The organism is Arthrobacter sp. NQ4, assembly GCF_029077345.1.
GTDB lineage: Bacteria > Actinomycetota > Actinomycetes > Actinomycetales > Micrococcaceae > Arthrobacter.
Genome location: NZ_JARETC010000012.1, coordinates 54,797 through 110,621 on the forward strand (window position 1 = coordinate 54,797; position 55,825 = coordinate 110,621).

The window sequence follows — 55,825 nt, forward strand, 5'->3', positions numbered from 1 at the left end:
ACGGTGGACGGCGGGCCGTTCCTTGAACATCTCCACGAACGCCGCAGGATCATGCGCCGCAATGGCCCCGGGCTTGAGCGACCCGATCCGGGTCCGGATCTTTTCCGGCCCGGCGAACGCGGATTCCATCGTCACCTGCTGGTCCAGCAGCATGCCGGTCAGGAGGGCGAAGTCGTCCTCACTCAACAACTTGTCCGCGGCGGGATCACCCGTGATGTGCAGTTCCATGCCGTCCATCCTCCCACCTGCGGACCGCCGTCGTCATAAGCACACCCCCAGGGAAATTTCGCCGGGTCAGGCCTCCACGGCCAGCCGGATCATGGACCAGGACACTGCCGGAAGCTCAGCGGTGAGCCGGCCGCCTTCCACCTTCACCGTGCCGTTTTCCGAGGGCAGGACGGAGGTGGAATCGTCGGCGCTGGCCTGCCAGTAGGGGTCCTTGTTGGCGTAGGTCACGGCCTCCATCACCCGGACATCGCCCAGGCCTGCCACGGCAGCATCCAGTGCGAGGGCATCGGCGGCCGATCGGTTCACTGCGAACACTGTGGCCTCACCCTTGTCCGGGTCGTAGGTGGCGACGGCGGACAGTGCCGCGAAGCCGGTCGTGGTGCCGCCGTTGACCAGCGGGGATTCGACGGCGAGCTGCAGCACCGTGCCGGAGGCGTGCCGGGAGGTCAGGGCGAAGGGGTGGAAGGTGGTCTGCTTCCAGGACCGGCCGCCGGGCTCGGTCATGATGGGTGCGATGACGTTCACCAGCTGCGCCAGGCTGGCCGAGTAGACGCGGTCGGTGTTCCGGAGCAGCGTGACCAGGAGGTCCCCCACCACCACGGCGTCCGCCACTGTGTAGGTGTCCTCCAGCAGGACGGGGGCCACCGGCCAGTCCTTGCCTGTGGGCACCTTGGACTCGTCGCGGCTCATGTGCCAGACGTTCCATTCGTCGAAGGAGATGTTCACCTGCCTGCTGGACTTCTTGACTGACTTCACGTGGTCGATGTGGCTCACGATGTCGCGGATGAAGGCTTCCATCTTGTGCCCGGCAGCCAGGTGTTCCTGCAGGTCGCCGAAGTCCTCGAAGTACTGGTGCGCCGAGATCAGGTCCACCAGGTCGTAGGTTTCCGCCAGGACCACGCGCTCCCATTCCCCAAAGGTGGGCATGCTGGGCCCGGAGCTGCCGCAGGCCACGAGTTCCAGGTCCGGGTCGATCATGCGCATCCCGCGGGCTGTGTCCGCCGCGAGCCGGCCGTACTCCAGGGCGTTCTTGTGGCCGATCTGCCAGGGGCCGTCCATTTCGTTGCCCAGGCACCACATCTTGATGCCGTAGCCGTTGCCTGCCCCGTTGCTGCGGCGTTGCTCGGACAGGGCCGTCCCGCCGTCGATGTTGCAGTACTCCACGAGGTCCAGTGCCTCCTGCACGCCGCGGGTGCCCAGGTTGACGGCCATCATGGGTTCCACGCCGGCCTTGGCCGACCACTTGGCGAACTCGTCCACGCCCACGGTATTGGGGTCGGTTGAGTGCCAGGCCAGGTCCAGGCGGGCGGGACGCTGGTCCACCGGGCCCACGCCGTCCTCCCAGCGGTAGCCGGAGACGAAGTTGCCGCCCGGGTACCGCACGGTGGAAACGCCAAGTTCACGGGTCAGTTCCAGGACGTCCTTGCGGAAGCCGTCCTCATCGGCGTCCGGGTGTCCGGGTTCGAAGATCCCGGTGTAGACGCACCGGCCCAGGTGCTCAACGAACGCGCCAAACGTTCGACGGCGGACGGGGCCCACGGTGAACGACGGATCGATGGTGATTTTGGCTGCGGTGGGTTGTGGCTGGGTCACAGGGATATCCTCGGGTAGTTTTTACAACGTTATAGAAGATATTGTTTGTTGCCCCGCTCCGGGAGTCAAGGGTTTGGCCTGCGGCGACGCCGGGAGGTTCCAGCCGGGACCGGAGGACCCCGCGGCGCGCCCACCTGCGGCGACGCTCCAACCAGCGCAGGACCCGGAACCTCCAAGTACTACCTAATCGAAAAAACAGGTACCAGCTACGCATTCACCGGGGACCGGAGGCCCATTAGGTTTTTTCACAGAGACAAGACCTTCAGGCTCTCGGTACTTGGCTCACTAGGGGGGTGTGAGACCGGCAATGCATCGTTCACCACACATAGGCCGCGCAGGCTTCCCGGTCCATCGGACCCGGGTGATAGGCGGGGCCGGCGACGAGGAGTCCTTCGAGACCAAGGACTCTCCCCCAGCCGTCGCCGGCCCTCTTGCCCGTCCGCTCTCCCGGAGGGGCAATACACCGCTGCCCGAGGAGGGCAGCCATGAGCACGCAAACCCACAGAACACGGCTCTCCTGCTGGACCTGGTCAATGGCGCCCGGACCCTGGCAGACTCCCTGGACCTGCTGGTGGCGGCATCGGCCGCGCACGTGGTCAGGACCGCCGGCATCGACGTCGGCTGCGGCCTGGTGCTTCACCAGCCCAAACGCGGTCCCGCCGTCACCGGCACCACCGACGAGGTAGTCACCCTGCTGGAGTGGGAACGGGAAACGGCCGAAGGACCGGTGACCGACGTCATGGCAGGCGGCCACCCCGTGGCCGTCCTCCAAAGGAACGGGGACTTCCGCTGGCGCCACTATTCCAGCCAACTGCAGGCGGCCGGCTTCGGCAGCGCCCTCGCGGTCAGGCTCCGCCTGGACGCAGAACTTCCCGCCGACGACGGGATCCCCGGCAACAGCGAACTCGGCCAGTCAAGGGCCGCCCTCGCCTTCTTCGCCCAGGACTCGAAGGCCTTCCCGCTCCAGGTCATCGCGGAGGCACGTACCTTCGCGGTGCTGGCAACCAAAAGCCTGCAGATGGCTATCAACCTGCACACTGCGCGGTCGCTGGCCACGGACCTCCGCTCGGCCCTGGACAGCCGCACGTCCATCAATGTGGCCTGCGGCGTGATCATGGCCCAGAACAGGTGCTCCTACCAGGAGGCGTTCGCCATCCTCGCCAAGGCGTCAAGCCACCGGAACATCAAGGTGCGCAAGGTGGCCGAGGACATCCTGGAGCGGCTTCCGGAAGGTGCTCCGCACTCACACTTCGGCCGCTGACCCGCTGCCGGTTCAGCCTGGTTGGCGGGTGCGCCCGCGGGCCCGGATCAGGATGTGAGGGTGCCCCGGGCAATACTGATGGTGGAGTGGGCCGGGTTGCCGTCCATGGGCTCGTCCGATACATCCACCACCGGGTACTGGGACAGGTCAAGTCCGGCAGGCACCGGGAACGTTCCTGATGTGGAGTTCATGACGCCCAGGCTGACCAGCTTGGAAAGGTCCGGCGCGATCAGCCACACCTCCTGGTAACCCTTGGCTTCATCCTTGTCCAGGCTGACCTCCAGGCTGCGGGAACCATCCTTGGCCTCCACCACTTTGGCCGATCCCGCCGCGGAGTGCTGCGGCAGCGGGGTCAGCTGGGTTGCCGCCAGCTCCTGGGGCTGGGGCGGGCGGTTGAAGGCCCAGACGGCGCCGAAAACCACCAGGACAGCAGCTGCCGCCGTTGCCAGCCACGTTCCGGGGCGCTGCCACGCGCCCCTCGCCCGGGCACTGTCCGTTCCGGCACCCCCTGCCCGGGTTCCCTTTGTCCGGTTGCCGCTTGTTTTGTCTCCGAGCGGGACAACGTTCGACGGCGGCACGTCCCCGGGTGCGGGCGTGCCGGCAGGCGGTGCGGCACCTCTGTCAGCCCCGCGACGTTCAGCCCCGCGTTCCCCTGAAACGTCTTCCACAGGCCCGGGTTCCGCCGGCACCCCCGCCGCAAGCGGGTCCTCCCGGACGTAATCGCCCAAGCCCAGTTCGCGGTGGATTCCGGCCCAGACCTGGGGCCCGGGCACGGAGAGCAGGCTGGTGTCCGGCGTCGTCTTCACCGCGTCCACCGCCCGCCGCAGGGCGGCGTAGTCGGCGGCGCACTGCGGGCAGGCCAGGAGGTGCTCCCGGCCGCCGGGGTCGTCCCAGTCGTCGTACAGCGCCAGGAGGCTCAACTGTTCCGGATCAAGATGCGGCATGGTCTACCTCCAATCTGCTTCTCAGGTGCGTCAGGCTGCGGCGGATGTGGCTCTTGACGGTACCAAGGGGAAGGTCCAGTTTCCGCGAAATCTGTTCGTGCGTCAGGTCCTCGTAGAAGGCAAGCTTCATGATGGACCCCTGGGGCTCACCCAGCCTTTCCAGTTCACCGTCCAGGAGCAGCCGGTCCGCCAGCGTTTCCGCGGCCTCCGTTCCTGCCCCCGCGTCCCCGGCCAGGCCGGCGCCCGCGGCAGCGTAAGCTTTGCGCGCTTCGCGGGCCGAGGACTGCTGGGCATCCGCGATGGCATTGCGCGTGATGCCAACAATCCACGCCGGGAGCCGGGCAACCTGCGGGTTGAAGGTGCTCCGGGAGCGCCACACCCGAATGAAGACCTCCTGGGTCACGTCGTCCGCCGCCGCGCGGTCCGCGAGGGAGCGGAGGGCCAGCGTATGCACCAGCGGCGCGAACTCGCGGTAGGCCGCCGCCAGTGCGTGCTCATCGCCGGACAGGAAAGAGTCGGTGAGCCCGTCATCCCATCCAGGGGACGCGCGGCCGGGGAGGGTCACGGGCGGCTCCCTCCCGGCTTCGGCGACGAGATACATGGCTGGCCACCGGCTGTGCAGGAACTGGTTCATGCGGGGACCGGTTCAGGCAGGGACTGCGGTGACAATCACATTGTCGCTGTAGTCCATCCGCTCGTCCAGCCATTTGCCGCCGCAGGTGACCAGCTTGAGTTCATGGGGCCCTGACCGCCTGAAAAGGGACGCGCCGTCGAACCTGTCCTTGGCCATCAGCTCCACGCCCACCACCCGGTAGCTGAGCGCGGGGGCGCCGTCCCTTCCCACGCGGATGATGGTTCCCGCCGGGAGCGACTTCAGGGCGGAAAACGGGGCGCGGTCCGAGGTGGTGTCGATATGTCCGGCGATGACGGCGGCCCCTTCGGCCGCCCCGGGGGCGGGGCCGAACCTGTACCAGGCGGCACGGTCGAACACGTCCGGGATCTCCATCGCTCCTCCGGTGGACACCCCCCCGGGCACCACCGGCATGTCGATGGCCGTGCCGGCCACGGTGAGCGAAGTGGGGGCCGGGGCTGGAGCATTCGCCGGCAGAGTGGCTGGCCGGAGCGTGATCTCCCCCGGCTGCGAGGTGCTGGAAGGGGCAGGGCCGGAAGCGTCAGGGCTGGAAGGGGCCGCCCCGTTTGGGGCAGCTGCCTGCGGCAGCGGGGAATCCGGCGGAGCCACCGAACTGGCTGCACCCGCAGGGGGCGACGCTTGCCCGGGATTGGACGGGGCGGCGGAACCGCAGCCGGAGAGGACCAGCACCCCGGCCACCAGCGCTGCTGCCGCACCCCTTGAGGCGGGCCGACGGCGGTACCAGCCTTCCGGCGTCGTGCGTGCGTTCATGACTGGCCTCCTTCCAAAGAAGACATCGGTTGGGAACAAAGGGGCCCGCGCAGGGGCCCGACCGCGGGTGTGCGGCCGGGCCCCTGCACTGATGGTCCTACAGCCGGGCGGCTACAGTTCGGCCCGCCGGGCACGCACGGCGCGGCTTACGCCCACCGCCCCGGCCAGCAGGGCCAGGGCTGCCAGGCCGAACCCGGCGGTGGCAACTGCGGGGCCCGCTCCGCCGGTATTTGCGGAACCGTCAAGGGCGCCGGGCACCGAGGCCGGAGCGGTATGCAGGCCCTCGATGGTCTGCACGGCCAGCTTCAGGTTCTGGTCCGCCAGGCTGCCCCAGGCGTAGACAATGGTGTGCGTCCCTTCGGCCACCGTGACGTCCGCCGGGCCGATCACGGGGGTGGTGGTGCCGGCGGCGGCAACTGCGGCCGGGACCGTGCCGGGATCGAGGGTAAGGGTCTGTTCGTTCGGGTTGGCCAGGTTGGTGACCACGGCGGTGCCGCCGGCCAGGACATCGACGGGGGGTGCGGCGGCGGCATGCCGGACGGTCAGTTTGCCCTTGCCGGCCTCGATCTGGGAGACGTCATTGGTGAACAGGCTTGCCGTGGGCTTGCCGTCTGCGCCGAGGTGGGCGGCTGCGGTGTAGTTTCCATTGGCGGCCAGGTTGACGCTGACCGGACCGATGGCGGGGGCGGACGCGTCGGCTGCGTCAGCTGCCGTGATGGCAATTTCGTAGGTGCCCGCGGGAAGGGCGAGCGGACCGGCGAGGGTTCCCGGGGTGAAATCGTCCAGCGTCCGGTCACCGTTGACCCAGACGTCGACGGTCAGTCCGGGAACGCCGTGCAGCACTGAGAGCTGGGCGTCTCCCTCGGCTGCGTTGGCGGGGCCGGCCAGGGCGATTGCGGCTGCAATGGCTGCCGCCCCGGCACCTGCGGTAAAGATTGTGTTGCGCATGTCCATCTCCTTGAACGGCCCGGCTGCCGGGCGTTTTTTGCTGACACCCCTACTACCGGCGCAGGCGCGGATTTGGATGCAGATTCATGGAGATTTTTTAACTTTTCTTCCGTCGGGGTTTAGGCCGCCCCTCCAGGCACCCCGTGAGCCTCTAACCGGACGCCGGGGCGGCGGTGCTGGCGCGGAGGACAAGCTGCGGCGGCACCACCGTGGAGCTCACCGCGGCACCTGACTCAATTTCAGCGAGCATGATGTCCATGCAGCGGCGCCCCAGTTCCTCGAAGTCCTGGCGTACGGTTGTCAGCGGCGGCGTGAAGTAGCCCGCTTCGGGCTGGTCGTCGAAGCCCACCACGGAGACGTCGTCGGGCACCCTGACGCCCGCCTCGGTGAACGCGCGCAGGAGGCCCAGGGCCATCTGGTCGTTCCCCACAAAGATGGCCGTGGCCGTGAGCCCGGACGCCAGCCGGCGGCCGATTGCATAGCCGCTCCCCGCACTCCAGTCCCCTTCCACCAGGAGTGATTCGTCCAGCCCTGCCTCCCGAAGCACCGCGCGCCAGCCCTCCGCGCGCTCGGCACCGTCCGTCCAGTCGGGAGGGCCGGCGATATGCCCGATCCGCAGGTGGCCCTCCTTGACCAGATGTTCGACGGCGAGCCTGGCGCCCGCGCGCTGGTCCACCATGGCCCCGCTGACGGAGGCGCTGCCGGCGGAGCCCACGGCCACCACGGGCACCGGAAGGTTCAGCTGCTCCAGCACGGCCAGGGTGTCCGCGTGCGGGACCAGTACCGCAATCCCGTCCACGGCCTGGTCCATGAAGTGGCCCACCGCGTCGGCGATGGCGTCCCTGCTCACTTCCCGCAACGCCGCGATGCTGACAAAGTAGCCGGCGTTGCGGGCCGCATGTTCCACCCCCAGCAGGGTGTTGGCGGGCCCGTACTGGGAGAGTTCACTGGCCAGCACGCCGATGGTCTGCGAGCGCCGCGTGACCAGGCTCCGGGCCGCGGTGTTGCGGCGGTACCCCAGCTCGGCAATGGCTGCCTCCACCTTTTCCCGGGTCGCCTTGCTCACGTTGGGGTGGTTGTTCACCACGCGGGAGACGGTCTGGTGGGAGACGCCGGCCACCTTGGCCACGTCTTCCAGGCGCGGCATCCGGCCCTTGCTGGTTTTTACCATGTGCCTATTGTGCCTGCTGCCGCTCCCGCCGCTCCCCGTGTTGCGCCCGCTGGGGCCGCCGGCTTGGGCGCCCGTGAAGAGTGCGGCTGAATCCTTGCGCGGCAGCAGACCAATAGGAAGGATGAGGGTGATCCACCGTTTGCGATGAAGGAGCCGGCGGAATGACCAAGTACCTGATCTCGTTTCCCAGCGGCGCCATGGACATCCCCGACGGCGGCCTGCAGGAAGTAGCGGACGCCGCCCACGCCGTGGTCCAGGAGGCCAAAGACGCCGGAGTCTGGGTTTTCGGGGGCGGCATTGACGAGAGTGTCCCGCCCGTCACCGTCAGCGGCGACGGAACGGTACGTGCGGGCACCTACCCCCAGACCGCGCAGATCGAGGGCGGCTACACGGTGCTGGAACTGCCCGCATACGACGCCGCGGTGCAGTGGGCTGCGAAGATCGCGGTAGCCTGCCGCTGCCCGCAGGAGCTGCGCGCCTTCCAGTACGATCCCGCCGGCTGAACCGTGAATCCGGCAGGCCCGGTTGACTTGGCCTATCCCTTCACGGGCACCTGGCTGGTGCAGAACTCACCGGCGGACCGGGTCCCCAGCCACGGGACGCGGCTCTTTGCCACGAGCTTCGCCATCGATTTCACACCGGTGGATGCCAGCGGGCAGTCGGCGCCGCTCACCCTGGCCTCGCTGTTCCGGCCCGAGCCGCCTGAACGCTTCGCAGGGTTCGGCAGGGCTGTGACGGCGCCGGCGTCCGGCGTGGTCTGCTCCGCCTATGACGGGGAACCTGACCACGCAGCTTTCCGCGGTTTTCCTTCGATCGGTTATGCCGCAACCCAGGCCCGGCGCGTGCGGGAGGGGTGGCTGGGCTTGGCCGGCAACCACGTGATCATCGAGTCCGGCGGGGTGTTCATCGCGCTGTGCCATCTCAAGCGCGGGAGCGTCTGCGTCCAGCCGGGCCAGATGGTGGGGTGCGGGGAGCCGGTGGGACTGTGCGGCAACTCGGGCAACAGCACGGAACCGCACGTGCACGTGCAGGCCATGGACTCGGCAGACCCTGGACAGGCTTCCGCGGTTCCCGTCTCGTTCGCGGGCGGACTGCCGCGGAACGGGGCTGTTGTGGCTGCCTGACCGGGGCTGCTTAAAAGAAATGGGGTCCGCCTGCACGTTCGCGGCGGACCCTCGTGGTTTTGATGGGTGGGCCCTGTGGGGCTCGAACCCACGACCCACGGATTAAAAGTCCGATGCTCTACCAACTGAGCTAAAGGCCCCTGCCGGCCGGTCAAACACGCTGTGTTTTGCCCGTACGGCCCAATCCATTTCTGGACGTTAATACTCTAACCCATGGTTCCGGACACTTCGCACACGCCCCGGGCGCCGCCGTCGTACGTTTTCACCCCGCGGTCCGGGCCCCTGCCGCCGTCACCGGACAAGCCCCGCGGACGCTCGATTTCCGCTGTGGCACAGGAGTAGCGTGGGGGGCATGAGCGAGCAAGCAGGAACAACTCCGTACGGCGGCAGCAACCGGCACCATAAGCCCAAGCCCTTCGCTCCGATGGATTTCGAGCCCTTCGCAGGCGGTGCCGATCCCGCCCGGGTATCAGAGGCTGCCCACCTTGCCGCGCAGGCCCTGGTCCGCCATGGCCGCGACAGCGACGATCCGGTGATCACCGAACGCCTGGTGAAGCTCGCGGACGAACAGGGCCTGGACGCCATCGCCGAGATGTGGGCGGAGAGCCCTGCCCGCTCCCTTCCCGGCGCCCTCTGGCGGCTCTACGCACTGCGTGCCGCCACCGTCCAGGACCCCGAACGCATCTCCGTCTACTTCCGCGCGGGCAGGGACACCGCCCAGGTATCCAACGTGGTGGCCGGCGCCGCTGAGCCGCCCGGCGCCGACGAAATGCGCACCATGGCGGACGCCATCCTTTCCGGCGCGTTCGACGGCGATTTCGACGTCGCGCTGGAACGTTCCGCCGCCTTCTGCCGCGTGGTGGCGCTCGGCCAGGCCACCCTCGCCGACGGCGCCGAGCATGCCAACGAGGCCCACGCCAGCAAACTGACCCGCAACTCCCACCAGCTGGTCAAGACCGCCGAGGACCTTGAACACGCGGCCAACGCGTGGCGCCTGGGCGAACTGGACTGAGGCGTCTTTTCCCCCGGCGGACCGGATTTCCGGGACGAACCAAGCCCCCGCTGTCAAGATTGACTTGGGCCGGGTGAAGTAGAAGACTGAAACCGGTGCCGAGCCGCGAAACCCCCGGGCTTCAACAATTAGCCGCCTAGAGCGGCCTACCGCCGAGAGGCGTATCCGGTTCGGCACCATTTTTCTGCCCTCTTCCAGGTGGCCGATTCAGAGGGTGCAGTTACGGGCCGGTAGAGTAAGCGTCAGTTGCGCGCCGCCGTCAAGTCACATGGCAGCAACCCCCGCCTTGATACGTCCTGGAGACCGGTAAACACGTGAAGCTGCGCCTTTTTCCACAGGAGCCCGCAGGGCTGAACCTGCTCTCACAGATGGCACAACAGATCGTGCTGGCCACCGCCACCCTGGCCGAGATCCTTGGCGTACCCGCGGACGAGCACGGCAAGCTCGTTGAGGACATGCACAACATCGAGGCCAAGTCCGCCGAACTGCATTTCGCGCTGCTGACGCACATGCGCACCAGCTTTGTGAATCCCCTGCCCCGCGAGGACATGTACGCCCTCTCCCGGTACCTCAACGAAGCCATGGAAAAGATGGACGCCGCGGCAGAGCTGGTGGCCCTCTACCGGCTGGACCGCCTCCCGAAGCGCGCCGCAGACCAGCTGGAGATCATCAGCAGGCAGGCCGAACTGACCGTTGACGCCATGCGCAGGCTCAATGACCTGGACGACCTCGAGGACTACTGGATCGAGATCCTGCGCCTCGCCAAACGGGCAGAACGGACCCACCGCGTCTGGGTGGCGGACATGATCGCGGACATGAAGTGGGCCCAGTACTCCCGCAACCGGGACATCGCCAACCAGCTGGTGGAGGTCACCAAGGACATGCGGCGGGTGGCCACCCAGGTAGGCAGCATCATCGTCAAGGAATCCTGACGTGACCGCAGTCATCTTCGGCGCGGTGGTCCTGCTGGCCGCGGCGTTTGCCTTCCTGAACGGTTTCCGCGACGCGTCCACCTCGGTGGCCCTGGCCGTGCGCAACCGGGCCCTCACCCCCAGCGTCGGCGTGCTCCTCGCCGCGTTCTTCAACTTTGTCGGCGCCCTCCTGAGCGCCCTGCTCGCCGTCGCCGTCAGCCGGACCTGGATCAACCTTCCGTCCGGCACCGACGGCCTGGCCATCCTGGTGGCGGGCCTGGCCAGCGCCTGCGCCTGGGGCGTGCTGATGTGGTGGCGCGGCATCCCCGCCTCCTCCACCCACGCCCTGGTGGGCGGGCTCGCCGGCGCAGGCCTCGCCAGCCTGGCGATCGGAGGCCCGGGAGTGGCAGGCGTGGACCAGTCGCTCCTGTTCCAGGTGGTCCTGCCGCTGGTGCTGTCCCCGCTCGTGGCCTACAGCGGCTCCTTCCTCCTGGTGTATCCGGCCACATGGGTGGCCCGCTACACCCAGCCCAACGTGGTGAACCAGCGCTTCCGCCGGGGCCAGGCTGTTGCCGCCGGCGCGGTGGCCTTTGGCCACGGCCTGCAGGACGGGCAGCGCGTCAGCGCGGTACTGCTGCTGGCCCTGCTGGCAGGAGGCTATTCCGACGGCGGGATCCCCACCTGGGTTGCGGCGCTGTCCGCAGTGATGATGACCGCCGGGACGCTCTTCGGGGGATGGCGGATCTCCCACACCATTGGATACAAGATCACCAGGATCGATCCTCTTCGTGGTTCCGTGGCCCAGACGTTCAGCGCGCTGATGCTCTTCGTGGGGGCCATCGGGCTGCACTGGCCGCTTTCCACCACCCACACCGTCACCGCAGGAGCCCTCGGCGCCGGGGAAAACCAGCACTTTTCGGTCACCAACCGGAAACTGGTCATCCGGATCCTGTGGCTCTGGGGGCTGACCCCGCTGGCGACGTGCGCCCTGGGCTTCGTGCTTGCGCTGGCCCTCTCCCCCATTTCCGTCTAGGCAGGCCCACCCGGGGGCGGCGCTGCCCTGTACAGGGAATCCGCCGTGACGTAGATTCGAAAGTGCGCCCCCGGTCAACGGTGCCGGGGACCGGCGTCCGCGCCGTGTGCAGGGCTGCGGACCAGGTGCCGCTGCAGCCACCCGGCGGCTTGGATGCACAACGCGGAAAAGAGCAGGCGCCATGTCCCACTCCTATTCCCGGCGCCACCTTCCACAGCCCCGGCAACCCCAGTGCGAGGCCTGCGGAACCGAGCACCAGCTGACCATCCACGCCATCACTGCCATCGGCGCTGCCGGCGGGGATCTGGTCACAGTGTCCTACACCTGCAACGACTGCGACCTGTTCCAGGAACACACGGCCTACGCCACCGACGTCGCGGCCGCACTGAACCAGGTCCGCTGGATGGCCCAGGTGGTCCTCTTCGGGGACGACTACATCCACTGCGGCTTCCCCATGGAGGAGGCGGAGTTCGAAGTTGAGCGGCTCTGCTACCGCAGCAACAGATCAGGCAGCGGGCTCAACGCCGTATCCCTGCCCACCCGGGTCCTGCGCTGCCACTGCGGGTTCCAGCTGGAGGTCCCGGAATAGGCACCGCGCACCCTTACCGCGCGCTGCACTGTGACGGGCAGGCGCAATGATGGCCCGGCTCGATCTGCGGGAGCCGTCCCTGCGCATCGAACCGGGCCATTGTTGGGCACGGGGTGCTTTGCGGTTTTGCTAGAGCTCCAGGGCCACAGGGCTGACGACGGCGGCGGCCATCAGGACGGTGGAGAGCTCCTCCGGGGTGAGGTTGGCGGCGGTGCACAGTTCGCCGTCCGCCACTCCGGCAGCGGAGGCCTTGCGGACAGCCTGCCGCAGGGACTCCTGGGCCGTGTCCAGTTCCCACTGCATGCTTTCGAGGCGTGAGCTGGTGCGCCACACCTCGGCCAGGACGTCCTCTTCCTCGATGGCTTCCTCAACGCCGGCCGCGGCCAGGGCGAGGTGCGGTTCGAGCTCCGGCGCCAGCGGACCGGCAGCCAGGGGTCCCGCCAGTCCCGCCGCAGCCGCGAAAGCCTGCGCCGGTTCAACTGCGTCCTGGACTGCGTCCACCCCGGGTACGGAAACAGTAAGCTGGGGGCCCAGGGGTTCACTGGCCGTCTGCGTCATGGCAAAACTCCTTAAGCGGGCTTACTACTAGTTCCGAAAGTATCTCGATTAGCGTACTAAACGCGTCAGTAGATCGCCAACGGGAACAGCGGCTTACCCGAAGCGTCCGGAGACGTAGTCTTCCGTGGCCTTCTGTACGGGGTTGCTGAAGATGGTGTGGGTGTCGCCGTATTCGATCAGCTTGCCCGGCTTGCCGGTGCCTGCAATGTTGAAGAAGGCGGTCTTGTCGGATACGCGCGCGGCCTGCTGCATGTTGTGGGTAACGATCACCACGGTGTACTGGTCCTTGAGCTCGTTGATGAGGTCCTCAATGGCCAGGGTGGAAATCGGGTCCAGGGCGGAACAGGGCTCATCCATGAGGATCACCTGCGGCTCCACGGCAATGGCGCGGGCGATGCAGAGGCGCTGCTGCTGGCCGCCCGAGAGGCCGGAACCGGGCTTCTCCAGCCGGTCCTTGACCTCGTTCCAGAGGTTGGCGCCCTTGAGGGAGCGTTCCACCAGGACATCTGCCTCGCCCTTGGAGATCTTCTTGTTGTTCAGCTTCACGCCCGCCAGAACGTTGTCCCGGATGGACATCGTGGGGAACGGGTTGGGCCGCTGGAAGACCATGCCGATCTGCGAGCGCACGGTTACGGGGTCCACGCCGGGGCCGTAAAGGTTGTCGCCGTCCAGCAGGACCTCGCCCTCAACGCGCGCGCCGGGGATGACCTCGTGCATGCGGTTCAGGGTGCGGAGGAAGGTGGACTTTCCGCAGCCGGAGGGGCCGATGAACGCGGTCACGGACTTGGCCTCGATGTTGATGCTGACGTCCTCAACGGCGAGGAAGTCGCCGTAGTACACGTTCAGGTCCTTGACGTCGATGCGCTTAGACATGGTGTTCCTTCACTTACTGGGTATGGATTGAAGTCTAGGATCCGCCGCGGTATGGCGGAAGGAGGGCCTGGTTACCGGCCGGTTTTGGGGGCGAAGATCCTGGCGATCAGGCGTGCCACCAGGTTCAGGACCATCACCAGGATGATCAGGACCAGGGCCGCACCCCAGGCCCGCTGGGAGGACGGGTCCGGGTTGGACGGCGAGGTGGGATTGAGGATCTGGGTGTAGATGAACGTGGGCAGCGAGGCCATCCAGCCGCCGAACACGTTGGAGTTGATGCTGGTGGCAAAGCCGGCGGTGACCAAAATGGGCGCCGTCTCGCCGATGACCCTGGCGATCGCCAGGGTGACGCCGGACGCGATGCCGGAGATCGCCGTCGGGATAACCACCTTGAGGATGGTCCGCCACTTGCGGACGCCCAGGGCGTAGGCGGCCTCGCGGAGCTCGTTGGGGACGATCTTGAGCATTTCCTCGCTGGAGCGGACCACCACGGGGATCATCAACACGGAAAGCGCGACGGCGGCCACCGCACCGGTCTTGGTGCCCGGGCCCACCACCACGAAGAAGAACGCGGCAGCGAACAGGCCGGCCACGATGGAGGGGATGCCGGTCATGACGTCCACAAAGAACGTGATGGCCTTGGCCAGGCGGCCGTCGTTGCCATACTCCACCAGGTAGATGGCCGTGAGCAGCCCCACGGGGACGGAGATTACGGTGGCCAGCAGCGTGATCTGCACGGTGCCCAGGAGGGCGTGGTAGATGCCGCCCATCACCGGGCCGCCGCTTTCCACGGCCTTGTTGTCGAACGCGCCCGTAACGCCGTTCATGGAGGTGGTGAGGAACCCGGGGTCGATGAGGCCGGGGATGCCGTTGATCAGCACGGTCCAGATCACCGAAACCAGGGGCAGCAGCGCCACCAGGAACGAGCCGACCACCAGGCAAGTGGCCAGCTTGTCCTTGGCCTTGCGGGAGCCTTCCACCGCGGCGCTCCAGGACACCAGGCCCACGGCGAACAGGATCGCGGAGACCAGGCCCCAGCCGAACGGGTTGAAGCCGATCAGGGCAAGGATGGCAGCGCCGACGATCAGGGCTCCACCGAGCACCGCGTAGGGTGCGTACTTGGGCAGCTGGCCCTTGGTGAGCGCCGACCGCTTGCTGCGGACGGGGGTAAGCGTGGAGGTCATTTAGTTGGCTCCCGAGAATTCTTTGTGCCGGGTGATAACCCAGCGCGCGATCATGTTCACGGCCAGGGTGATGACGAACAGCACCAGGCCGGCGGCGATCAGCGTGCTGACCTTGAGGCCGCTGGCTTCGGGGAAGTTCAGGGCGATCTCGGCGGCGATGGTCTGGTTGCCGGACTGGATCAGGCTGGCGGTCAGGGCACCGGAGGAGAGCACCAGGGCAACGGCCATGGTCTCACCCAGGGCGCGGCCCAGGCCCAGCATGATGGCGCTGATGATGCCGGGGCGGGCGAAGGGCAGCACGGCCATCTTGATCATTTCCCAGCGGGTGGCACCGAGTGCCAGCGCAGCTTCCTCATGCAGCTTGGGGGTCTGCAGGAAGATCTCGCGGGACAGCGAGGTGATGATGGGCAGGACCATGACCGCCAGGACGATGCCGGCGGTGAGGATGGTCTTGCCGGTGGTGGAGGCCGGGCCCTGGAAGATGGGGAGCCAGCCCATGTTGGTTGCGAGCCAGCCGTATGCCGGCGCGATCTCCTTGGCAAGGAAAGCGGCACCCCAGGCGCCGTAGACAACGGAGGGGATGGCGGCGAGCAGGTCCACCACGTAGCCGAGGCCGGAGGCCAGGCGGCGGGGTGCGAAGTGGGAGATGAACAGCGCCACGCCGATGGCGACGGGTGTGGCGATCACCAGCGCAATGGCGGCGGCGATGAGCGTGCCGATCACGATGGGCCAGATGTAGGCGAAGAAGCCCTGGCCGCCCTGGATCTTGTCTGCGGGCGCGGTCAGCGCGGGGATTGCCTGGACTACCAGGAAAAGCGCGACGCCGAAAAGGACGGCGAGGATCAGGCACCCGGCTGCCAGCGTGGCGCCGGAGAAGACTTTGTCCCCGGCGCGCCCGGCGCCCTGGGTACTGGTCAGGGAGGTGGCGGTCATTCGACGGCCCTTCGATTCGTAGCTGGATTAAGGATGCGGCGCAAAGCCAAGTTCCCCGCACTGCCGTCCGGCAGGCGGGGAACCCGGTTTTACAGCGTTGGCTAGGACTTGACCTTGATCGAGTCGATGGCCTTGGCGGCCTTGGCTGCGAGGTCCGAGGACAGCGGGGCGGACTTGGCCGACTCTGCTGCCGCCTTCTGGCCCTCTGCGGAAACTACGTAGTGCTCGAAGGCCTTGACCAGGTCAACGGTCTCCTGCTTGTCGTAGGTGGTGCACAGGACGTGGAAGGACACCAGGACGATCGGGTAGGCGCCCGCGATGGTGGTCTTGCGGTCCAGCTTGATGGAGAGATCGTTGGCGGCGCGGCCTTCAACGGGCTTGCCGGCGTCCACTGCCTTGGCAGCAGCATCGGCGGAGATCTTGGTGAAGGAGTCGCCCACCTTGATCTGGGCAACGCCCAGCTTGCCGCTGACGGCGGAGTCGTCGGCGTAGGTCACGGCACCGGGGGTGTCCGTGACGGTCTTGACCACGCCGGAGGTGCCCTTGGCGTTTTCGCCCTGCAGGCTGGCGGGCCACACACCGGCGGCCTTGTCGGTCCAGACGTCGGAAGCGGCGGCAGCCAGGTAGTCAGTGAAGTTCTGCGTGGTGCCCGAGTCGTCGGAGCGGTTCACCGGGGTGACCTTCAGGTCGGGCAGCGAGACGCCGGCGTTCAGGGCGGCGATGGCGGGGTCGTTCCACTTGGCGATCTGGCCACGGAAGATCTTGGCCACGGTGGTGGCGTCCAGCTTCAGGTCGGTGACGCCGGGAACGTTGAAGGCCACGGCGATCGGGGAGATGTAGACGGGGACGTTGATGGCGCCCTCGGGGCCGCAGACGGACTTGGATGAGGCGTATTCCTCATCCTTCAGGTAGGCGTCCGAGCCGGCGAACTGTGCCGAGCCGTCCAGGATGGCCTTGCGGCCTGCGCCGGAGCCGTCCGGGGAGTACTGCACGCTGGCGCCGGAGTTGGCGGAGGCGAAGTTCGTCTTCCAGGCGTCCATGGCGGCGCCCTGGGCGGAGGAACCGATGCCGGTCAGCGTACCGGTCACCTTGGTGCCGCCGGCGGACTGGGAGCCGGCAGGGGCGGTGCCCGTGGCGTTGTCTGAACCGCAGGCGGAGAGCGCAAGTGCGCCGGCTGCGATAACAGCGATAGCCGCGTGGCGGCCGAAGCGGAGTGCCTTCACTAGATGTACCCCTTCCAGGGTTATTCAGGTGCGGGACAGGGACGGAGAACCCTGCTGCGCGATGCATACGTTTTGTACCTTCAAGAAAGTTAAGGGCCGCAGGTAACGGGATGGGCTGTCCAAAGTGAACGGAGGATTAACGACGGCGGGATATTGGCTGACAAATGCCGGGTCACCATTGCGCAGATCACATGCGCAGTCGTAGTGCACCTGCGCCGGGCAGTGGATCGGCACTGAATAGACTTGGACCCATGGCCATCCCAGCAGGACTCTCAGCGACCAGGCGGTTCCTGCGCAGCCGGATCCGGACCGGGTTGATCCGAAGCCGCAACTCCTTTGTGCCCGCCATCCAGATGACCGTGTGCGCGGTGGGCGCCTATGCGTTCGCCGAGTACGTCCTGGGCCACTCCGGCCCCCTGTTCGCTGCCACCTCGTCGCTGATCGCCCTTGGGTTTTCCCGGGAGCCGCGGCTGCGGCGCGTGATGGAAGTGGGCCTGGGCTGCACCATCGGCATTGCTGTCGGCGACCTGCTCCTGCACTGGCTGGGCGGCGATATCTGGGTGGCCGCCGTCGTGCTCCTCTTCTCGATCCTGCTGGCCCGTTTCCTGGACAGCGGGAATATCTTCACCACGCAACTGGCGCTTCAGTCGCTGCTGGTGGTCTTGCTGCCGGCACCGTCCGGGGGCCCGTTCACCCGGAGCATCGATGCCGTGGTGGGCGGCATGTGCGCCCTGCTCGTGACCATCCTCGTGCCGAAGGACCCCCGCCGGGAGCCGCGCCGGGATGTGCAGAAACTGCTGCATGAACTGGCGGAGGTGCTGCGGGAATGTGCCGGGGCGCTGGCCAACAGTGATTCCACCCAGGCCTGGCATGCGCTGATACGCGGCCGGAACTGCCAGCCGCTGGTGGATGCCATGCGCCAGTCCCTCCGGGCATCCGGCGAGGTGGCCACGCTGGCGCCCGCCTACCGGCGGCACCGCGATGAACTGGACCGGCTGAAGCAGTCGCTGGATTTCATCGACCTCGCCCTGAGGAACAGCCGCGTGTTTGCGCGGCGGTTGACCAGCGCCATCAACCACACGGCGCTCTCTGACGAGGCGACGGACAGCATCGCGGGGGTGCTGCAGGAGACAGCTGCCGCCATTGACGAGCTTTCCCTGGGCCTTGCGGAGACGCACGAAGGCGTCCGCCGCGCCCACTTGCGCACTGCCCGGCGGGACCTGAGCGAGATCGCCCTTCGCCTGCACCCCAAGCTGCTGGAGGTGACGCGGCTGGAGGGCGAAACCGTGGTCATGCTGTTCCGGCCGCTGATGGTGGACCTGCTCGAAGCCACCGGCATGGATGCGGCCGAGGCCAGGGACGTGCTGCCCGCACTGTAGTGTCGGTGCCCGCCGCTAGGGTTGGACGCATGGCAACAAAGACTTCCCGGGCGTCCAAGGCGCCCGCGTACAAATGCGCCGAGTGCGGCTGGACCACGGCCAAGTGGGTGGGCCGCTGCGGCGAGTGCCAGGCCTGGGGCACGGTGGAGGAAACGGGCACTGCCGTGGCACGGACGACGGCGGCCACGACAGTCGCGGAGCCCGCGCGCCGGATTGCCGACGTCGATGCCACCACGGCGGCTTTCCTGCCCACCGGCGTGGACGAACTGGACCGGGTGCTGGGCGGCGGCCTGGTTCCGGGCGCCGTCATCCTGCTGGCCGGCGAACCCGGTGTCGGCAAATCCACGCTGCTGCTGGACGTCGCTGCCAAGTTCGCCCGCACCGCCCAGGACGTCCTCTACGTCACTGGCGAGGAATCGGCCGCGCAGGTCAAACTGCGGGCCGAACGGATCGACGCCGTCGCTGAATCCCTGTACCTGTCCGCGGAGACGGACCTCGGCCAGGCCCTGGGCCAGGTGGAGAAGATCGAGCCGCGGCTGCTGATCGTGGACTCGGTGCAGACGCTCAGTAGCGCCGATGTTGACGGCAGCGCGGGCGGCGTGTCGCAGGTCCGCGAGGTCGCCGCCTCCATCATCGCGGCCGCCAAGCGGCGGAACATGACCACCCTGCTGGTGGGGCACGTTACCAAGGACGGTTCCATTGCCGGGCCCCGCCTGCTGGAGCACCTGGTGGATGTGGTGTGCCAGTTCGAGGGCGAGCGGCACTCCCGGCTGCGGTTGCTGCGCGCCGTGAAGAACCGGTACGGGCCCACCGACGACGTTGGCTGCTTCGACCTCAATGAAAACGGCATCGAGGGACTGGCCGATCCCAGCGGGCTGTTCGTCAGCCGCACCAAGGACCCGGTTTCCGGGACCTGCATCACCGTCACCATGGAGGGGCGCCGCCCGCTGCTGGCGGAAGTGCAGTCGCTGCTCGCCGAAAGCCCCAACTCGCAGCCCCGCCGCGCCACCAGCGGCCTGGACAGTTCACGCGTGTCCATGCTGTTGGCCGTGCTGCAGCAGCGCGCAGGGACCATGCTGCACAAGGATGATTCCTACGTTGCCACCGTGGGCGGGGTGAAGCTCAGTGAACCGGCCACGGACCTGGCGGTGGCCCTTGCCGTGGCGTCGGCCAAGGCCCGCAAGCCTTTGCCCATCCGGCTTATTGCCTTCGGCGAGGTGGGGCTGGCAGGCGAGGTCCGGCCCGTACCGGGCATCAACCAGCGCATCCAGGAAGCCCACCGGCTGGGATTCACCCACGCCGTGGTTCCGGCCAGCCACACCGGGCCCGGTCCCGTGCCGGCGGGATTCTCGGTGCGTGAAGTAGAGCACCTCACGGAGGCGCTCAGCCTCCTGATTGGCTAGCAGCCTGCTTCCGGGGGCCGGTGCGGGGGCAGCGGGCAGAGCACTGGTTCCCGGCGGGTACTCTAAGTCCAGAACCTTCTCGCAGACGGAGGCTTACATTTCTGTGCTGGGGGCAGCGTGGTAATCGGGGAAAAGCAGGGGACCGCCAGTGCGGTGAACCATGAACGCAGGGCGCAGGTACAGCCGGTGGTGTCCGACCGACTCGATGGCCTGTTGGCGAGCCTTAGTCCCCGCATGCGGGTGGCCGCCAGTCAATCGCCGGTCACGTTGGCCATGGTCCTCGTGGTGGTTGCCACGGCCGTCTTCAGCCCAGAGACATTCAACAGCAAGCTCTTTATGGCAGCCCTGCTGTTCCACCTGGCAGTCGCCGCCTTGTGCGTGGCCACGCCCTGGGCCCGGATCCCGGCGGCGACGTTTGCCGTGATCCCGCTTATGGATTGCATCGCCATCGGGCTCACCCGGCAGGCGGGTGGACCTACCTTCAGCGTGCTGAGCGTAATGCTGGTATTTCCCGTCATCTGGCTCTCTGCCCAGGTCCGGCCGTACATGCCGGCCCTGGCCATTGCAGGGACGGTCCTCAGCATCGTTGTTCCCGCTGCCGTACAGGGCTCGTCCCCGGCCGGGGGATCCATGATCCGCACCCTCATCCTTCCCCTGGTCATGTCCGTCATCGCGGTGAGCGCCCACGTGGTGGCCACCACCATCCGCCGCCATCGCGTCAGGCTTGTTGAAAACGAACAGGATCTGGCCCGCACGCTGGCGGAAAGCGTCCGCCGGCAGGCCCTGCTTGATGCAGTGCTGAAGGCGGTTGGGGTGGGCGTCTGGGTGGTGGACACCCGGGGCCACACCGTGCTGGCCAACAGGGCGATGCGCACGGACCCCGCCCTCGGCGGCGTGATGGGCCCTGCCGAAGGGCCGGGCACGCTGATGCTGGCGGACCGCTGTACACCGGTACCGTCAGGGCTGCTTCCCGCAGCCCGGGCCGCAGCCGGCGATGCCTTCACGGACGAGTTGTATTGGGCCGGCCCCGCAGACCGCCAGCGTGCCTACTCCGTGAGCTCGCACGGCTTCCCTCCCGCCGGCCGCCAGGAAGGTGGGGCCGTCATCACCTTTGTGGACGTCACCACCCTGGTCAGTGCTCTGGCGGCCAAGGACGACTTCGTTGCCACTGTCTCGCACGAGCTGCGGACACCGCTCACGTCCATCCTGGGCTACCTGGAACTGGTCCTGGACGAACCCGGGCATGAGGACATCCGGGAGGAGCTTTTGGTGGTGCGCCGGAACTCGGAACACCTGCTGAGCCTGGTCAATGACCTGATCGCTGTGGCATCCGAGCGGATGGACCTGTCGCTGGAGGAAACGGACCTGGCCCGGCTGCTGGCGCTGGAGGTGGATGCCGCACTCCCCAAGGCCGCCGGCAACGGGCTGCAGCTGGTCCTTGACGTGGAGCAGCCGCTGCCGGCAAGGGTGGATCCGGAGCGAATCGGCCAGGTGGTCAGGAACCTGCTCTCGAACGCCATCAAGTACTCCCCCAGCGGCGGCCTCATCATTGCCGGGGCCGTCAGGACCGATGCGGGCCTGGTCTGTTCCGTCACCGATACGGGCGTGGGAATGACGGAGGAAGAGCAGGAACAGGCATTCACCAAGTTCTTCCGCTCGGCCCGGGCGCGGGAAACGGCCATCCCGGGCGCGGGCCTGGGGTTGCCCGTCAGCAAGACCATCGTTGAAGGCCACGGTGGATCCATCAGCCTGGACAGTGAGCCCGGCGTGGGCACCACTGCGACCTTCATCCTGCCGTTACGCTGACAGCTCCGGGCAGTCAGGTAGCGGCGCCGGCCAGCCAGCTGGAAACGTCGCTGCGCAGCACCAGCAGCGGGCCGCCGGTGGCGCTCACATTGCCATTGGCAACGTAGTACCCGCGGCCCGACCCCGTTCCCCCGGCCGCGCGGTCCAGGGCATCCACCAGATGCCGCGGCAGGTGGCCCTGGGGACCCAGGCTGCGGAGTTCTTCCACTTCTTCAGGGGTGAGCCGTCCCAAAACCTCAGCAATGTTGGCCATGAGTGCTCCTTTCGAGCGGAGTGCCTGGCAGGGTGCCTGAAGGAATAACCTAGAGCAGCGCCGTGAACTCCACGTTAACGGCGGACGGCAACTGCACTTCCTGACGATCCGGAGACCCAATGCCCATTCGAAGCGCAGGCATCCTGCTGTACCGGCAGGCCCCGGCCACCCCCGGCGGCGCCCCGGACGGGCTGCAGGTATGGATAGCCCACATGGGCGGTCCGTTTTGGGCACGCAAGGACACGCACGCCTGGTCCATTCCCAAGGGTGAGTACGCCGACGGCGAGGACCCGCTGGCTGCTGCACTGCGGGAGTTCGCAGAGGAGATGGGGACTGCGGCCCCGGAGGCTGAATACCGGCTGCTCGGCGAGTTCCGGCAGTCCTCCGGAAAGCTCATCACCGCCTACGCGGCGCAGGCTGAGTTCGCCCCGGAGGCGATCAACAGCAACACTTTCCCGCTGGAATGGCCCAAGGGGTCCGGCAAAATCCAGCACTACCCCGAGATCGACGACGCCCGCTGGTTCCCTGAGCAGGAGGCCCGGCTCAAACTCGTCAAGGGCCAGCTACCCATCCTCGATGCGCTGGTTGAGGACATGGCGGGCAGCTAGACCCCCGCTTAACGCGCTGCTGCATCGGCGTTTTCCAGCGTTTGGCTACGCGCCGGTGAGCACCAGAGCCACGCTGTGGCCGCCGAAGCCGAACGCATTCACCAGGCCCGCCTGGGCATACCCGGGCGGAAGCTGGTGGGCGTTTTCGGTGACGACGTTAAGGTCCACTTCCGGGTCCAGTGCCTCCACGTTCAGCGTCCCGGGAAGGTGGCCTGTGCGGAGGGCTTCGAGGACCACGACGGCGGCCAGCGCGCCGGCGCCGCCCAGCAGGTGTCCGGTGTGACCCTTCGTGGACGTCACCGGTACGGAGGCGCCGAAGACGGCATTGATCGCCTGGCCTTCCAGCCGGTCACCCACGGGGGTGGACGTGGCGTGGGCGTGGACAAACCCAATCCCCGCCGGTTCCATCCCGGCCGAGTCCAGCGCCTTCTGCATGACGCGGCGCTGCATCGCAGGATCTGCCGCCACGATGTCGTTGGCATCGGAGGTCACCGCTCCCCCGGCGACGGCACCAAGGATGATGGCGCCGCGGGCACGGGCGTGCTCTTCGCTCTCCAGCACCACCACCGCGGCTCCCTCGGCGAGCACAAACCCGTCCCGGCCGCCGTCGAACGGGCGCGCGGCCCGCTGCGGGTCATCCGAACGGGTGGACAGTGCACGGATCTGCGCGAAGCCGCTGATCACCAGGTCATTGACGGAGGCATCGACGCCGCCGGCAATAACGACGTCGGCGGCACCGGAGCGGATCAGCTCGGCTGCCTGGACAATCGCCTCAGCCCCTGAGGCGCAGGCGCTGACCGGCGTCCGTGCGCCGCCGCGGGCGCCAAGGTCGATGGAGACCCAGGCGGCGGGACCGTTGGCCATCAGCCGGGTAAGGGTGTGCGGGGAAACCTTCCGCGGCCCGGACTGGTTCAGCGTGCGGTCCTGCTCGATGGTGGAACCCAGGCCGCCGTATGCGGAACCGATCACCACCGCAAACCGCTCGGGGTCAACCTCGGGGCTCCCGGCCTGCGTCCACGCCTCACGGGCTGCGACCAGGGCGAGCTGGCCGCAACGGTCCATCCGCTTCATTTCGCGGGTGCTGAGGTGCTCCGAAAGGTCGGCAGTAATTTGCCCGGCAATTTTGACCGGCAGCTGCTCCGCCCAGTCCTGGTGCAGGGCGGTGATCCCGGAGCGCCCCTCAAGCAGGGCCTCCCAGGTCTCCTTGACCGTGGTGCCGAGCGGGTTGATGGTGCCGGCACCGGTGACGACGGCGCGGGGTGCAGGAGTGTTCACGGATGCCTTATTTCGCCGGGTTGTGCGTGCCGATGGGCACGAGTGTCAGGTCCGGGTGGTTCTTCTCGATCCGCCGGAGCGCCCAGACGTCGTTGAACAAGGCGAGGTATTCGCCGTCGGACCGCAAAAGCACCTCCGCACCCGGTACGTTGGCCAGCGCGGGCATGGCGTCCGCCGTCGAAATCCTGGCCAGCGAGTAGGGCAGGCGTTCCAGGCGCATGGGGGCGCTGAAGTCGTGGGCCATGCGGTCCTCCACCACTTCGAACTGCATGGGTCCGACGGCGGCAAGCACCGGCGCCTGGTCGCCGCGGACGTCGGAGCGGAGCACCTGGATGACGCCCTCGTGCTCGAGCTGCTCGATGCCGCGGCGGAACTGCTTGAACTTGCTGGGGTCCTTGGACCGGGCCACCTGGAAGTGCTCGGGGGCGAACAGCGGGATGGCCGGGTATTCCACCGGTTCCTCAAGGAACAGGCTGTCGCCTACGCGCAGTGATGACGCGTTGACCAGCCCCACCACGTCGCCGGGATACGCCTCGTCGATGACTTCGCGTTCCCGGCCGAACACCTGCTGTGCGTACTTGGTGGCGAAGGACTTGCCGGTGCGGGTCTGGGTGACCACCATGCCGCGCTCGAAGACGCCTGAGCAGACCCGGATGAAGGCCACGTGGTCGCGGTGCGCCTTGTTCATGCCGGCCTGCACCTTGAAGACGAAGCCGGAAAACGGCGACTCAACCGGGCGGGCCGCACCGTCCACGTCGGGGCGCGGGGACGCCGGCGGAGCGAAGTCCACCAGGGCGTCCAGCAGCTCCTTGACGCCGAAGTTCAGTGCGGCGGAGCTGAACAGGATGGGGGTGGCCTTTCCCGCGTGGAAGGCTTCGACGTCGAACTCGAGGTTGGACTCGATCACCAGGCCTGCCTCGTCCACGGCGTCGGACCAGTTGCTGCCCTGGCTCTCGGCGGCTTCCTCCGGCGTGAAGTATTCGGTGATGGCGATCTGCGCGCCGGCGTTGTTGCGCTGGAACCGGGCGAAGCGGTCATTCCGCAGGTCCCACACGCCCCGGAAGTCGCCGGAGATGCCCACGGCCCAGGTCAGCGGCATGGGCTGCAGTCCGGTGCGTTCGGTGATCTCGTCCATCAGCGCCAGGGCGTCCAGGCCCGGCCGGTCCCACTTGTTGATGACTGTGATGATGGGCAGGTTGCGCTGCTTGCAGACCTCGAAGAGCTTCATGGTCTGGGTTTCCAGGCCCTTGGCGGCGTCCACCAGCATCACGGCACAGTCCACGGCGGCGAGCACGCGGTAGGTGTCCTCGGAGAAGTCGGCGTGGCCGGGGGTGTCCAGGAGGTTGATGACAGTGTCCCGGTAGGAGAACTGCAGGGCTGCGGAGCTGATGGAGATGCCGCGGTCCTTCTCCATCTGCATCCAGTCCGAGACCGTTTCCTTCCGGTTGGCCTTGCCGCTGGAGGCACCCGCGGTGCCGATCACTTTCGCGTGCAGGGCCAGCGCCTCGGTGAGCGTGGACTTACCGGCGTCCGGGTGGGAGATGACGGCGAAGGTCCTGCGGCGGCCCGCCTGCTTGTGAATCTCGGAGATCCGGGCGGGGGTCAGGACATCTTGGGACACGGTGCTACTTTCGCTGCGGTTGTGGCTGCCCAGGGGCCATTCGGGTTCTGCGCTGCGACTCGAGGGCGGGGAATCAGGATTGGCAAACGGCCAAAGTACAAGTTTATCGCAGGGCGGCAAACCGGCATGGGCTGCGCTTAACGCAGGCGAAACCGGCCGTTCAAAGCCGCGAAATGCCGGACGGTTAGCGTGGGCGCATGATGCATGGCGCCACTTTCTCCGGGAATCTTTTCTTTGATCCGCTGGCCACCAACCTGGCCGCCGGCCCGTCTGGTGCGGGTGCGCAGGGGCCCGGCGGCGCCATTCCCTCCGCCCCGCTGCGGAAACGGGGCGTCCAGACGGCGGCGGAACACAAGGCGCTCCGAGCCGCGTCCCTCTCGAAAGTCAGCAGGGATCTGGAGCGGATGCTCAGGGAGCGCACGCGCTGAAACACCCCGCGGCCGCGGCCCGGCTTTCCCGGCGCGCACACCACGTCGCGGAAAGGGGCAGCGGGTAACGGCATGATGTGCTTATGCGCAGCATCGAACTGGTCTTTGATGACCGCACGGACGCCCTTATCAGGGCCGACTGGGCGCGCCTCGAAGCCGCCGGCCTGCCCAGCCTGGCAGCGCACACCTCACCCAGCAACAGTCCACACATCACGCTTGCCGCAGGAGCGGACCTGCAGGCCGGCCAGGAAGGGCCCTGGCAGGCGCTGCCCCTGGACATGATCCTTTCCGGCGCCATCATCTTTCCCGCCGGAGCCGGCAGGTACGTGCTGGCCCGGTCTGTCCTGCTGACCGCTCCCCTGCTGGATCTGCACCGCCACCTCCACCAAGGGCTTGCAGGTGCACTGCCGCTCACCCTGCCGGGGGCATGGACACCGCACGTCACCATCTCCCGCCGCATTCCCGGCCATCAACTCGGGACGGCCATGGACCTGCTGGACCTTCGCGTGGAGGGCCGCTGCACGGCAGCCCGGCTGTGGGACAGCAGCACCAAAACGGTCACGCTCCTGGCAGGGGCTGCCTGAGCCGGGCGGCAGAAACCGCGGCTGAACGGAGCGAAAGTGCCTGCCCCGCATGACATCCAGGGGGCACTTTTACGGCCTGTCCGGTTACCCCCTAATGGGGCACTTTGGGGCTTGCCCGTGCGGAACTTGGGCTTCTTACCCCTATCATTGAGCTTGCGGGAATCAGAGCACTTTTTTGATCCTGCCGGCCACCTGCAGATGCCGGCATTCCTGCGGGCGGCGGTCCGCACCTTTGAAGGGAAACACCTATGGCGCGGAGCCCCGAAGAGTCGCTGAAGGCCACTCTGGGCAGGGTTGCACCCGGAACACCGCTTCGGGACGGCCTGGAACGGATCCTCCGCGGGCGGACCGGCGCACTGATCGTCCTTGGCTCCGACCGCACCATCGATTCCATCTGTTCCGGCGGATTCGATATCGGCATCGAGTTCTCGCCCACCCGGCTGCGGGAACTGGCCAAGATGGACGGCGCCATCATCTGCGACAAGGACGCGGGTAACATCCTGCGCGCGGCGGTCCAGCTGGTCCCGGACTCAAGCATCGAAACCCAGGAGTCAGGCACCCGCCACCGCACCGCGGAACGGGTGGCCAAGCAGACCGGAGTCCCGGTGATCTCCGTCAGCCAGTCCATGCAAATCATTGCCCTTTACGTCAACGGTCTCCGCCACGTCCTGGAGGGCTCGGAGAACGTTCTTGCCCGCGCCAACCAGGCCCTGGCCACCCTGGAGCGCTACCGCGCCCGGCTGGACCAGGTCACCAGTTCGCTGTCTGCGCTGGAAATCGAGGCGATGGTGACGGTGCGGGACGTGGCCGTGACCCTCCAGCGGCAGGAAATGGTCCGCCGCATCTCCGAGGAAATCTCGCAGTACGTGCTGGAACTGGGCGAGGACGGCAGGCTCCTCTCCCTGCAGCTCGACGAACTCACCGTGGGCAGGGGCCCCGGCAGCGACGTGATTATCCGTGACTACGCCAGCCCCAATGCCTCCGCGGACGACATCGACAAGGCCGTCCACGAACTTGTCAGCCTGGGCCCCACGGAACTGATCGACCTTGGCAAGATCTCCGCGATTGTGGGGTTTGCGGGCGGCGAAGCCAATCTCGACGCGGTGGTCCAGCCCCGCGGCTACCGGCTGCTGTCCGGCCTCAAGGCAGTCCCCAAGGCCGTGGCGGACCGCCTGGTGGACCATTTCGGCGGCCTGCAATACCTCATGGCCGCCACCATTGATGACCTCATGACCGTTGACGGCATCGGCGACCAGCGCGCCCGCACCGTCCGCGAAGGCCTCAGCCGCATGGCAGAGGCCAGCCTCCTGGACCGCTTCCTCTAAAATTCCCATCCGTGGGACACCCGCTCATCGAGTGCTCCGTAGTTGTCGTTATGAAGCCTGAAAACGACAATTACGCAGCAATCGATGAAAAGCCAGCTCAGTTCAGCTGGAAGACGGCCTTGGGGCTGGCCCGGGAACCCAGCTTGGCGGTGAAGATGTAGTACGCCCCGCCGCCGCCGGGGGCCGCAGCAACGGCCTTGCAGCCATCGGCGCTGCGGTTACGGCTCCACGGGAAGTTGGCGGTTTCGCTGGCACCGGGCGCAATCACCTTCACCAGGTCCTCGCTGGAGGCCTGGCAGTCCTTCGAAGAAAAGATCCGGTCAGAGCCACTGGTCACCAGGAACTCCATCTGGGAGGTTCCGATGTTGACCTCACAGGGCACAGTGCCGCCATTGGTCACTTTCAGGGTGAGCAGCGGGTTTTCCCCCGGGCCGTAGGCGGGTTTGTCCGTGGCGGCCGAGACAGTCACCAGGTTCTGGTTGCAGGTGGGCGTCGCCGGGGCCGTGGGCGACGGCGTGGCGGACGCCGCGGAGGCGGAGGGCGTGGCGGCAGCAGACGGGGATGCGGCCGGGTTCGAAGCGGTTTCGGTGGACGAAGGCTGGGTGGAGGATGCCTTTTGGGACCCGCCCGTGAAGGCTGCGGCGAGCGCGAACCCGCCCGCCACCAGCGCGATCACCAGCAGGAGCGCACCACCGACAACCATCCGTCGGCGGCGGTACACAGCGGCGCTGGGCTTCCGGACGCTGCTGGAACCCGATGCCGTGCCGCGCGCTGATGAATTGCCTTGCCTGCCCATCCTCCTAGGCTAGGGAAACCCGCCGGATCTGCACTGCCACCACGCCGCCGCAGGCCCATCGCGCTGGTCACAACCGGTTTTCGGCCCGCCGGACCCCTTCCATTACAGTGTTGGCATCGACACTCAAACCTCCCCCGCAAAGCACGCTCCGGCGGACCCCGCAAACCTGGAGCTGCTCCACCACCGGATCAACGGCTGGTTCGCCGGCATTGCCCGCGACCTGCCCTGGCGCGAACCGGACTGCTCCGCGTGGGGCGTCCTGGTCAGCGAGATCATGCTGCAGCAAACCCCCGTGGTCCGGGTGCTTCCGGTCTGGCATGAGTGGCTTAAGCGCTGGCCCACCCCGGCCGGGCTGGCGGGCGAACCGGCAGGGGAAGCCGTCCGCTCGTGGGGCCGGCTGGGCTACCCCCGCCGAGCGCTTCGGCTGCACGCCGCAGCCACGGCGATCGTGCAGGAGCATGGCGGCAGGGTCCCGGACACCCACGCCGAGTTGCTGGCCCTTCCCGGGGTGGGCAGCTACACCGCCGCCGCAGTGGCAGCGTTCGCGTACGGCCGCCGGGAAACGGTGGTGGACACCAACATCCGCAGGGTGCACGCCCGGCTGGTCTCCGGCGTCGCGCTTCCCGCCCCGGCGCTGACCGCGGCGGAGATGCGCCTGGCCGCCGCCCTGCTGCCGGACGACGACGAAACTTCCGTGCGCTGGAACGCTGCGGTCATGGAGCTTGGGGCTTTGGTGTGCACGGCCAGGGCGCCGAAGTGCGCTGCCTGCCCGGTCAAAGATTCCTGCGCGTGGCTGGCGGCGGGTGAGCCCCCGCCGTCGTACGTTCCCAAGGGGCAGGCTTGGCACGGCACCGACCGCCAGGTCCGCGGCGCCGTGCTGGCCGTGCTCAGGCTGGCGGACTCGCCCGTGCCGCCGGACATGTTCGAGCGTGAACCTGCCGACCTTGGCTTCGCCCCGGAAGGAATCGGGGTGCCGCTGGCCGCGCTGCACCGGCTCAACTCCGCCCCTGAACAGCTGGAGCGGGCGCTGGCGGGGCTGCTGGCGGACGGGCTGGCAGAGATGCACGACGGCGGCTACCGGCTTCCTGCCTGACCCACCGGCGGCGCGGGCCCGGGATGGCATACTTCTTGGTGACCGGAACCGGGGGAAGCCATGAAGACCATTCTGTACATCGTCTGGGCACTGTTTGTTGCCGCGGCGATATTTTCGCTGCTCCATGCGTCGCGCCGGACCAAGCGGCAGGAACAACAGATGGCATCCTGGCCCAAGGCGCAGGCAACCGTCACCGGCAGCGCAACCGGGTGGACCAGCGGCGTGGGCGGCTCCAACCGGAACCTCCGCTACTTCCCCACGTACCAGTTCACGGATCCTCAGGGCACCCTCTTCATGGGCAAGTCCGAAATCTCCGGGGTGGAGCAGCCCGTTCCCGGTTCGCTGATCGAGGTGGCCTACAACCCGGCGAACCCCAACGAATCACTTCAGGTGTCCTCGGAGCCGCGCACGGCCATGGGCTGCCTGATCGCATTTTTCGCGGTCTTCGCCGTCGCCTCGTTCTGGTTCATCGGCGTTTTTCCAATGGGCTGAGTGTGCCGCCGGCGCGGTAGCCTGAAGGCATGCACAAGCCCGGAATGCTGGTGGCATTGGGGATGGCTGCGGTGTGCCTTTCCGCCTGCGGGCCCGGCGGCAGCGCCTGCCCGGCGATTGCGCAGGCCACCTCCGTGGCCGTGACAGTCACCGCCGGCTACTCCTCCCAGGTGCAGACGCTGCATCTGCGGGCGTGCCAGGACGGCACCTGCAAAGAGTCCGGCGCCGAACTCCGCCCCGGCAGCTCCTCCGTGGACCAGGGGTGCACGAAAGAGGGCGCCTGCTCGGCCACGGCTTCTCCCGACGGCACCAAGGTGGCCACGCTGATGCTGGAGACCCTGACGGAATCACCCATGACGGTGACCGCTTCCGGCACAGCTCCTGACGGGACAGCGCTGGCCGTCCGCACCTTGGAGTTCCGCCCTCAGGCGCTGTACCCGTTCGGTGAGCAGTGCGGGAAGTTCCTGTCGGCATCGCTTACGCTGGACGGCGACGGGCTGCATCAGCAGCCGGCATCCCAAAAGCCGCGGGGCTAGAAAAGCGCCGGCTGGGTGAAGGTCCCGTCGTCGGAAGCTCCGGCCGCGGCGCCGCTGCCCACCGGTTCAGCGCTCCAGTTGAAGCCCAGTTCGGCGAGCAGTTCCTCCACGGAGATTTGGCCGTCCAGCACTTCGATTTCCGGGGTGTTGTCTGCAAGCGGCCGTTCCATGCCATCGAGCTTATTCCCAGGAACGGCCAGGGAGCTCAGGGCTCGCCGAAGCCGGCCTCCACCAGGCCGCCGACATACTCCACAGCCCGTTCAGCATCCGCGCCCCACGCTTCCACGTGCAGCACGGTGCCCTTGCCCGCGCCCAGGGTCATCAATCCGGTCATGGACGCACCGTCCACGCCGTTGATGGTGACCTCGGCGTCGAGCGAAGCCAGGCCCCCTGCCACTTTCGCAGCAGGCCTGGCATGCATGCCGGCCTGGTTCACCAGCTCAAAGTCGCCCGTGAAGTCCGGCGGGCCGCTGCTGACAGGCTCGTGTTCGGCTCCCGCCCCGCCCCGCTCCGGTTCGCGCGCCGGACCGCGCACGCCTTCGGCCGCTTTGAGGACCGCATGGACGTCCGCACCACCTTGCGCGGCGACGGCCGCGGCCACCAGGCCTTCCACCAGCGGCGCGTCGGCAAGCAGGACACCGGCGGGATTCTCCAAAAACTCGAGCGCCGATTCCGCGGTCATCACGGCTGATCCCAGGTCTGTCAGGACCACGGTGCCAGTTGCCCCGGCGCCATCCCCGCCGGCCTGCCCGGACGTTCCACCGCCAGCCTGTCCCCCGGCCTTTTCCAGGGCGGCGAGGACTTTCTCCAGGCTGGTGCCGATCCTGCCATCGTCGGTGCCCCCGGCTGGCAGGATGACTACATCCGGCGCCATTTGGGCGGCAAGCTCCACGGCGCCGTCGGCAATTTTTTCGCTGTGCGACACCACCACGATGCTGACAGTCACGCAGCCGCCCCAACGGCAGCACGCAGGATCAACGCGCTGGACACTGCTCCCGGGTCACGGTGGCCCGCACTGCGTTCGCCAAGATAGCTCGCGCGGCCTTTCCGTGCCACCATCGGGTCGGTGGCCACCGCCCCAGCCTCCGCTGCCTCAGCGGCTGCCACCAGGACGCCCAGCACATCGTTGCTGCCGCCGTCGGCTGCGGCGCGGGCGGCATCAACTGCCGGCGTCCACGCATCCACCATGGTCTTGTCCCCGGATTCCGCCTTGCCGCGCGCCACGATGCCGTCCCTGGCGGCCTCCAGGGCGCCGGCCCAGGCAGCGGGGTCAATCTCGGCGGAATCACCGAGGGCGGTGGCGGCGCGAAGGAACGCTGTCCCGTAGAGCGGGCCGGCCGCGCCGCCTACCTTGGACATCAGCGTCATGGCTGTCATCTTCAGCGCCGCCCCCGGCGTTTCGGGCGCGGATTCACCGAGCTTGGCAAGGACCGCCTGGAAGCCGCGGTCCATGTTCTCGCCGTGGTCCGAATCCCCGATGGCACGGTCCAGTTCGATGAGTTCAACGCGGTGTTCAGCCATGGCCTGCGCGCACAAGGTCAGCCACTTGACGGCCCAGTTGGCATCCAGCACCACGGCTACACGCCCCAGCGCAGGGCGGGGGTGTGCACGGGGGCGTCCCAGAGTTCGGTGAGCTCGTCGTCGAGCCGGAGGACGGAGATGGAACATCCCTGCATTTCCAGCGCCGTGATGTAGTTGCCCACCAGCGAACGTTCCACCGTGGCGCCGGCATCCGCCAACACCTGCACCGCCCGCCGGTACACGATGTAGAGCTCGCTCAGCGGGGTGCCGCCCATGCCGTTGACGAACAGCAGTACTTTGTCGCCGGAACTGATCTTGAGGTCGGCCAGGACGGGTTCCAGCAGGCGGTTGGTGATGCTGTCCGCATTTTCCATGGGGATCCGGTGCCTGCCGGGTTCGCCGTGGATGCCGATCCCGATCTCGATCTCATCCTCGGCGAGGTCGAAGCTTGGCGTGCCGGCATGCGGCACAGTGCAGGCTGACAGCGCAACGCCCATGGTCCGGACGTTGGCGTTGACCCGTTCGCCGATGGCGGCCACGGCGTCCAGGCCATCACCACGCTCGGCAGCGGCGCCGGCGATCTTCTCCACGAGCACGGTGCCGCCCACTCCCCGGCGGCCGGCGGTGTACAGCGAGTCCTCCACCGCGACGTCGTCGTTGACCAGTACGGTCCGGACGCTTACGCCCTCAGCCTCGGCCAGTTCGCCGGCGGTCTCGAAGTTCAGGACGTCCCCGGTGTAGTTCTTGACGATATGCACGACGCCGGCACCGGAGTTGACTGCGAGGGTGGCGGGAAGGATCTGGTCCGGGGTAGGTGAGGTGAACACCGCCCCGGGCACCGCGGCGTCGAGCATTCCCCGCCCTACATAGCCGGCATGCAGCGGCTCATGCCCGCTGCCGCCGCCTGAAACCAGCCCCACCTTGCCTGCCACTGGCGCGTCCTTGCGCGTGATGTAGATGGGGTCTTCGCTGACGGTGACAAGTCCGGCGTGTGCCAGGCCAAAGCCCTGGACAGCTTCCTGGACAACGGCTTTTGGATCGTTGATGAGTTTCTTCATGGCGGTGCTCCTGGCTGTGCTCCTGAAGGATGTGTTTCCGACCCTACTACCGGGATCGCAGGTGGCGGTAGGTTCCTCCGGCCCGGGTTTTCTGGCCGCGTCCGCCGGCGGCGGGTCCCGGACGCAGCAAAGGGACAGCCCCCAATGACTGTCCCTTCCCTGAGGCCCCCCACATATCGGCCTCCAGTAGTTTATCCATCAATTCGAGTAAAACCAAGAGGGGTATGCCTCGGGCGGCCCCAGGGCTGCCTAAAGGGTGCGGATCATCCGGGTGTTGCCCAAGGTGTTCGGCTTGACCCGCGCCAGGTCCAGGAATTCAGCCACACCTTCGTCGTGCGAACGCAGAAGCTCCGAATACACCTCCGGGTCCACTGCGGACTGGTCCGCCATCACCTCGAACCCGTGGCGTTTGAAGAAGTCCACCTCGAAGGTAAGGCAGAAGACCCGGGACACGCCGAGGGCGCGGGCCTCCTCCAGCAAGCTCTCCACCAGGACGTGGCCCACGCCCTTGCCACGCCATTGCCCGGAGGCCGCAAGGGTGCGGATTTCAGCCAGGTCCTCCCACATGACGTGCAGCGCCCCGCAGCCGATCATTTCTCCGTCGCTCGACTCGGCGATGCGGAACTCCTGCAGGCTCTCGTAGTAGGCCACCGTCTCCTTCGCCATGAGGATGCGCTCCTCCGCCAGGGGCGCCACCAGCTTCTTGATGGCGGGGACGTCGCTGGTGCGTGCTGGGCGGATGCGGAAGGAGTCGGTCACAAGGCAATCCTACGAGGCGAAGGCTTCCGGCTCGGGGACTGCGGCATTTACCGCGTGCTCGCTCGTTCCTCGCTTAGACGCACGCTACGTAAATGCCCCAGCCCCCTTCGCCTCGCAATCTTCCCCGGCGATCGACGCCTTGCGCCTGTTGGTGGGAAATTACAGCCCCAGCTCGGCCGGCAGCTCGGTCTCCTTGCCCAGGACGTTCTTCGCCAGGAACCACTCCACCACCTGGTACCAGACCTTGGCGTGCTGCGGCTGGAGGACCCAGTGGTTCTCGTCCGGGAAGTAGAGGAACCTGTGAGGGGTCTGCCCGTCCTGGTCTGCCGCCAGCCGCGACTTGGACAGCAGCTCGTACCAGAGCCGCAGGCCCTCCCCGATGGGCACCCTGTAGTCCTTGTCGCCATGGATCACCAGCATGGGCGAACTGATCTTCCCGGCGTGCAGGTGCGGTGAATTCTCCAGCGCCATCTCTTCGGTCATTTCCTTCAGCCAGTACTGCGAGGCATCCGTGGTGGGTCCGAACTGGTCCAGCGCCCAAAGGCTGGCGTGGGTGACCACGGCCTTGAACCGGTCCGTGTTGCCCGCCACCCAGTTGGCCATGTACCCGCCGAAGGAGCCGCCCATCGCAGCAGTCCGGGCCTCATCAATGTCCGACCGCTCCACCGCCGCGTCCGTGACGGCCATGAGGTCGGTGAACGGCGCCTTGCCCCAGGCACCCCAGCCGCGCTGGATGAAGGCCTGGCCGTAGCCCGTGGACAATGCCGGGTCCGGGAGCAGCACCGCGTAGCCCTTCGCCGTCAGGAGCCAGGGATTCCACCGCCAGGTCCAGGCGTTCCAGGATCCCAGGGGGCCGCCGTGGATCCAGAGCAGCATCGGCGCGGGCTCCTCTGCTGATGCGCCCTCGGGCAGGGCAAGGTAGGCCGGAACCCGGGAGCCGTCCGGAGCCGTGGCGGCGATCCGTTCCAGCCGGCCCGGGCGGGACGGCCGGTCGGCAGGGGCTGGAAGCCGGGTGGTTTCCCCGGTGGCCACATCGATCCGCACAGCTTCGGGCGGGAATTCGTAGGAGCTGCGCAGCGCGTAGGCATAGCGCCCCTCCGGCGAAACAACGACGTCGGAGTAGGCCGCCGCGTCCTGCGTCACCCGGGCAACACCCACCTCGGCGGCAGCCGCCGGAACGCTGACCCGGAAGACCGGCGCCGCGCCGTCGTCGTCCGCCGTGACCAGGAGGGCGGAACCGTCCGGAAGCCACGCTGCCGGCCTGGGCCAGCGGTCCCAGTCATGGGCCAGTGGCTGGAGGCCGCCGGGCTCCCCTGCTCCCCCGGAGACGTCCAGGAGGTGCATCCTGACCTCTGGAGCCTGCTGCGGGGTGGAGTCGCTTTCACTGATCACCACCAGGGTCTTGCCGTCCGGGCTGACCGGACCCGGGAAATAGCTCATGCCCTCCTGGTCCAGGAGCACTTTGAGGCTGCCCGATGCCACATCCACCGCCACCAGGACGGAGCGGCTGTCCGCCTTGGCGAGGGGTTTGGTGAAGCTGCTGTAGACGGTCTTCCCGTCGGGGCTGACCACTGTCTCGGCCTCCCTCAGCCGCGGGCCGGCGTCGGGCGTGAGGTTGCGCAGGACCAGGGGAGCTGTGGCGTCAACGGTTGTGGGCTTGCCGGGCCCCTTGTCTGCCCCGGCTTCCACGGCGAAGATCCGCGGCTGGCCGGGGCCAAGGTCGGCGTCCCAGTAGCGGACCGGGTATTCGCTGTGCAGGATGGCGGAGACCTTCCTGTCCTTGCGGGATTTGCGCCGTTCGGCGTCGTCCTCCTCATCGGCCGACCCTGCCAGTACCTCGGCTGCCACGAATGCCGCATCAGCGTTCCTGGCGGTCATCACCTTGCTGACGCCGCCGGGCCGGCTGAGGACCACGCGGGCTTCCCCACCGTCTGCTGGAAGGAGCCACAGTGCATTGACCGCCTCTTCATCGGGGCTGTCCGGGTCGGGGCGCGCGGACGTGAAGTAGACGTCGCCGTTCGCGGCGAAAGCCGCGCCTGCTTCGCCCTTGGCGCTGCGGGTGATGCGCCGGGCGTGCTTCTGGCCGGCCGGGTCCAGCTCCCACAGGGCGGTGGCAAACTCGGTGCCCTTTCCGTTCAGGGTGGCGACGGTGGTCACCAGGCGGGAGCCGTCCGGGCTCAGGGCGAGGCCGCTTACCCGCGGGATGGACAGGTAGTGGTCGAGGTCGTGGAAAGGGGTCAGTGGTTGCTCGTCCGGGATCGCCGGATTCTGGTTAGCCATGCCCCGATTCAACACGCTTTGTGGCCTGGAGCACAGCCGCCACTCTCAGTTCCACGGACAGCCCAACGCTATGGACGGCCCTGGCCCGCATAACCGTTGCCGGACACCACCGGTTATGCGGGTACGGGCCGCCTGTGCCGGGCGAGAGGCGGCAAAGCGAAAGCCCCGCCTCTCCTTGCGGGAGTGGCGGGGCTTTGGCTGTGGCGCTTAGACGCTCGGGGCGATTTCCGGGATGCGCGGCTTGGCGTTGCCGGCGAAGGTGAACTTCGCGTCGTCGCCTTCGCCTTCGACATCCACCACGACGATGTCGCCGGTGTGGATCTCGCCGAAGAGGATCTTCTCGGAGAGCTGGTCCTCGATCTCGCGCTGGATGGTGCGGCGCAGCGGCCGGGCACCCATGGCGGGGTCGTAGCCGCGGGTCGCGAGGAGCACCTTGGCGGCCTTGGTGAGCTCGATGCCCATGTCCTTGTCCTTGAGGCGCTTCTCCAGGCGGGTCACGAACAGGTCCACGATCTCGATGATCTCGTCCTGCGTGAGCTGCGGGAACACCACGACGTCGTCAACACGGTTCAGGAACTCGGGGCGGAAGTGCTGCTTCAGTTCCTCCGTGACACGGGCACGCATGCGGTTGTAGCCGGTCTGCGTGTCGGTGCCGGACTGGAACCCGGTGGCAACGCTCTTGGAGATGTCCCGGGTACCCAGGTTGGTGGTCATGATGATCACGGTGTTCTTGAAGTCCACCACGCGGCCCTGGGAGTCGGTCAGGCGGCCGTCTTCCAGGATCTGCAGCAGCGAGTTGAAGAGGTCCGCGTGGGCCTTCTCCACTTCGTCGAACAGCACCACGGAGAACGGACGGCGGCGGACCTTCTCGGTCAGCTGGCCACCCTCTTCGTAGCCCACGTAGCCCGGAGGGGCACCGAAGAGCCGCGAAACGGTGTGCTTCTCGGAGTACTCGGACATGTCCAGCGTGATGAGGGCGTCCTCTTCACCGAACAGGAACTCCGCGAGTGCCTTGGCGAGCTCGGTCTTGCCGACGCCGGTGGGGCCGGCGAAGATGAACGAGCCACCGGGGCGCTTGGGGTCCTTCAGCCCTGCACGGGTGCGGCGGATCGCCTGGGACAGTGCCTTGATGGCCTCGTCCTGGCCCACCACGCGCTTGTGCAGTTCCTCTTCCATCTTGAGCAGGCGCGAGGACTCTTCCTCAGTCAGCTTGAAGACGGGGATGCCGGTGGAGTTGGCCAGCACCTCGGCGATGAGATCCTCATCCACCTCGGAGATGTCATCCATGCCGCCGGACTTCCAGTGGCGCTCCTTCTCCGCCCGCTCGGAGATCATCTTCTGCTCCTTGTCGCGGAGCGAAGCTGCACCTTCGAAGTCCTGGGCGTCGATGGCGGATTCCTTCTCCATCTTCAGCTTGGCGATGCGCTCGTCCATGGCCTTGAGCTCCGGCGGAGCGGTCATGCGGCGGATGCGCAGTCGGGCACCGGCTTCATCGATCAAGTCGATGGCCTTGTCCGGCAGGAAGCGGTCAGAGATGTAGCGCTCGGCCAGGCTGGCGGCGGACGCCAGGGCGCCGTCGGTGATGGTGACGCGGTGGTGTGCCTCGTACCGGTCGCGCAGGCCCTTAAGGATCTCGATGGCGTGGGCCACGGAGGGTTCCTTGACCTGGATCGGCTGGAAGCGGCGCTCCAGCGCGGCGTCCTTCTCGATGTGCTTGCGGTACTCATCCAGGGTGGTGGCACCGATGGTCTGCAGCTCGCCGCGGGCCAGCATGGGCTTCAGGATCGAGGCTGCGTCGATTGCGCCTTCGGCGGCACCGGCACCCACCAGGGTGTGGATCTCGTCGATGAACAGGATGATGTCGCCGCGGGTGCGGATCTCCTTGAGGACCTTCTTCAGGCGCTCTTCGAAGTCACCGCGGTAGCGGGAGCCTGCCACCAGGGAACCGAGGTCCAGGGTGTACAGCTGCTTGTCGCGGATGGTCTCCGGGACGTCGCCGCGCACGATCGCCTGGGCCAGGCCCTCGACGACGGCGGTCTTGCCGACGCCGGGCTCACCGATGAGGACCGGGTTGTTCTTGGTGCGGCGGGAAAGGACCTGCATGACGCGTTCCATTTCCTGCTCACGGCCGATGACCGGGTCCAGCTTGTTCTCGCGCGCAGCCTGGGTCAGGTTGCGGCCGAACTGGTCCAGGACCACGGAACCGGCAGGGGCACCTTCAGGCTGTCCGCCGCCGACGCCTGCGCCGGTGGTTTCCTTGCCCTGGTAGCCGGAGAGGAGCTGGATGACCTGCTGGCGGACCCGGTTGAGGTCGGCGCCGAGCTTGACCAGAACCTGTGCGGCAACGCCTTCACCCTCGCGGATGAGGCCGAGCAGGATGTGCTCCGTGCCGATGTAGTTGTGGCCCAGCTGGAGGGCTTCGCGCAGCGAGAGCTCCAGTACCTTCTTGGCACGGGGGGTGAAGGGGATGTGGCCGGAGGGAGCCTGCTGGCCCTGTCCGATGATCTCCTGCACCTGCTCGCGAACGCCGTCGAGCGAAATGCTCAAAGACTCAAGAGCTTTGGCGGCAACGCCCTCACCCTCATGGATCAGACCCAAGAGGATGTGTTCGGTACCGATGTAATTGTGGTTCAGCATGCGTGCCTCTTCTTGGGCAAGCACAACTACGCGACGGGCACGGTCCGTAAATCGCTCAAACATTTCGCCACACTCCTAGCTACGACGTACTTTGATGCTACGTGGCCGCCCCTGAGTTGTGGAGCGTGTTCGCCACAGGGGAAACCGCGCCCCTTGCGGGAATAACGGCGGCGGCCAGTCGCGGCCCCGTGGACCGGGCCAGCAAAGACGGGGCAGCCCTGGTCAAAGGCGCCGGCCGGAGCGCTCACGGCCAAGCGAATAAAGGCCGGCAGCACCCGTTCATGCGCAACGGCACAATTGGGCCAAAGGACCCTGTGCGAAGGCCTTCCGTAGCAGTAATTACTCAAAATGAAAAACCCCGCCCCGCCTGGCGGCGGTAGCGGGGTTTCGGCGGAGCTAAAGGTAGTCCTAGGAATTTGCCTTTTGGTAGGCTTCCTGGATTTCGGCCTGAATTCGGCCGCGGCTGTTAACGGTGTAGCCGTTATCCCGCGCCCATTGCCGGATTTGCGCCGAGTCGTGGCTGCGGCCACCCGTGGCTGCCTTGGCCCGCTGGACGCGGCCTCCGGATGCCTTGCGCGCGGCAGTGGTGAACCTCTCCAATGAAGACCGGAGTTCAGCGGCATTGGCTGCCGACAGGTCAATCTCATAGTTGACCCCGTCGAGGCCAAACTTAACATTCTCGTCTGCGGATCCCCCATCCAGATCATCAACGAGGATGATGTTTACTTTCTGTGCCATTTAGGTCTTCCTCTTGCTGGAAAGTTCGGTTTTCAGAAAAGCAGGATGTTTCCCATAAAAAAGTATGACTCTTATCTTGGCAACGCGTCAAAGCGCCTAATGGTTCCTTGGGGATAAAACCGGAAAGCAGGGGGTTTATCTATTTGGATTCCGAACCCGGTTGCTCCGTGGGCTGCACCGCGAGGGAATCCGCTTCGGCCTGGGCGCGGGCTTCCGCCTGCCGCTCTGCCTTGTCCGCGTTGAAGATTGCTTTCATGGCGAACCAGAAAAGCAGGCCCACCACGAGGGAGGGAAGAATGACTGCTACGTATTCCATGGTCAGTGCCCTTCGGGCTTCAGCAGGGGGAACAGGATGGTTTCGCGGATGCCGGCTCCGGTGAAGAGCATCACCAGCCGGTCGATGCCCAGGCCGATGCCGCCCATGGGAGGAGCGCCGTATTCGAGGGCGCGCAGGAAGTCCTCGTCAAGCTGCATGGCCTCGACGTCGCCGGCAGCGGCGTGCAGGGACTGCTCGGTGAGCCGCTCGCGCTGGATGACGGGGTCGATCAGCTCGGAGAAGGCGGTACCTCGCTCCATGCCGCCGATGATCAGATCCCAGGCCTCAATCAACCGGCCGTCCTCGCGGTGCGGCCGGGCCAGTGGCTGCGCGGACGGCGGGTAGTCGTACACGAAGGTGGGATTCAGCAGGGTGGGCTCCACGATCTCACCGAAGAGCTCCACCACCAGCTTCTCCGCGTCCCACTTGGGGTCCACCTTGACGTCGTGCTTTTCGGCGATCCCCCGCAGCACCTCAACGGACGTCTCCGGCGTGATCTCCTGCCCAACGGCGTCGGAAAGTCCGGGGTACACCGGCAGCCAGGCCCACTCGCCGTCGAGGTTGATCTCCCCTGCTTCGGTCTGCAGGACACGGCCGGCACCCACGGCGTCCGCGGCGTCAAGGATGATCTCCTTAATCCGTTCGGCCATGACGAATTGGTCGGCCCAGGCCTCGTAGCACTCAAGGGTGGTGAATTCGGGGCTGTGGGTGGAGTCCACGCCTTCGTTGCGGAACACGCGGCCCATGTCGTACACGCGGTCGATGCCGCCCACGACCGCCCGCTTGAGGTACAGCTCGGTGGCGATGCGCAGGGTCATCTTCTGGTCGAACGCGTTCATGTGGGTCTCGAACGGACGCGCCAGGGCGCCGCCGTGGACCAGGTTCAGGATGGGCGTTTCCACTTCCACGTAGCGGTGCCGGAACAGCGTTTCGCGGATGGACCGGGTGATGGCCGCGCGGGTGTAGACCATCTCGCGGGCCTCGTCCCGGACCATCAGGTCAACGTAGCGCTGGCGGACGCGGGTTTCCTCGTTGAGTTCCGCGTGCAGGACGGGCAGCGGGCGCAGTGCCTTGGAGGCCATGGACCAGGACTCGGCCATGATGGACAGTTCGCCGCGGCGGGAGGAGATGACCTCGCCCTTGATGAAGACGTGGTCGCCCAGGTCAACCAGGGCCTTCCAGTCGGCGAGGGCTTCCTCGCCCACGTTGGCCAGGCTCAGCATGGCCTGCAGGCGCGTTCCCTTACCGTCGGTGCCGCCTTCCTGCAGGGTGGCGAAGCAAAGCTTTCCGGTGTTGCGGACAAAGACCACGCGGCCGGTGACGCCTACGATGTCGCCGGTGGTGTCGTCCGCCTCGAGGTGGGCGTACTTTTCCCGGATCTCGGCCAGGGAGTGCGTGCGTTCCACTCCCACGGGGTACGCCTCCGTGCCGCGCTCAAGAAGTTTGGCGCGCTTTTCCATGCGGATCCGCATCTGCTCGCTGGCGTCGACGGGCTCTTGGGCATTCTTGGGCGCGGGGGTGTTTTGGGAAGTCACAATCATCAAGTTTACCGGGCATTGGCTGCCCGGACTTTCAGCTTCCCCGCAGGCTTGCGCCCTAGGATGGGCGGGTGAAAGAACGGGTACTTCCAACGCACGACGGCGGCAGGCTGGCTTTGTACAGCTACGGCACCGATGATGCCCCGGGCGAAAAGCGGGTGCTGGTGATCGGCGGCGCGTTCCTCACGGCCCTGATTTACCGGCCGTTCTCCATTGCGCTGGCGAACGGCCTGGGCGACGGCTGGGCTGTTGACGTCTACGACCGGCGGGGCCGCGGCAACTCGTCCGGACAGCCCGCGGACTACTCCATGGCCACCGAAATCCAGGATGTCCGCACTGTGCTCACAGCCACCGGCGCCCGGAATATCCTGGGCCACAGCCTGGGTGGCTCGGTGGCACTGAACGCCGTCCAGGAGTTCACCGGGACCGGGTTCGTCCCGGACAAGCTCGCCGTGTACGACGCGGCGGTGAACATCGACGGCAGCATCGACACCGCATGGCTGGACGGATTCGAGGAAGCCGTGAACAACGGCAGGGTGGGTCACGCGCTGGCGCACATGAAGAAGGCCACCAGCCCGGGTTCAGCCATGGCCAGGATTCCGGAACCGGTCCTGGCCGGCCTGATGGCGGTGTTGTCGCGGACCAAGGTCAACAGGATGTTCCAGCAGGTCATGCCCAGCGGTGTGGGAGAGCTCAGGGCCGCGTACGACGAAAAGGACCACGCCAGGGACTTCAGCGTGCTGCCCGCCGGAACCCACTTCATGGCAGGCGGAAAGAGTCCCAGCTATTACAGGGTGACGGCGGAACGGCTCCACGCCGCTGTGCCGGGGAGCACCTACCAGCTGTCCCCCAAGTGCTTCCACGGCTCCATACCAGCGGCCGTGAAGGAACTGGTGACGGACATCTCGGCATACTTCAAGGACGAAGGTCCGGACGGGAAGCCCCGCCCGGACACTCCTGACGCTATCCCCGTTCGCCGCGGCTGAACCCGGCGAGCGCAGCCTCGCCGAGGTCCCGCCATACCGTCCGCGGCGCCGGCGCCACGCTGCGGTCGGCCAGCCAGTCGCCCCAGGCGGTGATGTCCTCCCCGCGTTCGGCGGCAACGGCGTCGCAGGCGAACCCGACTGCGGTGGACCCGTCGGCGAGCTGAATGGAACCGAGCAACATGGGTTCGGGGAGGTCCGCCAGGAACGTCCCCAGGGCGGCCGGGGACAGCAGCCACCGCTCCCCCACCAGTTCGGCGCCGTCGTCGGACCGGTAGACGCCCGGCTTGCGCGGCACTGTATCCAGCGCCACCATCCGGTATCGTGCAGCCGTCTGGACCGGGCCGTCCCAGAATGCGCCGCGCTCCTCCAGCTGCTGCGCCAGCGGCTGCCCCTTGCGGTGCGCGCCGACCACCACCAGCGGCACCGCCGTTGCCCCCGCAGCCATTGGCCAGGGAACGGACGATGACGGCTGGCTGGCTCCTGCGATTGCCTCCGGTCGTGCACCGCCCGGCACCGCCGCGGCGGCGAAGAGCGCAGGCGGGGCGGGGGTGGCTTCGATGCGGCGGGCGATGTCCGCGGCCACGGCGTCATCGAAGGCCCGGCCCACCACGGTGAGCCCGAACTGGGCGCCGTCCACCTCCCCGGCAGGAACTGCCACTGCACACAGGTCAAACAGGTTGCAGAAGTTGGTATAGGTGCCCATCAGGGAGTTCACGCCCACCGGATCCGCTGCCACTTCGGCAAGCGTCGGGTGGAACGGCGCCGTCGGGATGAGCAGGGCGTCGAAGCCCTTCAGCCGCGCCATGGCCCTGGATTTCAGTTCCTGCAGCCGGGCGGTATCGGCCACGTACTGGTGGGCGGGCACTGTGCCGGCCGCCCGGATGATGCGCCCCACCGTGGGATCGATCCCCGCATGGCTTTCCGCGCCGGCGTCGTGCTCCTCAAGGAAGCTGCCCACGGCGGCGTGGCGTTCGGCAACCAGGCCGCCGTCGTACAGCAGCCGTGCCGCCTGGAGGAAGTCGTCGAATTCGATGGGTGCTGTTTCCACACCGGAGGCCGTGAGCCGGTCGATGTGCCGCCCAAACTCGGCTGCCCAGGCCGGCGGAAGGGCCGGCAGGGTGGCCGGATACGCGACGCGGGGCCGTGACGGCGCGGCCAGCCGGACGTCCGTGGGCCAGGCGCGGGAGTTGCCGGCCATGACGCCCATGGCGAGTTCAGCGGTGGACAGGTCCCGGGCGAAGATGGTGACGGCGTCCCAGGACCGGCAGGCGGGAACCACGCCGGCCGTGGAAACGACGTCCAGGGTGGCTTTGATCCCCACAATGCCCTGCAACCCGGCAGGGACGCGGCCGGAGCCGGCGGTGTCAGTACCGATGGCGATGTCCACCAGTCCCAGTGCCACCGCCACCGCGGACCCGGAACTGGACCCGCCGGAGATGTGGTCCGGGCGGCGGGAATCGCGCACGGCGCCGTGAGGGCTCCGCGTGCCGACCAGCCCGGTGGCGAACTGGTCCAGGTTGGTGGCACCCAGGACCAGCGCCCCCGCGGAGCGGAGGCGGGCCACGGCTTCGGCGTCCTTGTCCGGGATGTAAGCGAACCCGGGGCACGCTGCCGTGGTGGGGATGCCTGCCACGTCCACGTTGTTCTTGACGGCGAGCAGCAGGCCGGCCAGCGGGAGGTCTGCGCCGCCGGCCACTGCGGCGTCGATGGATGCTGCCTCGGCCAGGAGATCGTCCCCGCCGCGGAGCGTGATCCAGATTTCGGGCCGGTCCGCTGCTTCGATGGCGGCGAGCGCTGCCTTGACGCGCCGGGTGGTGTTGCCGGTGGCTGTGGTGCTCATACTGCTGCCTCTTCCAGTTCCAGAGTTTCCAGCGCTGCAGGCTCAGCGGGGGCGCCCAGGACCACCACTGCCTCGCCGGCCACCACCTGCGAGCCCGCGGCGGGCAGGACGCGGAGCACCACACCGTCGCAGGGCGCCTCGAGGACGGTTTCCATTTTCATGGCCTCCAGGGACACCAGCGGCTGGCCTTTGACCACGTGGTCCCCGGCCGCAACGTCCACCTTCCAGACGCTGGCGGCGAAGGGTGCGGAGACCAGTGCGCCGTCGTCGGGAACCACCACGTCATCCGTTGAAGGGGCCACGACGGCGGCCAGCGCCTCCGCGCGGTCGAACTCGCCGGCGTCGGCCCACGCCTGGCGTTCCACCGCGAAGGCGGCACCCTGCTTTTCCCGGAACAGCTCGATCGAGTCACGGTTTTCGGCCAGGAACGCCTCATGCTCGGCCAGGGAGAAGGTTCCCTCCTCGATCTCCACGCCACGGCCGCGTCCGGCTGCCATGTCGGCGCGCAGGTCCAGGAGTTCCTCCGGGCTGACGGGGTACCAGGAGATCCGGTCAAAGAAGCGGAGCAGCCACGGGGATCCCGGCTCGAACGGGGCGGAATCCGCGTAGCGCGACCACACCTGGGTGGTGCGACCCACGAACTGGTAACCGCCGGGGCCTTCCATGCCGTAGATGCACATGTAGGCGCCGCCGATGCCCACGGCGTTCTCCGGCGTCCAGGTGCGGGCAGGGTTGTACTTGGTGGTGACCAGCCGGTGCCGCGGGTCCAGCGGGGTGGCCACCGGCGCTCCGAGGTACACGTCGCCGAGGCCGAGGACCAGGTACTCGGCGTTGAAGACGGTGTCGAAGACGTCGTTGACCGAGTCCAGGCCGTTGATGCGGCGGATGAACTCGATGTTCCAGGGGCACCAGGGGGCGTCGTCGCGGACGCCTGCCATGTAGCGTTCGATCGCTTCCCGGGTTGCTGGATCGTCCCAGGACAGCGGCAGCCGGACCGTGCGGCTGGGCACCACCAGTTCGGAGCTGGCGGGCAGGGCTGCCTCGACCTCCTGGACCAGGTCCAGCAGCCGGGCGGTGGACAGGACGGACGGGTCCACCTTGATCTGCAGTGACCGGATGCCGGGAGTGAGGTCCACGATGCCAGGCACCCGGAGCTGTTCAATGTGCTGGTGCAGGGCGTGGACCCGGGCGCGCAGCCCGAGGTCCAGCACCATCTCGCCGTATTCCACCAGCAGGTTGTCGTCTCCTGACCGGCGGTAGGTGACCGCGGGCCGGCCGGAACCTTCCGGCACCGTGCCAAGCACGCCGTCGTCGCCATCCCCGCGGACGGGGCGGCCGGGGCGGCCGGAGCGGCCGGCCACCTGAGCGACCGGGGACGGGTTCGCCGACCAATCGGCATCCCCCGGGAGGACCAGCTGGCGGCCCGGACCCAGGTCCTTGGCCGACGGCGCCTGGCCGGCTTTGATGGGCACGAACCGGACCTTGTCTCCGGGCCGGAGCTGGCCGAGCTTCCAGCGTTCGGCCGTCACCACGGTCACGGGGCAGACGAAGCCGCCAAGGCTCGGGCCGTCCGGGCCGAGCAGGATCGGGGTGTCGCCGGTGAAGTCCAGGGCCCCCACGGAGTAGGCGGTGTCGTGGATGTTGGACGGGTGCAGGCCTGCCTCGCCGCCATCGGTCCGGGCCCAGCGGGGCTTGGGGCCAATGAGCCGGACGCCGGTGCGGGCGGAGTTGAAGTGCACCTCGTATTCGGCGGCGTACAGTTCCTCGATGTCTTCGCGCTGGAAGAACTCGGGGGCGCCGTGCGGGCCTTCGGCCACGGCCAGTTCCCAGGTGGAGTTAAGGGCAGGGCGGCTGTCCAGGGGCACCGCAGTGCCGGGGGCTTGTTCGACGGCGGACTTCACCGCGCGGAGGACGTCGCCGCCGCGCAGGACCCGCCCGGCGTGGCCGCCGAACTGCCCGAGCGTAAAGGTGGAGGCGCTGCCCAGGTACTGCGGGATATCCAGGCCGCCCTGGAACAGGATGTAGCCCCGCAGGCCGTTCCCGGTGGCCGTGCCGGCGTCGAGCGTTCCACCTGCCGGAACGACGACGGGCGTCCAGGCGGGCACCTCCGCGCCGTCAACCGCCACCGTGACGTCCGCCCCGGTGACGCAGACGGTGGTGGAGTGCGTGAAGGTCAGGCTGGGACCGGTCATGGTGAACTCCAGGCCCGGCGCGCCCTCCGGGTTGCCCAGGGCGGTGTTGCCCAGGCGGAAGGACAGGTCATCCATGGGGCCGCTGGGCGGGACACCGATCTGCCAAAGGCCGGTGCGGCCGGGCCAGTCCTGCACGCTGGTCTGCAGGCCGGGGCGGTTCACGGTGATGCGCGGTTCCGGATCTCCCACGGAGTCCAGGGTGCTGGTGGAGTGCTGCACGCTGCGGACCACATCCAGGCCGCCCACGGCACGGAGCATGCCCAGATTGGTCTCGATGCCGTCGATCCGGGTGTTTTCCAGGGCTGCGGCCAGGCGGTCAAAGGCCTCCGTGCGGCTGGCACCGGAGGTGATGATCTTGCCCAGGAGGGGATCGTAGTTGGTGGAGACTTCCGTGCCGGTTTCCACCCAGGCGTCCACCCGGGCTTCCCCCGCCGCGGGGTAGGCGGCGTTGGTAACGGTTCCGGCGCTGGGCTGGAACCCACGGGCCGGGTCCTCGGCGTAGAGGCGGGCTTCCACGGCGTGGCCGGTGACGGGCAGTGCCTCCGGCACGTTCTCCAGCACCGCGTGCCCTGCGCTCCCGCCCTGCGCCAGGCGGAGCATCCACTCCACCAGGTCAACGCCGGTGACGGCCTCGGTCACGGGGTGCTCCACCTGGAGGCGGGCGTTGACTTCCAGGAAGGAGGCTTCCCGGCGGGCGGAGTCGTAGACGAACTCGACTGTGCCCGCGGAGCGGTACTTAAGGGAGGCGCAGAGCGCCCGTGAGGTGCGGTGCAGTTCCGCGCGGAGGTCTTCGGGCAGGTCCGGGGCCGGAGCTTCCTCAAGGACCTTCTGGTGGCGGCGCTGCAGCGAGCAGTCACGGTCGCCCAGGCTCACCACCCGGCCTTCGCCGTCGCCAAAGACCTGGACCTCGATGTGCCGTGCGTTCTCCACGTACCGCTCGGCGAAGACCCCGGCGGTTCCGAAGCTGGCGCCGGCCAGGCGGGCCACGCGGGGAAAGCTTTCGGCGAGTTCCGCCTCGGAGCGGCACACCGTCATGCCGATGCCGCCGCCACCGCCGGTGGCCTTGAGCATCAGCGGGAACCCGATCGTCCTGCCGGCTTCGACGGCGGCATCCACGTCCTCCAGCAGCCCGGAACCGGCGATCATCGGCACCCCGGCCGCCCGGGCGGCGTCGCGCGCGGTGTGCTTGGTGCCGAAGATGCGCAGCTGCTCCGGGGTGGGGCCAACAAAGACCAGGCCCGCGGCTTCCACCGCTTCGGCGAAGGCTGCGTCCTCAGACAGGAAGCCGTAGCCGGGGTGGATGGCGCCGGCACCGGTGGCCTTGGCGGCGTCCAGGATCGCATCGACCCGGAGGTAGGACTCCTTGGCCGGGGCGGGCCCCAGGAGCACGGCTTCGTCGGCGAGCCGGACGTGCTTGGCGCCGCGGTCCGCCTCGGAGAAGACGGCCACGGTGCGCAGTCCCAGCTTCTTCGCGGATTCGATGATGCGGCAGGCGATTTCGCCGCGGTTGGCAACCAGCAGGGTGTCGAAGGTGTTCAGGTGGTTGTTCACAGTGCAGCCTCCGGCCGGGTGACGATCATGCGGACGGGGGTGGGGTTGAAGCCGTTGCAGGGGTTGTTGACCTGCGGGCAGTTGGAGACCAGCACCAGGGTGTCCACTTCCGCCCGCAGCGCCACGCGCTTGCCGGGGGCGGACAGGCCGTCCACAATGCCCAGGGCGCCGTCCGGGTCCACCGGGACGTTCATGAACCAGTTGATGTTGGAGACGAGGTCGCGTTTGCCGAGGCTCCAGCGGAAACCCTCGATCAGGAAGTTCTCCACGCAGGCGTGCTGTTCGCGGGTGTGCTGGCCGTACCGGAGGGTGTTGGATTCCTGCGAGCAGGCACCGCCGATGGTGTCGTGCACGCCCACTTCGTCCGCCACGACGGTCATCAGGGGCGCACCGGTGTCCGCCCTCAGGACGGAACCGGTGGTGAGGATGATCGACTGCTGCGCGGCGATGGTTGCCGGAGCCGAGTAGCGGACAGTGGTGTCTGCCGCGGCGTACAGGAGGCAGTCCACGGCCTGGTTGCCTTCCAGGTCCACGATGGTGAGGACGTCACCGGCGGCCACCACGGCGGACCAGGGTCCGCGGGCTTCGACGAATTCATCCAGGATCACGGTGCCGGCAGCGAGCGCGGTTTCCGCGGCGTCGGGGCGGGTGCTTGTAACGGTGTTCATCGGGCGTCCCTTGCGGTGAGGTCGTGTTCGGTGTTGCGGAGGGCCTGCAGGTGTTCCGGGCTGAGCGGTCCGGCGAGGCGTCCCGCTTCGAGTTCCGCGAGGTCCTGCGGGGCGTGCCAGGCGGTGATGTCCACGGCGGTTCCGGTGAAGTCACGGCGGGGATCCAGCGGGTGCGCGGTGTTGGCGAGGACCAGCACGGCGTCCATCTGGAGGAGAAGCTCGACGGCGGCGCCCGGTCCGGTGCTCCCGGTGAAGGTGATGCTTCCGGCCGGGTCAACGGTGATGCCCTTGAAGAGCGAGAGCGACGGCGCCACGTCGCGGGTGCCCAGGCCGTTCTTGAGGGCGCCCAGGGTGAGCAGTTCGCGGGCGGCCGGTGAGGCGCTGTGGACGGTCCCGGCGCCGTACCTGGCAGTGTTGCCTGCCAGGGTGGTGGCCCCGGTGAGGGCATCGTGCCGGCTGGAGGTGTCCGCCACGATGGTGGCCATCAGGCGGCCTGCGTCGGACAGCAGCGGGTGGCCGGTGGCGGGGTAGGCCTGCCACGGGACCTTGACGGTGTCGGCAATGTTAAGGCGTTCGTGCAGGGCGCCGGTCCGGTAGAGCAGGGTATGGACGCACGCATCGCCGGCAGTGTCCGTGATCCGGATCCGGGTGCCCCGGGCCAGCGCCATGGTGGTGTAGCGGCCAAAGGCGAGGGACTCTGCCCACGTGGGGGACGCGCCGTCGGGCATTCCTGCCAGCAGGTGCTGCGGCGCGGAGGCTGCCGGGACGAAGCGCATGGTGTCCACGGTCTTGCCGTGCTGTTCCCTGGCGTGGGTGCGGGCGCCGGCGGTGGTGGCGGTACCGGTTGTTGGCGTTTCAATGGTCTGTGTCATGTCAGTCCTGGATGTCGTGGAAGTTTTGGGAAGGGCGGGGTGGCCCGTCAGGCCTTGATTGCCGCATTCCGGCGCCGGACCCAGAGGCCCAGGAGCAGGACGGCCGCGACCATGAGCGGCGCGGACCAGAGGAGGAGCCCGTTTTCGCCGGAGGGGTCGTACACCTCGGGCCGCGGCCAGGCGAGGTTGACCACCATGACTGCGCCGTAGAGCACTGCGAGGATGTTGACCGGCAGGCCCCAGCGGCCCAGTGAGAAGAGGCCCGCGGGCATGGCCTGTCCCACCCGGTCCCAGTCGCCGCGGAGGCGGTTGGCCAGCTGCGGGACGGTGACCAGGAGGTAAGCGAGGTAGACCATCACGATGCAGACGCTGCAGAGGGTGGTGAACAGCGCCGCGTTGCCTACGTTGATGGCCAGCACCGCGACGGCCAGGGCACCGATCACGATCGAGGGCCACATGGGGGTGCCGCGGGTGGGGTGCACGGAGGAAAGGAGTCGCGACGCCGGGAGCTTGCCGTCGCGGGCCATGGAGAACACCAGGCGGGAACCCGCAGTCTGGATCGCCAGGGTGCAGACGAAGATGGCGATGGCCACATCCACCAGCAGGACCTTGCCCCAGAAGGTGCCCAGGACGGCGGTGAGCACGTAGGGCAGGCCTTCGGTGGCGAGGCGGCCATCGTCCAGGCTGGGGGCTGCCATCAGTGCGGTGATGATCATCAGTGCACCCCCGACGCCGGAGATGAGAAGGGCGGAGAGGATGGTCCGTGGGGCGGTGCGGCGCGGGTCCTTGGTTTCTTCTGAGAGCTCACCGGCGGAGTTGAAGCCCACCATGACGTAGGCGGCCATGAGTCCTGAAACCAGGAAGGCTCCCACCGCGCCCAGGTCGGATCCCTGCAGCACGCTGGTGTCCGCAACCACGTCCGGTCCGCGCTGGGCGGCGCTGATGAGGGCCAGGATCACGGCCGCGACGCCGACGATCTCGCAGGTGACGCCAACGGAGTTCACGTGTGCCATGAGCCTCACGCCCAGGGAGTTGATGATGGTGGTGGCCACCAGGAGGACCGCGCCCAGGACCACGGCGTTCGAAGCCCCGGTCACGGTGTTGAGTGCCGGGTCCCCGCCCACCACCTGGAAGCCGTCCCAGAGCTGGGGCAGCACTACCTGCAGGGCGATCGCGGCTGCGGCGGCGGTGACCACCTGCGCGATGGCCATGAACCAGCCGGCGAACCAGCCGACGCCTTCTCCCCCGACGCGCCGTGCCCACTGGTAGACGGCGCCGGACAGTGGGTAGCGGGCGGCGAGTTCGGCGAAGTTCAGGGCCACCAGCAGCTGGCCCACCAGGACAACCGGCCAGGTCCAGAAGAACGCCGGGCCGGCAAAGGAGTAGCCGAAGGCGAAGAGCTGGAAGATGGTGGTGAGGATGGAGACGAAGGAAAACCCGGCGGCAAAGGAAGCGTAACGGCCGAGCTTTCGGTGGAGGGTGGGCTGGTAGCCAAGGGACGTCAGGTCTGCATCGTCCTGGTGGACGGTGGGGAGGACGGTTGATGTCATCGGGAATCTCCGGGGCTGGAAAGGAATCTGGGGGGGCAAAGCCTCCCGGCACCGCAGCGCTCGGCCGAAGGCTGCTGATTACCGGTCAATTGATAGTTTTCCAGCGGGATGTCCCCAAACAGTTTCGCCTCTGTAAAAGGCGGATAGACATCTTGTTTCGACCAGATTTCCGTCCCCTCACCGGCTCCATTCGGCATCTCAGCCCTGGCCGGTGCAGCGCCCGGTGGTGCAAGAATGAAGCGGTGACTTCAGCCGGACCGGGACGCCCCCGCCACCAGCAACCCTCCCGGCCAGGTGCCACCGCCCGCGAGGAAATACTCGACGCCGCGGCAGAGCTCTTCACCACGCAAGGATTCGCCAGCACCTCCACCCGGTCCATTGCGGACGCCGTGGGAATCCGGCAGTCGTCCCTCTACCACCACTTCAAAACCAAGGACGACATCCTTGAGGACCTGCTGGAGGGGACGGTGTCCGGCGGCCTAACGTTCGCGCGCGCAGTGGCGGCGCTCCCTGCCGGGACCCCGCAAACCGAAGGCCTGGCCGGGAGCCGGCTGCACGCCGTCGCACTTTATGACGGCACCCAGCTGTGCACTGCCCGGTGGAACCTTGGCGTCCTCTACCACCTGCCGGAGGTGCGGAGCACGCGCTTTGCCCGGTTCCTGAACGACCGGCAGGAACTCCGGCACCTGTACGGAGAGCTGGGCGGTGGCTTGTCAGCCACCGCGGCGGGACCCGACGGCGGCGACTTCACCTTCCGCCTGGTGGAATCCCTGATCTACCTCCGGGCGGACGGGGCAGTGGGGCCGGACTCGCCCCTGCAGGCGGCCGACGCCGGCCTGATCCTCTGCGGGCTGGGCCGGGAGCTGCCGGCCATCCGTGCGGCGAGCCGGTCCCTCATTGACCGGCTGGCCTGAGCCGACGCTCTCCAGGATGCCTGCAACCACTTGCTCGGCTAGGCTCAGAGCATGACGCGAGAGAACATCAGGACCCCCGACGGCGGAACGATTGAGCTCTTCTCCACCGGCGCGGAACTGGCGTCGGCCGGGTCCGGTGTGGTGGTGGTGCCGCCCTCCATGGTGACGGCCGCGGACTACACCAAGTTCGCCCAAAAGCTGAGCGCCGCCCTGGGCCGGCCGGTCCACACGTTCAACCGGCGTGGCCGCGGATCATCGTCGCCGCAGCCCGAGGACTACACGCTGGACGTGGACATCCGCGACCTGGACACGGTCATGAAGCACACCTCCAGCACGGACGTCTTTGGACACAGCTTCGGCGGAGCGGTTGCCCTGCACGCCGCGCGGACCCTGCCCGTGGAACGGCTCGCCGTCTACGATCCCGCAGTCTCCGTGAACGGCAGCGTCACCGCCGACTGGATCGTGGAATATGAGCGTGCCATCGCCGCCAAGGATGACGACCGCGCCCTCGCCGTGATCCAGCGCGGCCTGGAAGCCGGCGGTGCATTTTCTTCGCGCATGCCGCTGTCCATGCTGACCCTGGCCAACAAGCTGACCGCGGGCACCACCGAAGGCAAGCAGCAGCGCGAACTGATGCGCACCGGCGTCCGCGAAATCAAAGCCATCATCGCCGCCGACATGCCTGCCGAGCCATTCCAGGCACTCCCCCTGGAGACGCTGATCGTGGTGGGCGAAAAGAGCCCGGCCTACTTCGGCATCGCCTGCGGCCAGATCCACGACGTCCTCTCCGGCTCCAGCTACACCATCCTGCCCGGCTTCGGCCACGACGGCGCCATCAAGGCCCCGGACAAGCTGATCAAGGAACTGAGCGACTTCTTCGCCGGCTAGTGTCCTGCGCCGTGGCCCGGGCCGGCACCTTCGGTCTTGCGCATCATCGCGGACAGTACGACGGCGGCAAAGGCTATGACGGTTGCCGTCATGAAGGCGGCACTCATCCCTGCTACGAGTCCCGACGCCGCACTCACCACAGCGAAGATGGACACCAGCAGGGCCGTGCCCGCCGCACCGGCCACCTGCTGCGTGGTGCTCATGATCGCTGAGCCGTGGGAGTAGAGGTGCGGCGGCAGCGGGTTCAAGCCCGTGGTGAAGGCTGGGGTGAACAGCAGCGCCAGGCCGAAACTCAGCGCCACGTGCAGGGTGATGATCCACCAAACCGCTGTGCCGGCGTCGAGCATTGAAAACTGCCAAAGGGCCACCACCATCAGGATGGAGCCGGTGACGGTGAGCGGAAGCGGGCCTACCCTGTCGAACGCGCGGCCGATGACAGGGCCCAGCAGCCCCATGGCCAGGCCGCCGGGAAGCAGCGCCAGGCCGGTCTCGAGCGACCCCAGGCCGCGGACTTCCTGCAGGTAGAGCGGGAGCAGGATGACGCCGCCGAACAGCGCCATCATGGCCACCACCATCAGCAGGACCGAGACGGTGAACATCCGGAAGTTGAACGCGCGAAGATCCAGCAGCGGCGCGGCGGCCTTCTGGAGCCGGACCTGGCGCAGGACGAAGACCGTGAGCGCTGCGACGCCGATGACAAGGGCCGCGATGGCACCGGCACCCGGGCCAGCCTGGCCGCCGTGGCCGCCGCCGATCTGGCTGAGCCCGTAGACCAGGCCGCCGAAAGCGGGAACGGTGAGGACAACGGACAGGACGTCGAGCTTGCCCTTCTCCACCTCGCCCACGTTGGTGAGGTATTTGGCGCCGATGGCCAGCGCTGCGAGGGCCACGGGCAGGACGAAGACGAACATGAAGCGCCAGGTGAAATGCTCAAGGATCAGCCCGGAGACGGTGGGGCCCATGGCCGGTGCCACCGAGATGGCAATGCTCACGTTGCCCATGACGGCGCCGCGCTTTGCCAGCGGGACCAGGGTGAGGATGGTGGTCATCAGCAGCGGCAGCATGATGGCGGTGCCGCCGGCCTGGACGATCCGTGCCAGGAGCAGGACCTCGAACCCCGGGGCCACCGCGGCCAGTGCTGTTCCGCCCGCGAACAGGCCCATGGCCAGCATGAAGACGGCACGCGTGGAGAGGCGCTGGAGGATGAAGCCGGTGGTGGGGATGACCACGGCCATGGTGAGCATGAATCCGGTGGACAGCCATTGAACAGTGGGGGCGTCCACCCGGAGGTCCACCATGAGCCGCTGCAGGGCAACATTCATGATGGTCTCGTTGAGGATCACCACGAACGTCGCCACCAGCAGCGTGCTGATGATGGTCACGGACTCCCGGGACATCTTCTCCGGGGCAGCGGGCAGGGTTCCTTGGCGGATTCCTTCGCCGGGTCCTTGGTCAGGGGCGGGCTGTCCGCTGGCGTTCGGAGAGACTTCGGTAGACATGGGTGTTCCCTCAGGGGTGTTTTAAGAGTGATGCGCGGTCGGCGCCGCTGCAGATTCCAACACTCTACCCGCTGGAGTAATTCCTCCGCATGGGTACTTTTTACCCCTGAGGGAACATTAGGGCTTTGCTTTAGGCGGTCTGCCCTGCGTGCTGGCCTTCGGAGATTTCTTCCACCAGCTTGTTGTTGAACGCCGGGAGGTCATCAGGGTTCCGGCTGGTCACCAGGCCCTGGTCAACCACCACTTCCTGGTCCGTCCAGTTGGCGCCCGCGTTCTTCAGGTCGGTTTCCAGCGTGAAGTAGGACGTGACATTCCGGCCCCGGATGACTCCGGCCTCGATGAGCAGCCACGGTCCATGGCAGATCGATGCCACGGGCTTGTGCTGTTCGAAGAAGTTCCGCGTGAAGCTCTGGGCGTCCTTGTCGACGCGGAGGTGGTCTGCGTTCACCACGCCACCCGGGAGTACCAGCGCGTCGAAGTCCGAGGCGTTCGCCTCCGCGACCGTCAGGTCGACGTCGAAGGTATCGCCCTTCTCCGTGCCGTTGTAGCCCTGCAGCTTGCCGCTCTTCGGCGCCACCAGGGTGGGCTCGCCGCCGGCGTCCTTCACTGCCTGCCAGGGACTGGTGAGCTCTACCTGCTCCACTCCGTCAGTCAGCAGGAATGCGACCTTCTTGCCTGCGATGCTGTGCTCTGACATTGTTCCTCCTCATCCTTGCGGTTGCGCGCTTTTGGCACGCGGGGGTCCCGCTTGAGAGTTGATTGCCTGACCACTCCAGCCTAGGAAATGGGAAAGTAATAAGCAAGCTGACTATCCATCTTGCGTGCTCTCACGAGTGCGCCGCGCAAGCTCCTTTGCGCGGCGGGTATTTGGGGTGCGCCGGGGATTTTGCGCCCTGGAATTGCGTACGACGGCGGCAGGCAGCTTGCGCGGCCGAGGCACCTTGGACGGCCGGTGGCGTTTGGACGTGACGATTGGGCCTCCGGCAGCTCCCGACCGGTGGCCAGTGATGGGCGATGCCACGTCAGAATGTCAGTGGGTCGCTGGATGATATGGGTATGGGAATCGGGACAGGCGGGGCAGCGGTTGTGGAGGGACTTGAATCCTCCATGGCTGCCTTCCGCAGGCTGATTCAGGAAGACACCGCCCTTGCATCCGGTGCCTGCGTTGGCACTGACGTGGATGTGCTGCAGCGGCGGTACGAACTCCGCCTGAAACGGCTGGAGGTCGTGAAGCGGCTGGAAGGCCAGCTCGCCGCGGTCAAGGCCCGCGACGTTGCCGACGCCGTCGAGATCCAGCACGCACTGCTGGCCCCGGACGCCCCAGTGCATGAGCGGACCTATGCGGAGATGTCGGCCGTGGAGGAGATCGCCGGGGTGCTGACCATCAGCTCCGCGGCAGCAGGGGCGTTGGTGGAGCACTCACGCCGGATCT

At 67.5% G+C, this 55,825-nt stretch carries 54 protein-coding genes and 1 tRNA gene (2 of these 55 cut by a window edge); 21 read left to right on the forward strand and 34 right to left on the reverse strand.

All coding sequences use genetic code 11. The features are described 5' to 3' along the window. Positions 1–237, reverse strand: the 5' portion of a protein-coding gene (locus tag PUN51_RS17350) for an HhH-GPD-type base excision DNA repair protein (RefSeq protein WP_275181926.1). 351 nt of this gene lie to the left of the window's left edge; 237 of the gene's 588 nt are visible here — the first part of the coding sequence; the start codon lies at positions 235–237; the stop codon falls past the left edge of the window. Positions 238–294: 57 nt separating this feature from the next. After that, positions 295–1,821 carry an arabinosylfuranosidase ArfA gene (gene arfA, locus PUN51_RS17355; protein WP_275181927.1) on the reverse strand — a complete coding sequence of 509 codons (1,527 nt, stop codon included), beginning with the start codon at positions 1,819–1,821 and terminating at the stop codon, positions 295–297. A gap of 361 nt (positions 1,822–2,182) precedes the next feature. Between arfA and PUN51_RS17360 the strand changes: the two genes are divergently transcribed. Next, positions 2,183–3,082 carry an ANTAR domain-containing response regulator gene (locus PUN51_RS17360; protein WP_275181928.1) on the forward strand — a complete coding sequence of 300 codons (900 nt, stop codon included), beginning with the start codon at positions 2,183–2,185 and terminating at the stop codon, positions 3,080–3,082. Between the two features lie 47 nt (positions 3,083–3,129). On the opposite strand, the gene PUN51_RS17365 is transcribed toward PUN51_RS17360, so the two are convergent. From PUN51_RS17365 to PUN51_RS17385, 5 genes are all read right to left on the reverse strand, one after another. After that, on the reverse strand, positions 3,130–4,026 hold the full coding sequence (locus tag PUN51_RS17365) for an anti-sigma factor (protein ID WP_275181929.1): 897 nt from the start codon (positions 4,024–4,026) through the stop codon (positions 3,130–3,132). Then, positions 4,013–4,627 carry an RNA polymerase sigma factor gene (locus PUN51_RS17370; protein WP_277999656.1) on the reverse strand — a complete coding sequence of 205 codons (615 nt, stop codon included), beginning with the start codon at positions 4,625–4,627 and terminating at the stop codon, positions 4,013–4,015. The genes PUN51_RS17365 and PUN51_RS17370 overlap by 14 nt, the downstream gene beginning before the upstream one ends. A 45-nt stretch (positions 4,628–4,672) precedes the next feature. Next, positions 4,673–5,428 carry a class F sortase gene (locus PUN51_RS17375; RefSeq protein WP_275181931.1) on the reverse strand — a complete coding sequence of 252 codons (756 nt, stop codon included), beginning with the start codon at positions 5,426–5,428 and terminating at the stop codon, positions 4,673–4,675. Positions 5,429–5,539: 111 nt separating this feature from the next. Beyond that, positions 5,540–6,376, reverse strand: a complete 837-nt coding sequence (locus PUN51_RS17380; RefSeq protein ID WP_275181932.1) for a DUF4397 domain-containing protein — start codon at positions 6,374–6,376, stop codon at positions 5,540–5,542. Positions 6,377–6,527: 151 nt separating this feature from the next. Continuing rightward, entirely contained in the window at positions 6,528–7,547 is a 1,020-nt protein-coding gene (locus tag PUN51_RS17385) for a LacI family DNA-binding transcriptional regulator (protein WP_159634225.1), read from the reverse strand. A 161-nt stretch (positions 7,548–7,708) separates the two neighbouring features. Here PUN51_RS17385 and PUN51_RS17390 point away from each other — a divergent pair, with 161 nt between their 5' ends. Both PUN51_RS17390 and PUN51_RS17395 read left to right on the forward strand, forming a co-directional pair. After that, positions 7,709–8,050: a YciI family protein gene (locus tag PUN51_RS17390; RefSeq protein ID WP_159634228.1), complete on the forward strand. Its 342-nt coding sequence runs from the start codon at positions 7,709–7,711 to the stop codon at positions 8,048–8,050. A gap of 27 nt (positions 8,051–8,077) precedes the next feature. Continuing rightward, on the forward strand, positions 8,078–8,671 hold the full coding sequence (locus PUN51_RS17395) for a M23 family metallopeptidase (RefSeq protein WP_275181933.1): 594 nt from the start codon (positions 8,078–8,080) through the stop codon (positions 8,669–8,671). Between the two features lie 67 nt (positions 8,672–8,738). On the opposite strand, the gene PUN51_RS17400 is transcribed toward PUN51_RS17395, so the two are convergent. Beyond that, a tRNA-Lys gene (locus PUN51_RS17400) sits at positions 8,739–8,811 on the reverse strand. A 212-nt stretch (positions 8,812–9,023) separates the two neighbouring features. Here PUN51_RS17400 and PUN51_RS17405 point away from each other — a divergent pair. The 4 genes from PUN51_RS17405 to PUN51_RS17420 all read left to right on the forward strand — a co-directional run bounded on the left by PUN51_RS17405 (position 9,024) and on the right by PUN51_RS17420 (position 12,216). Further along, positions 9,024–9,683: a hypothetical protein gene (locus PUN51_RS17405; protein ID WP_159634234.1), complete on the forward strand. Its 660-nt coding sequence runs from the start codon at positions 9,024–9,026 to the stop codon at positions 9,681–9,683. A 314-nt stretch (positions 9,684–9,997) separates the two neighbouring features. Beyond that, positions 9,998–10,615: a DUF47 domain-containing protein gene (locus PUN51_RS17410; protein ID WP_159634237.1), complete on the forward strand. Its 618-nt coding sequence runs from the start codon at positions 9,998–10,000 to the stop codon at positions 10,613–10,615. A gap of 1 nt (position 10,616) precedes the next feature. Next, positions 10,617–11,627: an inorganic phosphate transporter gene (locus PUN51_RS17415; protein WP_224024288.1), complete on the forward strand. Its 1,011-nt coding sequence runs from the start codon at positions 10,617–10,619 to the stop codon at positions 11,625–11,627. A 181-nt stretch (positions 11,628–11,808) separates the two neighbouring features. Continuing rightward, positions 11,809–12,216: a hypothetical protein gene (locus PUN51_RS17420; protein ID WP_224024287.1), complete on the forward strand. Its 408-nt coding sequence runs from the start codon at positions 11,809–11,811 to the stop codon at positions 12,214–12,216. A 129-nt stretch (positions 12,217–12,345) separates the two neighbouring features. Here the strand turns inward: PUN51_RS17420 and PUN51_RS17425 are convergent, their stop codons facing one another. The 5 genes from PUN51_RS17425 to pstS form a co-directional block, all read right to left on the reverse strand. Continuing rightward, on the reverse strand, positions 12,346–12,774 hold the full coding sequence (locus tag PUN51_RS17425) for a hypothetical protein (RefSeq protein WP_224024285.1): 429 nt from the start codon (positions 12,772–12,774) through the stop codon (positions 12,346–12,348). A 93-nt stretch (positions 12,775–12,867) separates the two neighbouring features. Continuing rightward, entirely contained in the window at positions 12,868–13,647 is a 780-nt protein-coding gene (gene pstB, locus PUN51_RS17430; protein WP_018763202.1) for a phosphate ABC transporter ATP-binding protein PstB, read from the reverse strand. Between the two features lie 71 nt (positions 13,648–13,718). After that, entirely contained in the window at positions 13,719–14,831 is a 1,113-nt protein-coding gene (gene pstA, locus PUN51_RS17435) for a phosphate ABC transporter permease PstA (protein ID WP_159634246.1), read from the reverse strand. Beyond that, positions 14,832–15,764, reverse strand: coding sequence for a phosphate ABC transporter permease subunit PstC (gene pstC / locus PUN51_RS17440; RefSeq protein ID WP_224024282.1), 933 nt, complete (start codon positions 15,762–15,764; stop codon positions 14,832–14,834). A gap of 101 nt (positions 15,765–15,865) precedes the next feature. Beyond that, positions 15,866–16,987, reverse strand: a complete 1,122-nt coding sequence (pstS, locus tag PUN51_RS17445; protein ID WP_159634252.1) for a phosphate ABC transporter substrate-binding protein PstS — start codon at positions 16,985–16,987, stop codon at positions 15,866–15,868. A gap of 251 nt (positions 16,988–17,238) precedes the next feature. On the opposite strand from pstS, the gene PUN51_RS17450 reads away from it, so the two are divergent. From PUN51_RS17450 to PUN51_RS20785, 3 genes are all read left to right on the forward strand, one after another. Next, entirely contained in the window at positions 17,239–18,366 is a 1,128-nt protein-coding gene (locus PUN51_RS17450; protein ID WP_275181934.1) for an FUSC family protein, read from the forward strand. Between the two features lie 29 nt (positions 18,367–18,395). After that, entirely contained in the window at positions 18,396–19,769 is a 1,374-nt protein-coding gene (gene radA / locus PUN51_RS17455; RefSeq protein WP_159634258.1) for a DNA repair protein RadA, read from the forward strand. Between the two features lie 117 nt (positions 19,770–19,886). Then, complete coding sequence (locus tag PUN51_RS20785; protein ID WP_275181935.1) at positions 19,887–21,575, forward strand: sensor histidine kinase; 1,689 nt, start codon at positions 19,887–19,889, stop codon at positions 21,573–21,575. A 13-nt stretch (positions 21,576–21,588) separates the two neighbouring features. Here PUN51_RS20785 and PUN51_RS17465 read toward each other — a convergent pair whose 3' ends face one another. Continuing rightward, a complete protein-coding gene (locus PUN51_RS17465; protein WP_159634264.1) occupies positions 21,589–21,828 on the reverse strand; it encodes a hypothetical protein in 240 nt (79 codons plus the stop codon). Positions 21,829–21,947: 119 nt separating this feature from the next. On the opposite strand from PUN51_RS17465, the gene PUN51_RS17470 reads away from it, so the two are divergent. Beyond that, positions 21,948–22,436 (forward strand): NUDIX domain-containing protein, encoded by a 489-nt coding sequence (locus PUN51_RS17470; protein WP_224024274.1) that lies wholly within the window; start codon positions 21,948–21,950, stop codon positions 22,434–22,436. A gap of 45 nt (positions 22,437–22,481) precedes the next feature. Here PUN51_RS17470 and PUN51_RS17475 read toward each other — a convergent pair whose 3' ends face one another. Together PUN51_RS17475 and PUN51_RS17480 are read right to left on the reverse strand one after the other, a co-directional pair. Then, positions 22,482–23,711: a beta-ketoacyl-[acyl-carrier-protein] synthase family protein gene (locus PUN51_RS17475; protein ID WP_224024272.1), complete on the reverse strand. Its 1,230-nt coding sequence runs from the start codon at positions 23,709–23,711 to the stop codon at positions 22,482–22,484. A 7-nt stretch (positions 23,712–23,718) separates the two neighbouring features. Continuing rightward, positions 23,719–25,332, reverse strand: a complete 1,614-nt coding sequence (locus tag PUN51_RS17480) for a peptide chain release factor 3 (RefSeq protein WP_275181936.1) — start codon at positions 25,330–25,332, stop codon at positions 23,719–23,721. A gap of 197 nt (positions 25,333–25,529) precedes the next feature. On the opposite strand from PUN51_RS17480, the gene PUN51_RS17485 reads away from it, so the two are divergent. The 3 genes from PUN51_RS17485 (at position 25,530) to disA (ending at position 27,669) form a co-directional block, all read left to right on the forward strand. Continuing rightward, a complete protein-coding gene (locus tag PUN51_RS17485; protein WP_224024268.1) occupies positions 25,530–25,760 on the forward strand; it encodes a hypothetical protein in 231 nt (76 codons plus the stop codon). 83 nt (positions 25,761–25,843) lie between these two features. Further along, complete coding sequence (locus PUN51_RS17490; protein WP_159634282.1) at positions 25,844–26,344, forward strand: 2'-5' RNA ligase family protein; 501 nt, start codon at positions 25,844–25,846, stop codon at positions 26,342–26,344. A gap of 248 nt (positions 26,345–26,592) precedes the next feature. Beyond that, positions 26,593–27,669 carry a DNA integrity scanning diadenylate cyclase DisA gene (gene disA, locus PUN51_RS17495; RefSeq protein ID WP_159634285.1) on the forward strand — a complete coding sequence of 359 codons (1,077 nt, stop codon included), beginning with the start codon at positions 26,593–26,595 and terminating at the stop codon, positions 27,667–27,669. A 97-nt stretch (positions 27,670–27,766) separates the two neighbouring features. Here disA and PUN51_RS17500 read toward each other — a convergent pair whose 3' ends face one another. Beyond that, complete coding sequence (locus PUN51_RS17500) at positions 27,767–28,465, reverse strand: hypothetical protein (protein ID WP_224024266.1); 699 nt, start codon at positions 28,463–28,465, stop codon at positions 27,767–27,769. A 274-nt stretch (positions 28,466–28,739) separates the two neighbouring features. Here PUN51_RS17500 and PUN51_RS17505 point away from each other — a divergent pair, with 274 nt between their 5' ends. Genes PUN51_RS17505 through PUN51_RS17515 form a run of 3 tightly spaced genes read left to right on the forward strand, consistent with a single transcriptional unit; the run spans position 28,740 to position 30,586 of the window. Further along, positions 28,740–29,558 (forward strand): A/G-specific adenine glycosylase, encoded by an 819-nt coding sequence (locus tag PUN51_RS17505; protein ID WP_236560927.1) that lies wholly within the window; start codon positions 28,740–28,742, stop codon positions 29,556–29,558. Positions 29,559–29,618: 60 nt separating this feature from the next. Beyond that, positions 29,619–30,050, forward strand: a complete 432-nt coding sequence (locus tag PUN51_RS17510; RefSeq protein ID WP_159634291.1) for a DUF3592 domain-containing protein — start codon at positions 29,619–29,621, stop codon at positions 30,048–30,050. A gap of 29 nt (positions 30,051–30,079) precedes the next feature. Further along, a complete protein-coding gene (locus PUN51_RS17515) occupies positions 30,080–30,586 on the forward strand; it encodes a hypothetical protein (RefSeq protein ID WP_275181937.1) in 507 nt (168 codons plus the stop codon). On the opposite strand, the gene PUN51_RS17520 is transcribed toward PUN51_RS17515, so the two are convergent. From PUN51_RS17520 to lysS, 10 genes are all read right to left on the reverse strand, one after another. After that, complete coding sequence (locus PUN51_RS17520) at positions 30,583–30,756, reverse strand: hypothetical protein (RefSeq protein WP_201302476.1); 174 nt, start codon at positions 30,754–30,756, stop codon at positions 30,583–30,585. The two genes, PUN51_RS17515 and PUN51_RS17520, sit on opposite strands and share 4 nt — an antisense overlap. A 35-nt stretch (positions 30,757–30,791) precedes the next feature. Next, complete coding sequence (locus tag PUN51_RS17525) at positions 30,792–31,532, reverse strand: HPr family phosphocarrier protein (RefSeq protein ID WP_275181938.1); 741 nt, start codon at positions 31,530–31,532, stop codon at positions 30,792–30,794. Further along, positions 31,529–32,161, reverse strand: a complete 633-nt coding sequence (gene dhaL, locus PUN51_RS17530; protein ID WP_159634298.1) for a dihydroxyacetone kinase subunit DhaL — start codon at positions 32,159–32,161, stop codon at positions 31,529–31,531. The genes PUN51_RS17525 and dhaL overlap by 4 nt, the downstream gene beginning before the upstream one ends. A 2-nt stretch (positions 32,162–32,163) precedes the next feature. Then, positions 32,164–33,165 (reverse strand): dihydroxyacetone kinase subunit DhaK, encoded by a 1,002-nt coding sequence (gene dhaK, locus PUN51_RS17535; protein WP_159634300.1) that lies wholly within the window; start codon positions 33,163–33,165, stop codon positions 32,164–32,166. 249 nt (positions 33,166–33,414) lie between these two features. Then, the gene (locus PUN51_RS17540; RefSeq protein ID WP_159634302.1) at positions 33,415–33,924 is read right to left on the reverse strand and encodes an amino-acid N-acetyltransferase; all 510 of its coding nucleotides are present in this window, start codon (positions 33,922–33,924) and stop codon (positions 33,415–33,417) included. Between the two features lie 159 nt (positions 33,925–34,083). Next, on the reverse strand, positions 34,084–36,204 hold the full coding sequence (locus PUN51_RS17545) for a S9 family peptidase (protein ID WP_224024255.1): 2,121 nt from the start codon (positions 36,202–36,204) through the stop codon (positions 34,084–34,086). Positions 36,205–36,411: 207 nt separating this feature from the next. After that, on the reverse strand, positions 36,412–38,904 hold the full coding sequence (locus PUN51_RS17550; protein ID WP_159634306.1) for an ATP-dependent Clp protease ATP-binding subunit: 2,493 nt from the start codon (positions 38,902–38,904) through the stop codon (positions 36,412–36,414). 345 nt (positions 38,905–39,249) lie between these two features. Next, complete coding sequence (locus PUN51_RS17555; RefSeq protein WP_159634309.1) at positions 39,250–39,579, reverse strand: histone-like nucleoid-structuring protein Lsr2; 330 nt, start codon at positions 39,577–39,579, stop codon at positions 39,250–39,252. A 139-nt stretch (positions 39,580–39,718) separates the two neighbouring features. Next, positions 39,719–39,895, reverse strand: a complete 177-nt coding sequence (locus PUN51_RS17560) for a hypothetical protein (protein ID WP_201302477.1) — start codon at positions 39,893–39,895, stop codon at positions 39,719–39,721. 2 nt (positions 39,896–39,897) lie between these two features. Next, a complete protein-coding gene (gene lysS, locus PUN51_RS17565) occupies positions 39,898–41,436 on the reverse strand; it encodes a lysine--tRNA ligase (RefSeq protein ID WP_275181939.1) in 1,539 nt (512 codons plus the stop codon). Positions 41,437–41,504: 68 nt separating this feature from the next. Between lysS and PUN51_RS17570 the strand changes: the two genes are divergently transcribed. Next, on the forward strand, positions 41,505–42,419 hold the full coding sequence (locus PUN51_RS17570; RefSeq protein WP_275181940.1) for an alpha/beta fold hydrolase: 915 nt from the start codon (positions 41,505–41,507) through the stop codon (positions 42,417–42,419). Here PUN51_RS17570 and atzF read toward each other — a convergent pair. The 5 genes from atzF to PUN51_RS17595 are packed head-to-tail and all read right to left on the reverse strand — an operon-like array spanning position 42,397 to position 51,092. Then, positions 42,397–44,259: an allophanate hydrolase gene (gene atzF, locus PUN51_RS17575; RefSeq protein WP_275181941.1), complete on the reverse strand. Its 1,863-nt coding sequence runs from the start codon at positions 44,257–44,259 to the stop codon at positions 42,397–42,399. The genes PUN51_RS17570 and atzF overlap by 23 nt on opposite strands. Beyond that, on the reverse strand, positions 44,256–47,990 hold the full coding sequence (gene uca, locus PUN51_RS17580; RefSeq protein WP_275181958.1) for an urea carboxylase: 3,735 nt from the start codon (positions 47,988–47,990) through the stop codon (positions 44,256–44,258). Before uca ends, atzF begins: the two co-directional genes overlap by 4 nt. A gap of 8 nt (positions 47,991–47,998) precedes the next feature. Next, on the reverse strand, positions 47,999–48,670 hold the full coding sequence (locus PUN51_RS17585) for an urea amidolyase associated protein UAAP2 (protein WP_224024249.1): 672 nt from the start codon (positions 48,668–48,670) through the stop codon (positions 47,999–48,001). Continuing rightward, entirely contained in the window at positions 48,667–49,542 is an 876-nt protein-coding gene (locus PUN51_RS17590) for an urea amidolyase associated protein UAAP1 (RefSeq protein WP_275181942.1), read from the reverse strand. Before PUN51_RS17590 ends, PUN51_RS17585 begins: the two co-directional genes overlap by 4 nt. 47 nt (positions 49,543–49,589) lie before the next feature. Next, complete coding sequence (locus PUN51_RS17595; RefSeq protein ID WP_275181943.1) at positions 49,590–51,092, reverse strand: amino acid permease; 1,503 nt, start codon at positions 51,090–51,092, stop codon at positions 49,590–49,592. Between the two features lie 242 nt (positions 51,093–51,334). On the opposite strand from PUN51_RS17595, the gene PUN51_RS17600 reads away from it, so the two are divergent. Together PUN51_RS17600 and PUN51_RS17605 are read left to right on the forward strand one after the other, a co-directional pair. Continuing rightward, positions 51,335–52,006: a TetR/AcrR family transcriptional regulator gene (locus PUN51_RS17600; protein ID WP_275181944.1), complete on the forward strand. Its 672-nt coding sequence runs from the start codon at positions 51,335–51,337 to the stop codon at positions 52,004–52,006. Between the two features lie 51 nt (positions 52,007–52,057). Further along, entirely contained in the window at positions 52,058–52,894 is an 837-nt protein-coding gene (locus tag PUN51_RS17605; protein WP_159634334.1) for an alpha/beta fold hydrolase, read from the forward strand. Here PUN51_RS17605 and PUN51_RS17610 read toward each other — a convergent pair. Both PUN51_RS17610 and PUN51_RS17615 read right to left on the reverse strand, forming a co-directional pair. Further along, positions 52,891–54,393, reverse strand: a complete 1,503-nt coding sequence (locus PUN51_RS17610) for an MDR family MFS transporter (protein ID WP_275181945.1) — start codon at positions 54,391–54,393, stop codon at positions 52,891–52,893. The two genes, PUN51_RS17605 and PUN51_RS17610, sit on opposite strands and share 4 nt — an antisense overlap. A 130-nt stretch (positions 54,394–54,523) precedes the next feature. Beyond that, positions 54,524–55,090 carry a type 1 glutamine amidotransferase domain-containing protein gene (locus PUN51_RS17615; protein WP_159634341.1) on the reverse strand — a complete coding sequence of 189 codons (567 nt, stop codon included), beginning with the start codon at positions 55,088–55,090 and terminating at the stop codon, positions 54,524–54,526. Positions 55,091–55,449: 359 nt separating this feature from the next. On the opposite strand from PUN51_RS17615, the gene PUN51_RS17620 reads away from it, so the two are divergent. Next, positions 55,450–55,825, forward strand: partial view of an HNH endonuclease signature motif containing protein gene (locus PUN51_RS17620; protein ID WP_275181946.1) — the beginning only. 1,241 nt of this gene lie beyond the right edge of the window; 376 of the gene's 1,617 nt are visible here — the first part of the coding sequence; its start codon is at positions 55,450–55,452; the stop codon falls past the right edge of the window.

What these genes read in the sequence shown, in the direction of transcription:
- PUN51_RS17470 (WP_224024274.1), top strand. Translation starts at nt 21,948, where the DNA reads ATGCCCATTCGAAGCGCAGGCATCCTGCTGTACCGGCAGGCCCCGGCC.
- PUN51_RS17370 (WP_277999656.1), bottom strand. Translation starts at nt 4,627, where the DNA reads ATGTATCTCGTCGCCGAAGCCGGGAGGGAGCCGCCCGTGACCCTCCCC.
- dhaK (WP_159634300.1), bottom strand. Translation starts at nt 33,165, where the DNA reads ATGAAGAAACTCATCAACGATCCAAAAGCCGTTGTCCAGGAAGCTGTC.
- PUN51_RS17450 (WP_275181934.1), top strand. Translation starts at nt 17,239, where the DNA reads ATGGCCATCCCAGCAGGACTCTCAGCGACCAGGCGGTTCCTGCGCAGC.
- PUN51_RS17550 (WP_159634306.1), bottom strand. Translation starts at nt 38,904, where the DNA reads ATGTTTGAGCGATTTACGGACCGTGCCCGTCGCGTAGTTGTGCTTGCC.
- PUN51_RS17380 (WP_275181932.1), bottom strand. Translation starts at nt 6,376, where the DNA reads ATGCGCAACACAATCTTTACCGCAGGTGCCGGGGCGGCAGCCATTGCA.
- PUN51_RS17560 (WP_201302477.1), bottom strand. Translation starts at nt 39,895, where the DNA reads ATGGAATACGTAGCAGTCATTCTTCCCTCCCTCGTGGTGGGCCTGCTT.
- PUN51_RS17610 (WP_275181945.1), bottom strand. Translation starts at nt 54,393, where the DNA reads ATGTCTACCGAAGTCTCTCCGAACGCCAGCGGACAGCCCGCCCCTGAC.
- PUN51_RS17515 (WP_275181937.1), top strand. Translation starts at nt 30,080, where the DNA reads ATGCACAAGCCCGGAATGCTGGTGGCATTGGGGATGGCTGCGGTGTGC.
- PUN51_RS17595 (WP_275181943.1), bottom strand. Translation starts at nt 51,092, where the DNA reads ATGACATCAACCGTCCTCCCCACCGTCCACCAGGACGATGCAGACCTG.
- PUN51_RS17505 (WP_236560927.1), top strand. Translation starts at nt 28,740, where the DNA reads ATGCTGCAGCAAACCCCCGTGGTCCGGGTGCTTCCGGTCTGGCATGAG.
- PUN51_RS17510 (WP_159634291.1), top strand. Translation starts at nt 29,619, where the DNA reads ATGAAGACCATTCTGTACATCGTCTGGGCACTGTTTGTTGCCGCGGCG.
- PUN51_RS17385 (WP_159634225.1), bottom strand. Translation starts at nt 7,547, where the DNA reads ATGGTAAAAACCAGCAAGGGCCGGATGCCGCGCCTGGAAGACGTGGCC.
- pstA (WP_159634246.1), bottom strand. Translation starts at nt 14,831, where the DNA reads ATGACCTCCACGCTTACCCCCGTCCGCAGCAAGCGGTCGGCGCTCACC.
- PUN51_RS17490 (WP_159634282.1), top strand. Translation starts at nt 25,844, where the DNA reads ATGCGCAGCATCGAACTGGTCTTTGATGACCGCACGGACGCCCTTATC.
- PUN51_RS17405 (WP_159634234.1), top strand. Translation starts at nt 9,024, where the DNA reads ATGAGCGAGCAAGCAGGAACAACTCCGTACGGCGGCAGCAACCGGCAC.
- atzF (WP_275181941.1), bottom strand. Translation starts at nt 44,259, where the DNA reads ATGAGCACCACAGCCACCGGCAACACCACCCGGCGCGTCAAGGCAGCG.
- PUN51_RS17615 (WP_159634341.1), bottom strand. Translation starts at nt 55,090, where the DNA reads ATGTCAGAGCACAGCATCGCAGGCAAGAAGGTCGCATTCCTGCTGACT.
- PUN51_RS17365 (WP_275181929.1), bottom strand. Translation starts at nt 4,026, where the DNA reads ATGCCGCATCTTGATCCGGAACAGTTGAGCCTCCTGGCGCTGTACGAC.
- disA (WP_159634285.1), top strand. Translation starts at nt 26,593, where the DNA reads ATGGCGCGGAGCCCCGAAGAGTCGCTGAAGGCCACTCTGGGCAGGGTT.
- pstB (WP_018763202.1), bottom strand. Translation starts at nt 13,647, where the DNA reads ATGTCTAAGCGCATCGACGTCAAGGACCTGAACGTGTACTACGGCGAC.
- PUN51_RS17420 (WP_224024287.1), top strand. Translation starts at nt 11,809, where the DNA reads ATGTCCCACTCCTATTCCCGGCGCCACCTTCCACAGCCCCGGCAACCC.
- PUN51_RS17465 (WP_159634264.1), bottom strand. Translation starts at nt 21,828, where the DNA reads ATGGCCAACATTGCTGAGGTTTTGGGACGGCTCACCCCTGAAGAAGTG.
- PUN51_RS17390 (WP_159634228.1), top strand. Translation starts at nt 7,709, where the DNA reads ATGACCAAGTACCTGATCTCGTTTCCCAGCGGCGCCATGGACATCCCC.
- radA (WP_159634258.1), top strand. Translation starts at nt 18,396, where the DNA reads ATGGCAACAAAGACTTCCCGGGCGTCCAAGGCGCCCGCGTACAAATGC.
- PUN51_RS17520 (WP_201302476.1), bottom strand. Translation starts at nt 30,756, where the DNA reads ATGGAACGGCCGCTTGCAGACAACACCCCGGAAATCGAAGTGCTGGAC.
- lysS (WP_275181939.1), bottom strand. Translation starts at nt 41,436, where the DNA reads ATGATTGTGACTTCCCAAAACACCCCCGCGCCCAAGAATGCCCAAGAG.
- PUN51_RS17425 (WP_224024285.1), bottom strand. Translation starts at nt 12,774, where the DNA reads ATGACGCAGACGGCCAGTGAACCCCTGGGCCCCCAGCTTACTGTTTCC.
- PUN51_RS17605 (WP_159634334.1), top strand. Translation starts at nt 52,058, where the DNA reads ATGACGCGAGAGAACATCAGGACCCCCGACGGCGGAACGATTGAGCTC.
- PUN51_RS17500 (WP_224024266.1), bottom strand. Translation starts at nt 28,465, where the DNA reads ATGGGCAGGCAAGGCAATTCATCAGCGCGCGGCACGGCATCGGGTTCC.
- PUN51_RS17485 (WP_224024268.1), top strand. Translation starts at nt 25,530, where the DNA reads ATGATGCATGGCGCCACTTTCTCCGGGAATCTTTTCTTTGATCCGCTG.
- PUN51_RS17585 (WP_224024249.1), bottom strand. Translation starts at nt 48,670, where the DNA reads ATGAACACCGTTACAAGCACCCGCCCCGACGCCGCGGAAACCGCGCTC.
- PUN51_RS17545 (WP_224024255.1), bottom strand. Translation starts at nt 36,204, where the DNA reads ATGGCTAACCAGAATCCGGCGATCCCGGACGAGCAACCACTGACCCCT.
- pstC (WP_224024282.1), bottom strand. Translation starts at nt 15,764, where the DNA reads ATGACCGCCACCTCCCTGACCAGTACCCAGGGCGCCGGGCGCGCCGGG.
- PUN51_RS17375 (WP_275181931.1), bottom strand. Translation starts at nt 5,428, where the DNA reads ATGAACGCACGCACGACGCCGGAAGGCTGGTACCGCCGTCGGCCCGCC.
- PUN51_RS17555 (WP_159634309.1), bottom strand. Translation starts at nt 39,579, where the DNA reads ATGGCACAGAAAGTAAACATCATCCTCGTTGATGATCTGGATGGGGGA.
- PUN51_RS17590 (WP_275181942.1), bottom strand. Translation starts at nt 49,542, where the DNA reads ATGACACAGACCATTGAAACGCCAACAACCGGTACCGCCACCACCGCC.